Source organism: Millisia brevis NBRC 105863 (assembly GCF_001552615.1).
Classification (GTDB): Bacteria; Actinomycetota; Actinomycetes; order Mycobacteriales; family Mycobacteriaceae; genus Millisia; species Millisia brevis.
Window position 1 is genome coordinate 113,743 of sequence record NZ_BCRN01000013.1, and the last position, 57,671, is coordinate 171,413.

The window sequence follows — 57,671 nt, forward strand, 5'->3', positions numbered from 1 at the left end:
CGAGATCGCGATCGGCGGCATCCTGCAGGCGGGTGACGGCGACGGTGAGCTTGATGCCCAGCTCACCGGCGTCCAGACGTTCGAGCCAGCGGTCGGCCTCGTCGAGCGCGTTGTCGATGTGCCCGAATACCAACAGCACCAGGCTGGTCGACGCGGATACCGCCTGGTTGCGGATCGTGTCGAAACGCTCCTGGCCGGGCGTTCCGTAGAGTCCGACGACGCCCTCGGGTCCGCGCCACTGCCCGTAGTCGATGCCGACGGTGGTGGAGGACTTGGTATCCGGCTGCGCGGCGCCGCGGACCCCGATGGTGCGGACCTCGGTGCTGACCACCGGCAGATCCGAGAGGCTGCGCACGGCGGTGGTCTTGCCCACCCCGTACGGTCCGACGAAGGCGACCTGACGACGCGCGCGATTGCCGATGACGACCGGACGCTCTTTCATCACTGTTCCCTTCGACTGTTGTCCAATTCGGCCGTGATCTCGGCCAGCCGGGCATCGCGCTCGGACAGGAACTGCTCGAGCGTCTCCGATCGCCGCGTCCAGTACTCGATCTGGCCCTGCATCAGGCGGCTGCGCTTGCGCATCTCGTCGAGGGCGTCCCCCAGCTCGATCGCGCGCGCGTTGCCCTTGGCGATCGCCCCGTCCAGGGCGGCGAGCGCACCGGATTCCAAACGGCCGAACTCGATCTGATGGCGCTTGTTCTCCGACTCGAGCCGGCCGGCCAGGACGGCGATCCGTTCCTCGGCCGCCACGAGTTGCTCGGCGAGGTCCGGCTGTTCCGGGAAGGTCGTCGGCTCCTCGGGCCCGTCCTGCGGCGCGGATTCCGCCGCATCGGGTGCGGCCGGCGCCGCGACGGGCAGCACCGCGGTCGGCGTGTCGTCGGGGGCGACCGCCGCCGTGGCGGCCGGGTCGGACCGCCGCAGTCCGCGCCCGATCCATATGCCGAGCAGCACTGCGAGGATTGCCGTGATGGTGAGGGGGACCGCCGCCATCGTGAAGGTGTGCATCCAGCCTGACATCAATTCAGCCTTACCCGAAAGAGAATTCGACACGACGGTTGGCCGCTCGGCCGGCTTCGGTGGCGTTGTCGGCCACGTTCCGCGTGGTGGACAGGCCGACGACGGTGATCCGATCGGGCGCCACTCCGTGCGCCTCGAGGACGCCGGCGACCGACCGTGCCCGCTGTTCCGAGAGCCACTGGTTCACCGCTTCCTCACCGCTCGAGTCGGTATGGCCCTCGACCCGCACCGGCACGTTCGGATGGGCCAGCAGGTAGTCGGCGACCCGCTGCACACCCGGCACCTGCTGCGGATCGACCGCGCCGACCCCGACGCGGAAGAGCACGTGTTCCTGTGGCGGTGCTCCGAGCCCCGACTCGGGGAGCTGGTCCGGGCCGGGCGGAACGGGAACGGGATTCGGCTGGGCGGTGGCCGGATCCGGCTGCGTCGTGGTGGGCGGAGTGGTCGGTTCCGGGGCTGGGGATACCGATGTCGTACCGCCGGTCGACGACGCGGACGTTGTAGTGGTGGACTCGGCCGACACTCGTTCGGCCGTCCATGCCGACCCGGCCGCGATCACCGCGACCAGAATCGCGACGGCCGCGGTGATCCGGGCGGATACCGAGACCCGCACGCGATCTCCTTTCGGACCGATTACTCGAACCGCTTCCGCCCCAGTTGTTCTCGGGCGGTGGACAGTTCACGGGAGATTTCCTGGTTGCGCAGCCGGTGGAGCAGTTCGACCGGCATACCGGCGACGTCGTAGAGCGCCTTCTCGATCGCCATGTCGTAGCCGTAGGTGATCACGGACGAGACGGTGGCGGTCAGGCGTCGGTAGGCCTCGCTGAGGGCGGCGACGTCGTCGTGGGTCAGGGCGCCGCGGGCCAGTTCCTCCACGGCGCGCGAGACGAAGTCCGACATCCCCAGCATCATGGGGTTCGAGACGCCGCGGATGACGTGCACCAGACCGACCATCGCCATCCAGGCGAAGTAGTCATCGTCGTGCGGGCCCTCCACCGTCCGCTGCCACCAGTCCGACAGCGTCTTCTCACGATTGGGCCGCTCGCCCTCGATGAAGACCTCGGCGGTCGGGGGATGCGCGAACAGCGTGTCGTAGAACGCCTTGACCAGCGTGTCCTCCAGACCGGCGAGGAACTCGCGGTTGGCCGCGAGGACCACCTCGTCCTCGTCGCGGAAGGCGGTATGCGGCGGCATCTGCTCGCGGGCGGTCCGGGCCACCTCGTGCATGTCCTTGATTTCCACGATCGCCTACCGAAGGGTCGTGGCGATGTGCGCCGACGCCGAGCGTGCCTCGATACGCATCAGGCCGAGGTTGCTGTTCGACGGGCCGGCCAGCACCAGGACGGCGTTCTCGCCGGCGGCGTATACGACCAGATATCCCTGGGAGCCTCGGATCACGGTCTCGGCCATCTCGCCGAGGTTGGTCCGCTCCGAGACCCTCTTGCCGAGACCGAGGGCGGTGGCCGCCATGGCGGCGATCCGCTCGGCATCGGCCTCGGGGAAGTCGTGCGCGATCGCCAAACCGTCGACGGAGGCGATCATCACACCCGTCAATTCGGGAATCGAGCGCCTGATGGCCCAGATGACCTGGGTCAAGTCTTCCTGCGTGCTCACTGGTGGGCTGTCCCTTCTCAAGCCATTGTCTGGCTTTGTCGGCGTCACCGCGGAACAGGTGCCCACACCATTCGGGGGGTGCCATCGATCCGCCGTGCGGACGGCACATGGAGTCGTCCGCCCCCCGTTCGGCGACCCTGCGCGATCCAGCATGCACGCTAGCGCACGGACGGCCGAAAATCGAACCGGACGCCCGTTAAGATTGCTCGTTCGGGAACTGACCTCCCGTATACCGGGAATTTCCGGGAACCCGGTGACGGCTTCGCCGCACGGACGCAGTCGAATGCATCAATACATACCTGTCCGTGCAGCAATACAAACGGCGGGTGAACCGGCCTGTCGAACCCGCCGATCCGCTGCCGGTCACCCCACTGCGGGAGGTTGGGTCGCCCGTGGCGGCGGGTCGGGTCACAGGACAGCGCCCGGGTTGAGAATCCCGCTCGGATCGAGCGCGGACTTGATGCGTCGACTCAACTCCATCACGTCCTCGCCCACCTGATCCGGCAGCCACGCCTTCTTGAGTCGGCCTACACCGTGCTCTCCGGTTATGGTGCCCCCCAGTGAGATTGCGAGATCCATGATGTCGCCGAAGGCGCGCTGGGCCCGCGCCGTCTGCTCCGGATCGGTCGGATCGTGCACGATCAGCGGGTGGGTATTGCCGTCGCCGGCGTGGGCGATCACCGCGCAGGTGACCGCGTGACGTTCCGCGATCTGCTCGATGCCGTCGATCAGGGTGGGCAACGCCGGCAGCGGCACCCCGACGTCCTCGAGGAGGAGCGGCCCGATCTTCTCCATGGCGGGAATCGCAAAACGCCTTGCCGCGGTGAAGCTCTCGCCATCCGCGGGGTCGTCGGTCGCGAAGACCTCGCTCGCGCCGCCGGCGGTGAACAGTTCGGTCATCCGCGTCGTCTCCCGAGCGCGATCGTCGCCCGGGGAATCCGATTGGGCGATCAACAACGCGCCCGCCGTGGTGTCCAGGCCCATATTCAGGACGGATTCCACGGCGCGGATGCTCGTTCTGTCCATGAATTCCAGCATTGCCGGCCGCATTTCGCGAACAATGGCAAGAACGGCTTCGGTGGCGGCATCAACGCTTTCAAAGGTTGCAACAATGGTGCTGCGCGGTGGCTGCGGTGGGATAAGCCGCACCGTTACTTCGGTAATGACGCCGAGGGTTCCCTCGCTACCGACGAAGAGCTTCGTCAACGACAGACCGGCCGAATCCTTCAGGCGCGGACCACCGAGGCGGATGGCCGTCCCGTCCGCCAGGACCACCTCGAGTCCCAGGACGTAGTCGGTGGTCATGCCGTACTTCACACAGCACAGGCCGCCGGCGTTGGTGGCCGCGTTGCCGCCGATCGAGCAGATCTCGAACGACGACGGATCCGGCGGGTACCACAGGCCGTGTTCGGCGACGGCCGCCTTGACCTCGGCGTTGAGCAAACCGGGACCGACGGTGGCCGTGCGGGTCACCGGGTCGACCGCCAATGCGCGCATGCGTTCGGTGGTCAGGACGATCCCGCCCTCGACCGCGCTCGCCCCACCGGACAGTCCGGTCCCGGCGCCGCGGGGTACCACCGCGATCGTGTGTTCGTTCGCCCATCGCAGCGCGATCCGGACGTGCTCGGTGGTGGTCGGGCGGACGACCGCCAGCGGAACGCCCGCGTCGGGATCGGCGGCCCGGTCGCGTCGGTAGCCCTCGATGATGTCCGGATCGGTGACGACCATGCCGTCGGGTAGGCGATCGACCAGCGCGTCGAGTCGAGCGTCCCGGTCGGTGGCGGTCATCGCGGATCCTCTCGCCGGCGGCGGCTGCCTCCCGCGCGGCTGCGCGGTCTCCGACGTACTCGGGTCGACGGATGCCCTGTCACCCTAGCCCGGTCCGCCGGTCCGTCGGCACGGTTCTGGCGAACCGTGCTGCTGCGGGATACCGGCCAATCAGGACTGGGCGCTGAGGATGTCGGAGACCAACCGCGGGCTGTGCACGCTGCGCCGGGTCGGCGGGGCGGGACGGCCGCGCATCAGATAGAGCGCGGCGGTGGCGGCCGCGCGGGTGATCGCGGTGTCGTCGATCAGCCGGGCGAGGGCGGCGGGGTCGTCGCTGCGCAGCAGCAGGCTGCCGCTGCGGCCGCTGTGATGTGCCACCGGGGCCTGCTCGACGGTGGGGTGGTGCATCCGCAGGTAGGAGGCGTCGGTGGTCCGCGGAGGATCGCCGATCAGTTCGGTTCCGTCGATCAGCAGCGTCCCGTGCAGTGCGCCGGTCGTGTGGTCGAGGACGATCGAGATCGCCTCGGTCCATCCGATCGACAGGGCCGCGACCACCACCTGCGAGCCGCGTCCGCGGGTCTCGCCGGGCAGGCCCGAGAGGGTCCAGAAGTCGTACTCGGTACGCAGCGGGAAGGGCAGGCAGTACCGCAGGTAGCCGCCGAGGAAGTCGATGACGGCGTCGGCGATCCCGCCGTGCTGTTCCCGGATCAGCGCCGCGTCGGCGGTGGCGGCCGCGAAGATCGGATTGGCCGGGTCGATCCGGCGTTCGCCGTCGAGGTCGCCGCGATTGACCAGGTCGGGATGCTCGAACCACCGTTCCTGCAGCTCGCGGCCGACCAGTCCGCTCAGTCCATTGGTCGATGGGGTGTCGCCGTACGGATCGACGTCGAGCCGGCGGACCAGGTGGCTTTCGGAATCGGTGTCGGCGTACTCGAGCTCGAAGGCGACCAACTCGTCCAACGGCGGCGCGGCGCCGGTCGGGTCCGGACCGAAGCGGACCCCGGCGATATCGCGGTGAGCGGCGAGATGCCGTCGCAGCCGGCCGGGCAGCTTGTCGGTGCGGTCGACGTAGCAGCTGCCGTCCTCGAATTCGAGGAGATAGCGCCCGTCCTCACCCTCGCCGAGGGAGTCGAGAACCTCCTGCAGGCGGCGCGGATCGGCGGGGCGCACCTCGTGCACCAGGCCGTGCCGATTCGCCCACAGGCGCAGAGCGGCACGCCGCCGGTCGATCTCGTCGGAGTCCGTATCGGCGGCCGGAATCGCCGCCGAAAGGGGATGCCGCGGCGGCGGGCAGAGGCCGCCGTTCGAATGCAGGGTGGGTGCGGCCGCGGGCCCGCGCCGGTCGGGGCGCCTCGAATGGCGGCTGTCGATCCGGTCGCCGGCGGGATCGGTGCGCTCGACGGGGCGCTGCGGCCGGGCGGCGGCCGTGGGTGACGATGCGGGTCGGGCGGCGTCGAGACGTTTGGCCAGCAGCGCGGTGAGGCGCGCGTGCCGCGCGCCGAACCGTGGTTCCGCTGCCATGTCGTCTCTGCCTCACCGAATCGTTCCATCGGGTCTGTGATCGAGCGACAGTATTGCACCGATGGTCGCACCGTGATCGGAAAGGAGGCGATAAACCTGTTTACGGAGGACTTCGGAAGCGGATCGGCCGGATCCGAGGCTAACTGATATCGGCCGGTCGGATGCCCCAGGAGCCCTGCCAGCGGTCGCCGGGGTTGAGCACCACCAGGGCCTCGCCGCTGTTGAAGGCGTTCGCGGGGCAACTCATCGGTTCGATCGCGACCGCAGGCCCCGATCCGCCGAGGTCGTCGACGGTGAAGATCTGGGTGAAGGGGAATGCGGAATCCCACCACAGTTCGGTGGTCGATCCGCCGGCGGTCATCGCCGCGGTGGCGGTGCCGTCGACGAAGCGGACGGCGCCGAAGCCGGTGTCGAAGCGGCGTGCGCCGAGTGGGCGGCCGTCGAGGGCGTCGTCGCCGTCGGCCGGAGCGACGCCGATCGGGATCGCGGCATCGTCGACGACGATCCGCGCGTCCGCGGGAACGGTGAGTTCCACGTCGTCGAGCGGGGTTTCGCCGGTGGTGAGGAAGGGGTGCGCGCCGGCGCCGAAGGGGGCGGCGGTCGTGCCGATATTGCGGGCGGTCATCGTCACGGTCAGACCGCTCGGACCGAGGGCGTACGTGACGCCCGCACGGATCTCGAAGGGATATCCCTTCTGCGGAACGATATCCAGACTGAGGCTGACCGACGAGGAGTCGTCGGCGATGACCGACCAACGATCCCACCGACCGAAGCCGTGGATGGCGTTGCGCTTGTCCGGCTCGGTCAGCGGGAGTTGCTGGGCGACACCGTCGAAGGTGTATCGCCCACCGGCCACCCGGTTGGGCCAGGGCACCAGGATGGCGCCACTTCCCTTGGGAGGCAGTTCATCATCGGGATAATCGGGGCAAATCACCCGCGTGCCGACCGAGTAGGCGGCCAGCGAGGCGCCCACCTCGGCAATCGTGGCGCGCTGGCCGCCATCGACGATCGTCAGGTGCTTGCCGGAGAGCGCCATGGGGGGAGCATAACTCCCCACCGGGGGCGCGCCGTCGTTGCGGCCCCCGGGTCCTGCGATCACCGAATCGGTGGTGCCGAATCGGTGGTGCGGGCCGGATCAGGCCTGGGCGACAACCTCGATCTCGAGGTTGAGGGTGATCTTGTCGCCGACGACCGCGCCGCCGCCCTCGAGCGGCATTTCGATGCTGATGCCGAAGTCCTTGCGGTTGATGACGGTGGTGGCCTCGAAGCCGGCAACCGCGCCGTGGCCCATGCCCGGGTTGACGCCGTTGAACTCCAGCGCCAGCTCGACCGGCTTGGTCACGCCGTGCAGGGTGAAGTCGCCCTCGAGGACGTAGCCGTCCTTGCCGGCGGTCAGGCCGGTCGAGACGAACTTCGCGGTCGGGTAGGTCTCGGCGTCGAAGAAGTCGGCCGAACGGATGTGGGCGTCACGATCGGGGTTCTTGGTGCTGATCGACGCGACGTCGATCTCGGCCTCGACGGACGGCACGCCCGACTCGGGAACGGTGACGGTTCCGCTGAAAACGTCGAAGGTGCCGCGGACCTTGCTCACCACGAGGTGGCGAACGGTGAATCCGACGGTCGAGTGGACCGGGTCGATGGCCCAGGTGCCGGTGCTCAGGCCGGGCAGGGTGATGGTGCTGGTCATAGTGGCCTCCGCCATGGGATCGCAGGTGGTTGAGAGTTGTACGGAAGTGACTCTACGAGGAGATCCTTGACAGCGCAACTAAATTCTTCGATCGATCCGGAGTGGCGCCGGTCACGGCTGTGGGACAGGGGTTGTCGGAGGACTAGTTGCGCTGTCAATTATAAAGTCTAGGCTGAACAGGGTGACGAATACGCAGGACGGTCGGGCGAGCGACCCGGCCGTGTCATCGGGATCCGCAATCGACGACATCACGATCGTGCACAATCCCGAACGGAATCGCTACGAGATTCGCGAGGGTGGGTCGGTCATCGGACTGACCGAGTATCGCCCCGGCGACACCGATCGTCGGGTCTTTGTACATACCGAAGTCGATCCGGCCTACGGCGGACGTGGATTGGCCGGACGTTTGGTGCATTTCGCCCTCGACGACGTCGCCGCGGCCGGACTGCGGATCGTGCCGGTCTGCCCCTACGTCGCCAAGTACGTGAGCACCCATCACGACTGGGACGACCTGATCGATCAGCCGCGCCCCGGCGGCTGACCGAGGTGTCGGCGGCCCCAACCCGTCGGCCGTCAGCGGGCGGTCCGCGCCGCCCGCAGGTGCTCACTGCCGTCGCCGGTGGTGTCCGCCAGGCCCGCCATCCGGCCGGTCAGAATCAGGGCCAGCGCGATCGCCGGTCCGGTGACCGCCGGACCCGAGCCGTGCGCCCAGTCCAGATCGGTGGCCTCCCACCGCAGGGGAATGCCGAAACGCGGGCGCTCGGTCGAGTCGCCGCGGGCCGCGTAGTCCAGCACCGCGGCCAGGGGTTCGGGATCGAGCGCGATGGTCAACCCCAGCGGCCGCAGGATGTCCTGGCCGTGAATGATCACGTCGGTCAACGGCGCGAGCGGGCCGTGGCCGGGCGGGGTGAAACGCTTGTCGGCGTGCTCGGTCAGCAGTTCCGGCAACCGATCGCCCCGGGTGTCGGCGATATGCCGCGTCATCGCGACGTTCGCGCGGTCGAAGTTGCCGCGAGCCAGCGCCATCGCGACCCCGAACCGCCACATCGGAACCACCAGCGGAACGACCAGGTGGGCGGCGACGTCGTGCACCGACCAGCCCGCGCACAGTGACGGCGTCGCCCATTGGTCGGAAGTGAATTCTTCGAAAACAGTTGCCAATCGCCGTCGTTCATCGCTGATCGCGGCGAATGTCGCGTCGTCGGACATCATGAGGGAAGCCTCCCGGTGGCGGGTGTTGTCGATCGGTCGGGTGCGGCGGTCGGGCCCGGACGGGGGACCATGCGGCGGACCGCCGCCATCGATCCCGACACGACCAGTCCGCCGTCGATCGCTCCGGCGATATCGGTCATGCCGGTGAACAGGGCGACCAGGATCTCCGGGGGGCCGTCGACGACGGCGTCGGGTTCCCGATCGGTCGAGCAGGCGACGACCTCGACGCTGCCGTCGGCGATCAGCGCGTCGCAGCCGTCGGACAGGCTCCCGAACCGGACGGTCGCCGGCTGTGCCTCGGGCGTGTTGTCCCGAGCCAGGAACCGCATCGGCATGGAGAACCAGTGCATCCGGAAAGCGGCGTCGCCCTGCGGGGTCAGCATCAGCGGCGCCCCCCAGCGGATCAGCTCGCGGGCCACGCCGGCCAGATCGCGGCCGCGTTCGGTCAGCCGGATCAGCGTCGTCCCGATGGGCGGCGGCTCCTCGCGACGCTCGACGATGCCGGAGGCCTCCATATCGCGCAGTCGGTCGGCGAGCAGGTTGCTGGCGATGCCCGGCAGCCCGCGCTGCAGGTCCGAATAGCGACAGGGCCCTTGCGTCAACAACTCTCGCACGATCAGTAGCGTCCACCGGTCGCCGACCACGTCGAGGGCTCGCGCCATCGCGCAGAACTGGTTGTAGGAGCGCACCGCCCGGTCCTTGTCTCAATGGTTGATATGTTCCAGTTGTAACTTTAGATTATCAAGCACTATCGAGTGAGACGGGGTAACACGGCCGACTACCGCCACGGGCGGCGCCCGATCGTCCGGGCGGCGGCTCACCCGGCGAGGACGGACCACCGCGCCGGGATCTCGGCGGGCACCAGGGGAAGCCGCACCGCCGGCGACGGGATGCGACCGGCCGCGTGCAGGACGGCCTTGATCACCGTCGGATTGGGCGCGGACATCAGCGCCGCCGCCGCGGGTGCCAACCGATCGCCCAGCGCCCGCGCCTCGGCGATGCGACCGTCAGACCACAGGCGCAGCAGCTCGGCGAACCGTTCCGGGAAGACGTTGGCGGTCGCCAGAATCGCGCCCGGCGCGCCGAGTGCGAACATCGGGGACGCCAGTATGTCCTCGCCGGTCAGTACGGCGAAGTCGGTATCGCGCCGGCCGAGAAGGCGCAGGGTGTCGGTGTCCAGGACGCCGACCGCCTGCTTGATCCCCACGACGGTCGGGTGATCGGCCAACTCCGCGATCGCGGTCGCACCCAGCGTCTGTCCGGTCCGGTAGGGAACGTTGTAGATGATCACCGGGACCGGGCTGCGGTCGGCGACGTAACGGATGTGCGCCACGACGCCGGCCTCGGAGGGGCGGACGTAGTACGGAACGACCACGAGGGCGGCCGTCACCGTCGACTGCCCGGCCAGACGGTCGATCGATCGCACGGTATCGGCGGTGTTGTTCGTCCCGGCGCCGACGATCAGCGGCGCGCCGCGGTCGCGGCATACCCGGTCGCAGATGCTCAACACCAGGCGTCGCTCGGAATCGTCGAGGGCGGAGGGCTCCCCGGTGGTTCCGAAGGCGACGATGCCCGTCGCGCCCCGATCGAGGATGTCGGCGGTCAGCGATTCGAGAGCATCCGCGGCGATGCGATCGTCGTCGGTGAAGGGGGTGATCTGGGGGACCAGAATCCCCGAGGGGCGATACGTCATGGTCCGAGTGTCCGAGCAGGCATTCGTAAGATCCAGTTACTGTTTCTGAATTCGACCCTAAGCTGTGCTGATGCTGGATGTCCGCCGCCTGCGCCTGCTGCGCGAATTGCACCACCGCGGGACCATCGTCGCCGTCGCCGAAGCGCTCGCCTACACACCGCCCGCGGTCTCCCAGCAGCTGACCGCACTCGAACGCGAGGTGGGGCGACCGCTGTTGCGGCGCACCGGACGTCGGGTCGAGCTGACGCCGCTCGGGCGGGAACTGGCCGAGCGGACCGAGGCGGTCCTCGCCGCCCTGGAACGTGCGGAAGCCGTCGTCACCGACGAACAAGCACCGGCCGTTCCGGTGCGATTGGCGGCCTTCTCCACCGCGCTGGGGCCGATCGTCCTGCCCGCGTTGCGTGCGCTCGAGAGCGTCGAGCCGCGGCCGTCCGTCGAGGTGACCGAGGTCGATCCGGCGGGGGTGCCCGCCGGACTTCGCGCCGACCGCTGGGATCTGGCGCTGGTGCACGACTACGACAACGTGCCGTCGGTCATCGGCCCGGGGGTGGAGGTGGAGCCGCTGCTCGACGAGGTGGTCTACTTCGCCTCGACCCGGCCCGTCGGGGAGACCGCCGACGTGCTGCGCGAGCACCGCGACAGCGGATGGATCCTCGGCTCACCGGGGACGTTGTGTCACGCCATGGCGGTGGGCACCTGCAGGGCCGCCGGATTCGATCCTCGGCAGGCGCATACCGTCGACGACTTCGGCGTCGTCCTGCGCCTGGTCGCCGCCGGGGCCGGGGTGGCTCTCGTTCCCGAACTCGGGGTGGCCGACCTGCCCGATACCGTCGTGCTCACCGCCCTACCGATCGGCCGCCGCACCCGGATCGCCTTCCGTGCCGGCAGCCGGGACCGTGCGGCGCCCGCCGCCGTCCGCGCGGCCCTCCACCGGGCCGCCGCAGCACTACGCACCCCGCCCAACGGCGACCAGGGCGCCTTCGGGGAGTTCGACAGCCACTCGGTGGCTTCCGGACTCCCCAGAGTGCGATCCCGGGCAGGTCGGTGACCCTGCTCACCGCCCGGGTCAGCGGCCCGCGAGGCAGAGGGCGGCCACGGCGACCTTGCGGCCGGTGGGGACGCGCGCCCGGTCGGTGAAGACGTCGTAGTCGGCTTCCTCGATCCGGTCGAGGATCTCCGCGTAGAGCCGGTGCGCGGCTCGCACGCAACGGGCGGAAGGGCCGGGTAGCAAGGGGATTCCGGCCTCGGCGCGCCGGTAGAGCTCGCGATTGCGCTCGATCTGGAAGGCCATCAGGCGTTTCCACTCGGGCGTGACCTCCCGCGACGCGATATCGACGCCGAAGCGGTCGAGGTCCTCGCGGGGGAGATAGACCCGGCCGCGGTCGAGGTCCTCCCCGACGTCGCGCAGGAAGTTGGTCAGTTGGAAGGCGAACCCCAGTTGCCGAGCCGGTTCGGTCGCCGCCTCGAGGCGGGCGCGGGAACCGCCGGCCAGCAGGACCGGCAACATCATCTCGCCGATCACCGCCGCGGAGCCCTCCATATAGGCGAGCAGATCGTCCCAGGTCTCGTACGCGGAGTCGGTCAGGTCGCGCGACATCGCGGCGAAGAACCGCTCGAAGTTCTCGCGCGGAACATCCCGTTCGCGAACGGAATTCGCTGCGGCGAGCAGGACCTCCGAGCCACCGGGGGCCGGCGCCTCGCAGGCTCGGTAGAACTCGTCGGCCAGGTCCTGCAGACGTCGGCGCACCTCGTCGCGATCGGCGTCGGGGCCGGCATCGTCGACGACGTCGTCCGCGAGTCGGCAGACCGAGTAGATCGCGTGCACGTGCCGACGGTCGCGCAGCGGCAACAGCGCCGCACCCCAGAAGTAGGTCGTGCCGAATCGGCGGGTAATGCGTGCGCACTCGCGATAGCCGCGCTCGAGCGCGACGTCGTAGGCCGACTCGTCACCGGCCGCCGTCGAACGGGGAGGATCGTCCGGTGACGTTCTGCGCCAACCGAATACACCCACCGCCGCCCGGTCCTTCCCGCCGCATGGCCGCCCGCACGCCCCGATGAGGGCAAGCGGTCTGTCAGCGCCGACAGTACCGGTGGATCACCACTGCCCGCGCGGCGGCGGGTTGTCTTCGAGGGGGTCGGCTTTCAGGTCGCGCAGGATGTCCGCTGTCGGTCGCACCCGCGCTCCGACCCTGGCTGCCTGTTCGAGGCCCTCGCGATGCCGTTCCTCGTCCAGATCGGCGGTCGCGTCGGGGACCAGGAACGGTTCGATGTTGTCGATAGCCGCCGCCGTCGCGGTCGCCAGGCAGCCGATATGGGCGTAGACGCCGGTGACGATCAGTTGATCGCGGCGCCATCCGCGTACCCGGTGTCGCAGATCGGTACCGGTGAACGCGCTGTGGTGGGACCGGGAGAGCACGGTGTCCCCGCGGACCGGGGCCAGATCGGGGAACGCCGGCGGAGCGCTCTCGTGGTCGCCGGCGTCCGCCCGCTCGGCGCCCGACCGCCTGGCGCCCGACCGTCCGCCACCGGGACGGTGGGCACCGGGCCGCTCGACGTCGGGCCGCCACAACTGCGCCAGCAGGGCCGCCCCACCGGTCGATCCGTCCGCGGCGTCGACGTAGACCACCGGCACTCCCGCATTGCGGGCGGCGTCGGCCAGTCGGGTGATTCGTCGCACGGCGATCGAGAACTGGGCGGTGGACGCCGACAGGTCGAAGGGCGCGATCAGCGGTCCGGTCATGTCCTGAATCAGCAGCACCGCCCGATGCGGATCGACCGAGGCCTCCGGGCCGAACCCGGGAATCGGGTCGAGGGTATAGGGCGACACCGCGGCGAGCGGGGTACGTCCTCGGCGTCGTTGCCGATCGTTTGCCACGTGACACTCCCGAAGGTCCAGCGGTCGTCCAAGGATGCTGAGCCTACCCTCAATTGTGTCGACGACGTGCGGGATCGAACGGGTCCCGAGGCCGGCCGGCGCGCGGAACGCGCTGTTGTGATCGACGTGATTCGATCCATTGTCCGCGCGCCGCACCCGTGCGAATCCGCCCGGGCGTGCGATGCTTTCCCGTCCGCGTGAATGGACATCGTGCATTATTGGCCAATGCCTACGACCGAGCCATCCCGCTCCGTGCGGGAGAACGTCATCCTGATTCACTGGCATGACCTCGGACGACATCTGGCGTGTTACGGCGCGGACGACGTGACCAGCCCGCATCTCGACGCTCTCGCCGCGGAGGGAATCCGCTTCACCGACGCCCACGCGACCGCCCCGCTCTGCTCCCCGGCGCGCGGCTCGATCTTCACCGGCCGCTATCCGCACGGCAACGGATTGGTCGGCCTGGCTCACCACGGCTTCGAGTACGTGCCCGGGGTGCGCACCCTGCCGGCGGTGCTGTCGGAGGTCGGCTACCGTACCGCGCTGTTCGGGATGCAGCACGAGAGCGCCAACCCGGAGTCGCTCGGTTTCGACACCGTCGACGTCTCCGACTCGCTGTGCGACTACGTCGTCGACCGGTCGCAGGACTGGCTGCGCGAGCACGCCGGCGACCGGCCGTTCCTGCTGACCGCGGGCTTCTTCGAGACCCATCGGCCCTATCCGGTCGACCGGTACCTGCCCGCGGATACCGCCGCGATCACGGTGCCCGCGTTCCTGCCGGACACCCCGGACGTGCGCGATGACCTCGCCGGTCTCTACGGCAGCATCGAGAAGGCCGACGCGGCGGTAGGAAGGCTGCTCGCGACCGTCGACGAACTGGGGTTGGCCGACTCGACCTGGATCGTCTTCTTCACCGATCACGGCCTGGCGTTCCCGCGGGCGAAGTCGACCCTCTACGCCGAGGGCACCGGCATCGCCTTTATCGCCCGCCCGCCGCGCGACCGGGACCTCGCGCCGCGGGTCTACGACGACCTGTTCTCCGGCGTCGACCTGACCCCGACGCTGCTCGACCTGCTGGATGTCGCCGTGCCGGCGGCGGTCGACGGCACCTCCCACGCCGCCGCGCTCGTCGAGGGTTCGACCCAGCCGGTGCGCTCGGAAGTGTTCAGCGAGAAGACCTATCACGACGCCTTCGACCCGATCCGGGCCGTGCGCACCAAGCGGTTCAGTTATATCGAGAACTACGTCGAGGGCCCGGCCCTGCTGCTCCCGCTCGACATCGCGGAAAGCTCCTCGGCGCGGTCGCTCGATGCCGGACAGACCCGCGACCCCCGGCCGGCCCGCGAACTGTACGACCTGGCGGCGGACCCGAACGAACGGGTCAATCTGGCGGATGATCCGCAGTACAGTGCGGTCGTCGCGGAGATGGGCGAGCTGCTGGCGCGGTGGCGTCGGTCGACCGGGGACGTGCTGCCGGATCCGGAGATCGGCGAGGCGATCGCGCGCCGGTTCATGGCGCGCTTCCACGCCAAGGCCGCCGAGGCCGACCGCCTCGAGGAAGCTCTGCCCTCGCGGCAGCCCGAGGGGGCGCGGCGCGACCTGTCCCTGGGGCGTGGACGCTCCGATAGTCGGCCCAGTCGATACATATCGGGTCAAAAAAGTAAAGAGTTCCACTCGCAAAGGGTCTAAAGCGCCTGGTTGCGGGGCCTTTTCGCGCCGCTACACTGGCCGCCGTGACGCGGAATTACCTGGTGTGCGCGAGTCAGCGCAGTGGCAGCACGCTGCTCGTCGAGTCCTTGGGTGCGACCGGCGTCGCCGGCCGTCCCGGAGAGTTCTTCCAGTACTTCGCGTCGTCGTCCCTGGCGCCGCAGCCTCGGGAGTGGTTCGCGGGTGTCGACAACCCGGAGATCCTCGAATTGCTCGCCCCGATCCGGGACGGTGAGGTCGACAAGCGCGGCTACGACGAGTGGAGGGCGGACGTCCTCGCGGCCGGTCGCACCGACAACGGTGTCTGGGGCGGCAAGCTGATGTGGAACCAGACGCCCCTGCTGGTCGGGCATACGCGGGTCGGTTCGGGCAGTCTGCGCACCGCGATCCGCGGGCTCTTCGACGGCGTCGATCCGCTCTACGTCTACGTCCACCGCGAGGATCTGGTGCCGCAGGCGGTCTCGATGTGGCGGGCGGTCCAGACCCAGGTGTGGCGCGACGAGTCGGGCACCGAATCGGCCGACGACGGCGCGGTCTATCACGCCGAGGGCATCGCCCATCTGGCCCGCATCCTTCGCCATCAGGACCGTTCCTGGCGATCCTGGTTCGCCGAGGAGTCGATCGAGCCGATGGTGATTCCGTTCACCCACCTGGTGTCCGATCCGGTGGAGTCGACCGCCTCGGTGCTCGCCGCGATCGGCCAGGACCCCGCCCTGGCCCCGCCGCCGCCGCTCAAGCCCCAGTCCAATGCGCGCTCGAAGGAGTGGGCGCACCGCTACCGACAGGACGCCGCGCGTTTCGGGTATCCCTCCTAGCGCTGATCCGACATGACCCCGCGGACGCCCCCGCACCGATCCACACCGCACGAGAGAAGGTTCACCAGCCGATGACTGTGCCCTCCCCGACCGAGACCACCGAGACCCCCGTCGACGGTGCGGCCACTCGTCATCGGCAGATGCTCCGCCTGACCACCGCCGGCAGCGTCGACGACGGCAAGTCGACCCTGATCGGACGACTGCTGCACGACACCGGCAGCCTGCCGACCGACCACCTGTCCGCGGTGACCGCCGAGGACGGCGACGTCGACCTCGCCGCGCTGTCCGACGGGCTGCGGGCCGAACGCGAGCAGGGCATCACCATCGATGTCGCCTACCGGTTCTTCTCGACGCAGACCCGCAACTACATCCTCGCCGACACCCCCGGCCACGAGCGCTATACCCGCAATACCTTCACCGGCGCCTCGAACGCCCACGTCGCGGTGCTGCTGGTGGACGCCCGACACGGGCTGCTGCTGCAGACGCGTCGACATGCGCGCATCGCCACGCTGCTCGGGGTCCCGCACGTCATCGCGGCGATCAACAAGATCGACCTGATCGACTACTCGCAGGAGCGTTTCGACGAACTGCAGGCCGATCTCAACGATCTGGCCCGGCAGGTGGGCATCGAGGGCGACGAGGGCATTCCGGCGATCCCGGTCGCCGCCAAGCACGGCGACAATGTGGTCTTCCGCTCCGACAACACACCCTGGTACACCGGCCCGACGCTGCTCGAATACCTCGAGGCGGTCGAGCTGCGGGCCCCGGCGCCCGAGGCGCGCGAACTGCGGCTTCCGATCCAGTGGGTCTCGCGCCCCAGCGACACCGACAAGCGCAACTACACCGGCCGCCTCGCCGCCGGGACCCTGCAGGTCGGCGACCCGATTCAGGTCTTGCCCTCCGGCAGTCGCAGCGTCGTGACCTCCCTGGACACCCTCGACGACGATCGCACCGTCGGGGTGGCGCCGCTGTCGGTGTCGATCCAGATCGCCGACAACATCGACATCGGTCGCGGCGACGTCGTCATCTCCGGAATCGACAACCCGCACCTGCCGCAGTCGGCCCGCGAGATCGAGGCATCGGTCTGCTGGTTCTCCGAGACGCCGCTGCGCCCCGGTGACCGGTTCACCCTCAAGCACGGTCCGACCGTGGTCCGCGCGACCGTGGCGAGCCTGGCCCGGCGACTCGACCCGGAGACGCTGCTCGAGGACGACGATCCGGCCGAGCTGGTGCTCAACGACATCGCGACGGTCACCCTGCGGACCTCCGCGCCCGTGGTGGTCGACCTGTACCGGGAGAACCGGGACACCGGCGCGTTCATCCTGATCGACGAGGCCACCAACGACACCGTCGGCGCCGGTGCGATCCTCGAGGCCCGCGAGGCGGTCGATCGGCGTGCCCCGCGCGGCGATATCCGTTGGCACCCCAGCTCGCTCGATCGGTCCCAGCGCTGGGAGCTGACCGGTCAGCGCGGCGCGACCGTCTGGCTGACCGGATTGCCGGCGTCGGGCAAGTCGACCGTGGCGGTGGCCCTCGAACGGCTGCTGGTCGAACGCGGCCGGGTCGCCTACCTCGTCGACGGGGACAACATCCGCCACGGCATCTCCGACGACCTCGGCTTCTCGCCGGCGGACCGCGCGGAGAACATCCGCCGGGTCGGGCACCTCGCCCGGCTGTTCGCCGACGCCGGCGTCATCGCGATCGCCTCGCTGGTCTCGCCGCTGCAGGCCGACCGCGAGGTCGCCCGCGAACTGCACCGGGCGGCCGACCTCGAATTCGTGGAGGTCCACGTCAGCACCCCGCTCGAGGAGTGCGAACGTCGGGATCCCAAGGGGCTCTACGAGCGCGCCCGCAACGGCACCCTCGCCGGGCTGACCGGTGTCGACAGCCCCTACGAGCCGCCGACCGACCCGGACCTGAGCTTCGACACCACCGGTGCCGATACCGACGAGTTGGCGTTGCGCGTGCTCAAGGTGCTCGTCGAGCGCGGCATCGTCGACGGCTGATCCGACCCCCGCGTCGCCCCGATCCGCGTCGCCCCGATCGCTCATGGCGGTCGGGGCGACGTCGTGTCGGCGGCGCGGCGGCGGTCAGCGCGCCGAGGGCTGGTGCTGGGTGATGCAGTGGATACCGCCGCCGCGTTCGAACAGCGGCCGCGCGTCGACGGTCACCACCTCGCGGCCGGGATACTGTTCGGCCAGGATCGCGGCGGCGTCCGCGTCGCGCGGATCGCCGAAGCTGCAGGCGATCACGCCGCCGTTGACCACCAGATGGTTGATGTAGCTGTAGTCGACGAATCCGCCCGCATCCTTCAGCGTCTCGGGCGCCGGCACCTCGACGATCTCCCATTCGCGGCCGGCGACGTCGGTGGACTCCTCGAGGACCGCGCGAATCTCCTTGCACACCTGAAAGTCCGGGTGGGATTCGTCGCGTTGGCTGTGCAGCACGATCCGGCCGGGCGCGGTGATCGCGGCGACGATGTCGACGTGTCCGCGGGTGCCGAACTGTTCGTAGTCGCGGGTCAGGCCGCGCGGCAGCCATACCGCGTGGGTGGCGCCGATCGTGCGGGCCAGCTCCGCCTCGACCGCCTCGCGGGTCAGGCCGGGGTTGCGGCCGAGGTCGAGTTGTACGGTCTCGGTGACCAATACGGTGCCCAGGCCGTCGACCTGGATGCCGCCGCCCTCGTTGACCAGCGCCGAGGACACCACGGGGATGTCGGCCTGCTCGGCGACGAAGGTACCGATCTTCGCGTCCTTGTCCCAGCGGGTCCAGCCCTGGCCGCCCCAGCCGTTGAAGACCCAGTCGACCGCGCGCACGCTGCCGTCCGCGGCGTGCACGAACGTCGGTCCGATATCGCGCATCCAGGCGTCGTTCAGCGGTGCCTCGACCACCTCGACGTCCGCCGACAGGTAACGCGCGGCGTCGGCGGCTCCGGCCGGGTCGACCACCACCGTCACCGGTTCGAATCGGGCGACGGCGTGTGCCACCGCCGCCCACGTCGAGCGCGCCTCGTGCTTGGCCTTCTCGGAGTCGCCGAGCGAATAGCCGTCGGGCGGAAAGGCGATCCAGACCCGATCCTGGGGCGCCGACTCCGCGGGCATCCGGAACGTCTCGGTTGAGGGGTGGTCGGTCATGGCATTACCTCTCGATCGGGAGACTCGGCCGGGGATCAGGCCAACGGGGGAGTGCGCGGCGGCGAGGTGCGTCGGCGGCCGGTCGCTTCGAAGGCTGCCGCCGCGGTGAGCAGAGCGACGTCGTCGTAGGCGCGGCCGGCGAAGGTCAGCCCGACCGGCATGCCGATGTCGGCCATGGTCCCCATCGGCACGGTCACGGTCGGTATGCCGAGGTGGCGCGGTACGAGATTGCCGTTGGCGACCCAGACGCCGTTGCGCCAGCCGAGGTCCGCGGATGCCGGCTCGACGTCCGTATCCGCCGGCCCGACATCGGCGACGGTCGGGAAGATGACCGCGTCGAGCCCGAGATCGTCCATCCAGACCTCCAGGTCGACCCGGCGGGTCTCCTCGAGACCGCGTACCCCATCCTCCAGATGGGGGATATCGGTGAACGTCTCGATCGGGTGCTCGCGGATGAACACCGGATAGGTGTCGATGCTGTCGCCGAAGCCGTCCGCCCGGTCCGGCAGTGCCCCTTCCGGATGCACCCAGATCAACGAACCGTCGACGTCGGCGAGGCGGTTGAGTGTCGGGTCGCCGTTGGCGGCGAGGAAATCGTCCCAGGCCCACGCGGACAGGTCGCGGATTTCGACAGCCAGGAACTCCGGCGAGACGAGCCCGCGCGTGCGGATCGTCGGGGCGCCCGGTCGGTCGCCCTCGTAGTTCGACACCACGGGGAAGTCGACCTCTATCACCGTGGCGCCGGCCGCCTCCAGATCGGCGCGGGCGGCGCGGTAGAGGTCGATGATCGACGCGCGGGTCTCGATCGCGCGACCGGTCGCCCCACCGATACCGGGGTCCGGTGCGGTTCCCGCGTCGGCATCGGCGTTGATGTACATGCGCGGAACCCCGAACCGTTTGCCCGCGAGAATCTTTCGGGCATCGTCGAGATCACCCGGTGCCAGGGTGGGGTAGGACGGCGGGCGGCCGGTGGAGGCGAGCGGAATGGCCACCCACGGTTGGCTGCGCCAGAAGTCGCCGCGGGTATCGGGGTCGTCGGCGACGATCACGTCGAGCACTTCGAACATGTCGGCCATCGACCGGGTATGCGGGACGACGACGTCCATCGTCGGGACCAGCGGCCAGTTGCCGCGCACCGAGATCACGCCGCGCGACGGGGTGTACGCGCAGAGCGCGTTGTTCGTCGCGGGGGCGCGGCCGCTCGACCAGGTCTCCTCACCGAGGCCGAAGGCCGCATAGCTCGCCGCGGTGGCCGTACCCGAGCCGTTGGATGATCCCGAGCCGAAAGCCGACGTCAAATAGTCGGCGTTGTAGGGGCTTTCGGCGCGACCGTAGAGACCGCGCTGCATCCCGCCGTTGGCCATCGGCGGCATATTCGTCAGGCCGAGCAGGATCGCGCCGGCAGCCCGCAGGCGTTCGATGGTGAAGGCATCCTTCTGGGCGACAAGGTGTTCGAAGGCGTGCGAGCCCGCGGCCGCGGTCAGGCCCGCCGCCAGGTAGCTGTCCTTGGCGGTGTACGGGATGCCGTCGAGGGGGCCGAGCACCGCCCCGTCGGCTCGGCGGCGGTCGGCGGCCCGCGCCTGCTCGACGGCGTCGGGGTTCATCACGACCATCGCGTTGAGCCGCGGGCCGCGCCCGTCGTAGGCGTCGATGCGGGCCAGATAGGCCTCGACCAGGCCGACGCTGGTGACCGCCCCACGCTCGAGGGCATCGCGCAGTTCGGCGATGCTCGCCTCGACAACATCCCAGCCGGTCATCGCCACGCCCTCTCGCCGCCCGGAAGCCGCCGCCGACCCGCCACCGAGCAGGCGGTGGCCGAGCCGGCGATATCCGTCGCCCACGGTATCCGAAAGGTCGGATTTCGGTGCGGGATCAGATCTTCATCGCCGCCCGGACGTCCTCTTCGGAGTCGGCGCCGCCGCTGCCCGTCGAGGTGACCCGCCCGGATTCGAGGATGTAGTACTGCTGCGCCGATTCGAGGGCGAAGCCGATGTGCTGCTCGACCAGCAGCACCCCGAGATCCCCGCGCGCGGTCAGCGCCGTGATCGTCTCCTCGATCTCCGCGACCACGGAGGGCTGGATACCTTCGGTCGGCTCGTCGAGGATCAGGATCTTCGGTTCGGTGATCAGCGCGCGGGCGATCGCCAGCTGCTGGCGTTGACCGCCGGACAGCAGACCGGCCCGCCGCTGCAGCAACTCCTTGAGCGCCGGGAAGAGATCGAGTTGCTCGTCGATCAGCGCCTTGCCGTTCTTGCGGCCGTCGGCCACCACCTGCAGGTTCTCCGCGGTGGTCAACTGCCCGAACGACTGTTGGCCCTGCGGCACGTAGGCCAGGCCGAGCGCGACGCGGGCGCTCGGCCGCAGCTTGGTGATGTCGCGGCCCTCGAACAGCACCGATCCTCGCGTGCAGCGCAGCAGACCGACCGCCGCGCGCAGCAGGGTGGTCTTGCCGGCGCCGTTGTGTCCCATCACCGCGGCGACACCGTCGGACGGCACGGTGATCGAGACGCCGTGGATCACCTCGGTGCGGCCGTAGCCGGTGGTCACATCCACCAGTTCGAGCATTACCCATCACCTTTCGTCAGCGACGGACCGTCCGATTCCTCGGACGGGGAGTCCTCGGACGACGGGGTGGCCGGAGTGTCGACCGGACCGATCGCATCCTCGGCGCCCGCCGCGGCGGTGCCGAGGTAGACCTCCTGGACCTTCGGGTTGGCCTGGACCTCGGCCACCGAACCCTCGGCGATCACCTGGCCGCGGGCCAGCACGGTCACCGAGGTGGCGAACGCCCGCATGAAGTCCATGTCGTGTTCGACGACCACCACCGTCCGCTCGCTGCCGATGCGGCGCAGGAGGTTTCCGGTCTCCTCCCGCTCCTCGGCGCTCATACCGGCCACCGGTTCGTCCAGGAGCAGGACATCGGCGTTCTGCACCAACAGCATCCCGATCTCGAGCCACTGCTTCTGACCGTGGGCGAGGATGCCCGCCGGGGAATCGGCCAGGGCGGTCAGGCCGATCGTCTCGAGGGCCTCCTCGATCACCGGCAGCACCCCGTGTCGTCGACGCAGCATCGTCCACACCGACCGGCCGGAGCCTGCGGCGATGTCGAGGTTCTGCAGGACGGTGAGCTGCTCGAAGACGCTGGCGGTCTGGAAGGTTCGACCGACGCCCGCGCGGGCGATCTGGTGCACCTTCTTGCCGAGCAGTTCGACCCCGGACTTGCTGATCGAGCCGCTGCCCTTCACCAGGCCGGTGACCGCGTCGATCACCGTGGTCTTGCCGGCGCCGTTCGGGCCGATCAGGAACCGCAGATCGCCCTGGAAAAGGGTCAGGTCGACCCCGTTGACCGCCTTGAATCCGTCGAAATCGACGGTCAGATCGCGGATCTGGAGATACTCGGTGCCCATACCGAGGTTGCCGCCGACCACCGGTTCGGCGTGGGCCGCGGTGGGCAAGGTGCCCTCTCCGGTCATGACGCCCCCTCGGAAAGTTTCGCCTCGACCCGCTCGGTATCGGCGGCGGGCGGATCGGCCGCTCGCTTGCGGCGTCGCAGGAAGACCGCGAGGCCGGCCAGTCCGGCGGGGAAGAAGCCGATGACGATGATGAACAACAGGCCCTGCCCGTAGGTCCACGCGGACGGGAAGCGTTCGGAGAACAGCGACTGTGCCCAGGCGACGCCGATCGCCCCGAGGACCGGGCCGAGCAGGGTGGTCCGTCCGCCGATGGCCACCCCGATCAGGAAGGCGATCGACGGCAGGATGCCGACCTGGGAGGGGGTGATGAAGCCGACGATCGGCGCGAAGAGCGCGCCGGCGATCGAGGCGAAGAGCGCGGCGACCGCGTAGGCGAAGACCTTGATATTGGCGGGGTCGTAGCCGAGGAAGCGCACCCGTTCCTCGCTGTCGCGCACCGCGACGAGCAGTTCGCCGTACCGGCTGTACATCAGCTGGCGGACGATCGCCACGACCGCGAGCAGGGTGCCGGCGGCGATGAAGTACAGCATCTGCTTGTTGACCGGGTCCGACAGGCGGAAGCCGAAGAAGGTCTGGAATCCGTTGAGCCCGTTGGAACCACCCAGGCCGGTTTGGCCGACCAGCAGGATCGCCATCGCCGCGGCCAGGGCCTGCGACAGGATGGCGAAGTAGGCGCCCTTGACGCGCCGCTTGAAGACGCCGAAGCCGAGGGCTGCGGCGATCCCGGCCGGAATGAACAGAATGGCCAGCAGGGTGACCAGCGGCGAGGTGAACGGCACCCAGTAGCCGGGCAGTTCGTTGCGCCCGGAGATCGACATGAAGTCGGGGACGTCCGAACCGGCGATTTGGGCGTCGGCGATCTTCAGATGCATGCCCATCATGTATCCGCCGAGGCCGAAGAAGACGCCCTGACCCAGAACCAGCATGCCGCCGCGACCCCACACCAGACCGATGCCGACCGCGACGATCGCGTAGCACAGGAATTGGCCGAAGAGGCCGAGCCGGAAGGTGGACAGCATCGCCGGAGCGGCGACGAACAGCAGCAGGGCCGCGACACCGAAACCGGCCCAGGTCTGCCAGCGACCCAAGAGGGTTCTCATACGAGACTCCTTGTGCGCACCGAGAACAGGCCCTGCGGACGGACCTGAAGGAAGATCACGATGAGGATGAACAGGATCACCTTGGCCAGCGATGCGGTCGTGTTGTACTCGATGAACGAGTTGAGGAAGCCGATGCCGAAGGCGGCGATCACCGTGCCCTTGATCTGCCCGAGACCGCCGACGACCACCACCAGGAAGGCGTCGATCAGATAGCTCTGACCGATCGTCGGGCTGGTCGACCCGATCAGGGTCAGCGCAACGCCGGCGACCGAGGCGAGACCGGACCCGATGAAGAAGGTCGTGATGTCGGTCCGGCGCGACGAGATACCGCTGGTCTCCGCCAGATCGCGGTTCTGTACCACCGCTCGGATCCGTCGACCCATCGGGCTGACCTTGAGCATGATCGCCAGCGCGATGACGCAGGCGATCGCCAGGAAGAGGATGAAGATACGGGTTCGGGGGACCACCGCACCGAAGATCTCGACGCCACCGGCCAGCCAGGACGGCGCGACGACGTTGACCGCCGGGGCGCCGAAGATGTCCCGGGCGACCTGCTGCAGGACCAGGCCCACGCCGAAGGTCACCAACAGGGTGTCGAGCGGTCGGTGGTACATCCGGTTGATCAGGGTGACCTCGAGCAGCACCCCGAGCAGGCCGCCGACCAGGAAGCCGACGATCAGCGAGATGAACAGGGACACACCCGCGGTGGTGAAGACTTGCTGCACCACGTAAGCGGTGTAGCAACCGGCCATGATGAACTCGCCGTGCGCCATGTTGATGACGCCCATTTGCCCGAAGGTCAGCGACAGGCCGAGCGCGGCCAGCAACAGGATCGAGCCGAGGCTCAATCCTGTTGCCAGCTGTCCGATCAGGACATCCATGCGTCCGCGCCGATTATCCCGAGAGTCCTTCGGCCCAATCGTAGGACTCGAGGTACGGGTCCGGTTCGATCGGACCGGGCGACTCCCAGATCGTGTAGATCAGGCCGTCACCACGGATCTCGCCGATGCGGGCGGTCTTGGTGATGTGGTTGTTGTCGCCGTCGATGGTGACCAGACCCTCGGGGGCCTCGAAGGTCACGCCGCCGGCGGCGTCCTGGATCGCGGCGACATCGAACGAATCCGCCGCCTCGACGGTGTTGCGCCACAGGTAGACCGAGACGTAGGCCGCTTCCATCGGATCGGAGGTCGGCTTGTCCTGGCCGTACTTGTCCTTGTACGCCTGGACGAAGGTGTTGTTCACCGGGGTGTCGATCGTCTGGTAGTAGTTCCAGGCGGTCAGCTGGCCCTCGATGTTCTCGACACCGATACCGCCGACCTCTTCCTCGGCGATCGACACCGAGACGACCGGCATCTCCTGCGGGGTCAGACCGACGTTGCGGTATTCGCGGAAGAACGCGACGTTGGAGTCGCCGTTGAGGGTATTGAAGACCGCGTCGGCGCCGGCGGTGCGCACCTTGTTGACGATGGTGGAGAAGTCGGTCGAGCCGAGCGGGGTGTAATCCTCACCGAGGATCTCGATCCCGTTGGCCTCCGCGTACGCCTTGATGATGCGGTTGGCGGTCTGCGGGAAGACGTAGTCGCTGCCGACCAGGTAGAGCGAGGTGATTCCCTGCTCCTTGAGATAGTCGAGAGCGGGCACGATCTGCTGGTTGGTCGTCGCGCCGGTGTAGAAGATATTCGGCGACGATTCGAGGCCCTCGTACTGCACCGGGTAGTAGAGCAGCGAGTTGTTGTTCTCGAAGACCGGCAGCATCGCCTTGCGGCTCGATGAGGTCCAGCCGCCGAATACCGCTGCGACACAGTCGCTGCTGATCAGCTTCTCGGCCTTCTCCGCGAAGACCGCGGGCTCGGAGGCGCCGTCCTCCCCGATCAGATCGATCTGCTTGCCGAGCACACCACCGTCGGCGTTGATCTCCTCGACGGCCAGGGCGATCGCGTCGCGGACGGTGACCTCCGAGATGGCCATCGTGCCGGACAGGGAGTTGAGGGAGCCGACCTTGATCGTCGAACCCTCGGTGTCGACGCAGGATTCGGCGCTGGAGGCGGACGATGATTCGTCGCCGGCGCGGCTGCCGCAGCCGGCCAGGGTGAGTACGGAGACCAGGGTGAGCGCTCCGGCGCCGAGCACCGACTTTCTCAACTGCGGGCGAGCAGAACCTAACATCGAAAGCCTTTCATGGATAACGGTGCGGCCCTTGAGGCGTGCGTTGTGACAGAGGAGTGCGTTGTGACAAGCGGGATGGCGCGGGAGTTGCTGGTGAACATGCGAGGTAAAGGGCGTCATCGCCGACCGGATCATGTGACGTCTGCCGCCGACGCCGACCCGGACATTAGGACCAATCTGTTGCTGCTACATATCCACGTGTAACGGCAGCATTAACGACCTGTTCGCCCGCTGGAAGCCGCGATTTCACCCGGTTCGATACCTCAGATGCGAAGGAAAGCCCAGGTGGGTAACGTATACAGGTATGTCGACGGCATCGCGCACAGCTCCGAGTACCGCTGTGAATGCAAACCTGTGCGAATTGGTGTACTCGACGCTGCGCTCGGAACTCATGAACGGCGAAATCCCGTTCGGGCACCGGCTCACCGAACCCAAAGTGGCGGGTCGGTTTCGTATATCCCGGACCCCGGTACGCGAGGCGCTCACCCGGCTCTGCGCGGACGGTCTGGTTCAGCGCGAGGAGTTCGGCTACAGCCCGGTTCGGCCGAGCATTCCCCTGATTCGCGACCTGTACGAGTTGCGAATCACTCTGGAACTGGCCGGTATTCAGCGCGCTATCGGTAATCCCGGAGTCACGCACGATCGGGAATTGCTCGAGTCGGAATACCGCCGTTGGAAGGATCTCGAGGCCGACCCCCCGCCGCAGGAACCGGGATTCGTCGCGACCGACGAGGAGTTCCACGTCGCCCTGTTGACCGCGGCGGGCAATGCCGAGATGGTGCGAGCGCTGCGCGGGGTCAACGCGCGGATTCGGCACGTTCGGATGTACGACTTCATCGTCAACAACCGGGTGGAAGTGACGATCGCCGAGCACCTGGCGATCCTCGAGGCGGTCCTCGCCGACCGGCTTCCGCTCGCGTTGTCGTTGTTGCACAAGCATATCGGCGAATCGCTGGACGTGGTCCTCGACCGGGTCAGCCGGGCGATCGTCGCGATGTCCCTGGCGACCGGATCGGAATAGGTCCGTGACCTCCATGAAGACCCACCCCCGGTCGAACCGGGGCCACCCTCGACTGCGATGGGAGATGAGGACGTGACCGTGTCCACGGAAGGCGGGGCAGCCGTCGTGAGGGTGTCACCGACACAGCGTGTCGAGGCCGCCTATCGGCGCATCGCCGAGGTCGACCGCCCGGAGGTGTGGATCACCCTGCGGTCGAAGGACGAGGTCCTGGCCGACGCAGAGGAGGTCGAGCGCCGACTGGCGGACGGCGAGAGTCTGCCGCTGGCCGGGCGGCTGGTCGCGGTCAAGGACAACGTCGATGTCGCCGGCCTGCCGACCACCTCCGCCTGCCCCGAGTACTCCTACCTGCCGGACGTCACCGCCGTGGCGGTCGAGCGGCTCACCGACGCGGGCGCGGTCGTGATCGGCAAGACCAATCTCGATCAATTCGCCACCGGACTGGTCGGCACCCGCAGCCCCTACGGGGCGGTGCGCAATGCCCACCACCCCGAGCTGGTGTCCGGTGGATCGAGCTCCGGATCGGCGGTCGCCGTCGCCCTGGACCTCGTCGACATCGGGATCGGTACCGACACCGCCGGATCCGGCCGGGTGCCGGCGGCCCTGCACGGAATCGTGGGGATCAAGACGACGTTGGGCATCATTCCGGTGCACGGCCTCGTCCCCGCCTGCGTCGACTATGACGCGCTGACGGTCTTCGCGCGTGACCTCGCCGAGGCCGTGGTGGCCACGGCGATCATGTCGGGGCCGGATCCGCGCGATCCGCGCGGCCGCGACTGGCCGAGCGACGTGCTGGTGTCCGCGCCCGACCGGCCGCGGATCGCGGTCCCGGTCGCCGAGAATCTGATCAACCTGTCCGATGACTATCGGGATGCCTTCGACCGGACCGTGCGCGCGGCCGCCGACGACGGGTTCGAGATCGCCGAGGTCGACATCTCCGAGTTGTTGGACGCCGCCCGGCTGCTCTACGACGGCGCGATCGTCGCCGAGCGGTACGCCGCGGTCGGTCCCTTCCTCGACGGCGCCCCGGCCGGCGCCGATCCGACCGTCTCGGCGATCATCCGCTCGGCCCACGACGTCGCCGGCTACAGCTTCGTCAACGATCTCGACACGTTGACCCGGATCCGGGCCGCGGCGCTCGAGCTGCTCGCGGGCTTCGACGGGCTGCTGCTGCCCACCACGACCGAGCACCCGTCCCTGGTCGCCGTCGCCGCCGAGCCGGTCGCGATCAACCGGCGGATGGGCACGTTCACCAACTTCTGCAATCTGCTCGACCTCGCCGCGGTGGCGGTGCCGGGTGCCGACACCGCCGCGGGCCTGCCCTTCGGCGTCATGTTCGTCGTACCCGCGTTCGCCGATCAGGTCGCGGTGGACCTCGCCGGCCGCTTGGCGGGACAGTCGGCGCCGCCGCTGGTCGGCCGCGGCGTCGAACTGGCCGTCTTCGGCGCCCACCTCAAGGGGCAGCCGCTGCACGGGCAGTTGCAGGACCTCGGGGCCCGCTTCGTGGCGTCGATCGTCACCAGCGACGCCTATCGGCTGACCGCGCTGAACACCACACCGCCCAAGCCGGGGCTGGTCCGTTCCGCACCGGGTGCCGGCCGTCCGATCGCCGGGGAGCTCTATCGGCTCTCGGAGGCCGGGCTGGGCCGCTTTCTCGCGGCGCTCCCGGCGCCGATGGCGCTGACCTCGGTGGAACTGGCCGACGGTCGGTGGGTGGTCGGGTTCACCGCCACGCACGACGCGACCTCCGATGGCACCGACATCACCTCGTTCGGGGGCTGGCCGGCGTATCTGGCGTCGCTGGCCTGATCGGTCGTCCCGCCTGCCGGCGGTGCGCACCGACCGACGGCGAGGTGCGATCCCTTCGGGGGTGACCGGCCCTCCGCTATCGTGCTTCATCGGCGAGCCACCGGCGCCGCCGAGGGATGGGGACGCACTGTGGGGGAGCGGAACACCACCGCCGACGTGTCGGTGGCGGGGTCGGCGGTCGACCGCGCGCTGACCACCGCCGACCGCATCCTGCGCAGCTACGGGCGCATCGCCACCGCCGATCTGGCCGCCCAGAAGGCCGCCGCGACCGACCGGCCCCGCACCGTGGTGGTGGTCGGTGAGCTCAACCGCGGCAAGAGCTCCCTGGTCAACGCGCTGATCGGCGGGCCATATGCGCCGGTCGATGTCGACGTGACCACCTCCGCGACGGTCGCCTTCGTGCCGGCGAGCGAACGGCGGCCGGTCGGCTCGGCGGAACTGGTGTTCCCCGGACACACCGCGACGATCGATGCCACAGACCTGGCGGACTGGGTGACCGTCGACGGTCGGCACGTCGCCGATGCCGGTGGCGAGGCGCTACCGACCCGGGCGATCGTCCCGGTCGACTCGCCGCATCTGCGGGACATGATCGTCGTCGATACCCCCGGCGCCGGCGGCCTCGACGCCACCCGCGCCCGGCTGTCGGCGCTCGCCGCCCAGACCGCGACCGTGCTGGTGGTGGCCACCGACGCGGCCGGCCCGCTGACCGCCCCCGAGATGGCCTTCGTACGGGATGCGGTGGCCACCGTCGAGAAGGTGATCGTGGTGGTCACCAAGACCGACAAGAACCTGCGGCGCCGACGTGCCGTCGCCGAGGAGAACGAGCGGCTGCTGCGCGAACATCTGCACCGCGAGGTCCCGGTGATCGGGGTGTCGAGCGTGCGGTCGCTCGCCGCGGCCGGCAGCGATCGGACCGAACGTGTCGACCTCGCCGCGGGTATCACCGGCTTGCGTCGATTGATCGCCGCGGCGGCGGCCGGCCCGAACGACCGGCCCGCCGCCGACGCGATGCGCACCGCGCTCGAGGGGCTGCGCGCCGTGGCGACCACCATCGACGGGGACCTCATCGCCACCCGCGACGGCGTCGACGCTCTGCCGGAACTGACCGCCCAGCGCGATCGGCTGACCGCCCTCAAACAGCAGAGCGCCCAATGGGAACAGTGGCTCGGGCGCGACCTGACCCTGGCCCGCCGCCGCGCCCTCGACGACCTGGACCGGCGCTGCGAACGCATCTCCGGAACCTGGACCGATCGGATCAGCCGATCCGGAATCGACGTGCTGCGCAAGAACTCCCAGGTCTTCACCGCGGAGATCGAGGCCGAACTGCTCGCCGCGATGAGCGAGACGGTCGACGGCTTCATCGGCGAACTGCGCCGGGTCGCCGAACCGCTCTTCGACGACCCGAGCGCGTGGCCGGATATCGAGGCGACGATCGTCGACGCGGTGCGCGGCGGCACGCTGGTCACCGGGGACGTCGCCCGCAAACGGCAGGACCTGCTGGACCCGAGCATCCTGACGATGGGAATGATCGGCACCTCGATGCTCGGAGCCCTGATCGGCGTGGGCGCGATCGCCGGGGTCGTGTGGGTCGGGGTCAACCTCGGCTACAAAGCGATGCGCGCGGGGAAGTCCCACCTGTTGACCTGGCTGCGGGAGACCGTGGCGACCGCACGTACCGCCACCGGCCGGATGCTCGAGGCGGCCCTGGCCGTCGGACGACCCGAGATCGTCGTGCGCTACCGCGACGACCTGCGGACCGGAATCGAGCAGGTGCAGCGGCAGATCACCGAGGCCGGTGAGGCCGCCCGACTCGACGCCGCCGACCGGGAGGCGACCATCGCCCGGTTGACCAAGAATCGACGCGTGGTCGACGCTTCCCGCGCCGAGCTCGAACGCTTGCTGGCGGACCCGCTCCGCGATACGGCGACGGTGACCGCGTGACCGGCGGCGTGGCCGGGTCGCCGGCCCCCTTCGTACCGGCCGGGGCCGACCCCGCTGCGGAGACCGCCGCGATGTACGCGACGCTCGACCACGCCCTGCACCGCTTGGCCGCGATCGGTCCCGACCTGATCGAGCACGCCAACCGGATCGGCGAGATCCTGTGGACCCCGCCGCGCATCGTCGTCGTCGGTCGGCTCAAGGCGGGCAAGTCGACCCTGGTCAACGCGCTGATCGGCGTTCCGGTCGCCGAGACCGCGGCGCTCGAGGCCACCCACGTGGTCACCGTGTACCGCAACGGCGCCCCGTCGCGGGCGGAGCTGGTCGCCCTCGACGGCCGGCGCGAGACCGTTCCGATCGTCGTCGGCCGGACCGGTCCGATCACGGTGTCCGACAACGATATCGCCTATATCGACCGCATTCTGCCGTCGGATGCGTTGAGCAGGTTGACCCTGATCGATACCCCCGGCCTCGCCACCCTGACCGAGAGCAACGAGCGGGCCACCCGCCGCGCGCTGATCGACGGCGTCGAACAGACCCGGGCGGCCGGTGTCGACGCCGACGCCGCCGTCTTCCTCTTCGACGGGGCGCCGCGCGCCGACGAGGTCGAGTTTCTGCGGGAACTGGGCTTCACCCCGCTCAATACCCTCGGCGTCCTGTCGCGGGCGGACGCCTTCGGCGCGGGCGCGCTCGGCGCCCGCGACCCGATCGATCACGCCCGGGCGCACGCCGACGTCCTGGCGACCCGGCTCGCCGGATACGTCGCCGCGGTCGTACCGGTCAGCGGACTGATCGCGCAGACCAGCCACACCGGCGGGTTCACCGAACGCGATGCCCGACTGCTGCATGCGCTGGCGGACCTCGACGCGATCGACCTGTTCGAGATCCTGGAGTCCGACGATCCGGCCCCGCTCTCGCCCGACGACCGCGACCGGCTGCTCGACCTGATCGGCGAATACGGGGTGCTGCACGGACGCGACCGGGCGGGCGCCGGCGCCGCCGCGGTGACCGATTGGCTGGTCGATCGGTCCGGCATCGGGTACCTGCATCACCTGCTGAACACCGCGGTCCACCGCTACGCCGTCCTGCACCGGGCCGACCGGGTGCTGCGCGAGATCGAGGCGCTGGCGTACTCCCACCCGGCGCGCGACCGCATCCGCACGATCGCCGACGACAGCCGTCGCGACCCCGGCGGCCGAGCGATCCCGCTCTACCGCGGCCTGCGGGCGCTGTTGGCGGCCGACCCCGACTCGCCGCTGGTCGCCGACCTGAAGCGGATGCTGTTGGGCCGCAACGATGCCGAACGTCTCGGCCTACCCATCGATGCCGACGACGAGCGCATCAGCGCGGCGGCCACCGAACATCTCGTCCGCGCCCAGTCCCTGGCGCTGACCACCCGGACGGCCGCCGAGGACGCCGCGCTGACCGACCTGACCCGCACCCTGACCCTCCTGCGGAGCCGCCGATGACCAGCCCGAACCCGATGCGCGACTGGACCCTGTCGGTCGACTTCGGCACCTCCAACACCACGGCCGCGCACCGGACCGCCCGCGGTATCGAGGTGCTCCCGCTGACCCACCACGGCAACTCGATGGTGTCCTCGATCTTCATCGAATCGCCGGACCGGATCGAGGTCGGCGCCGCCGCGATCGACCGGGCGGCCGTCGACCCGACGGGTTTGGTGATCGCGCCGAAGCGGCTGATCGGTCAGGGTATGGTCTACGCATCCGGTTATGATGTTCCGCTTGACCTTTCGATTGCGGCTCTGCTGATGGCGGTCATCGAGCGCGGCCGGGCCGCGCATCGCGGTGAGCCGCCCGCCCGGCTGGTGGTGACCCACCCCGAGGGATGGTCACCCCGCGAGATCGGCGTGCTGCTCGCCGCCGCGGTCCGCGTCGGCTACGACCGCTCCCGGGTGGCGACAGTCTCCGAGCCGCGGGCCGCCGCGCACTTCTACGCCGACACCACGCCGGTGGGACCCGGCGAACGGATCGCGGTCTTCGACTTCGGCGGCGGCACCCTCGACGTCGCCGTGCTGGTGGCCGACGCCGACGGCGGCTTCCGGGTGATCGCCGCGCGCGGAGACAACGCGCTGGGCGGCAAGAACTTCGACGCCGCGATCCGACGCTGGGTCGACGCGACGCTCGCGGAGACGCATCCCGATCTGCTCGCCTTCCTGCGTTCGGGTGCGGCGCCGCACGCCGCGCTCGCCCTGGACGACTCGGTGCGGCGGGCCAAGGAGTTGCTGTCGGGATCGGCCGCCGCGACCGTCACGGTGCCCGATCCACGCGCGGACACCGTCGTCACCCTGAGCCTGACCCGCGACGAATTCGAAACGGCGATCGCCCCGGATGTCGAGCGCGCGGCAGCGCTGGCGGCCGCCTGCTTCGCCGACGCCGGCTCGCCCCCGGTGAGCGCGATCTACCTCACCGGCGGATCATCTCGTATTCCATTGGTGCACCGAATGATCGGCGCCATCGGACCGGTCGCGACCCTCGACGATCCCAAGACCGTGGTAGCCCGCGGGGCGCTGATCGCCGCGGCGACGGGAGACGCATCGGGCGGCGGATCCGAACCGGGAGAGGGGCGCTCCGCGGCCGCGTTCGACGGGCGCGTCGAGGCGCCACGGGGAGCGGCCCTCCGTACACCGGTCGGTCGCGGCCGCATCCTGCTCGGCGCCGGCGCCGCCGGTGCGATCGTCGTGGCCGCCGTCGTGATTGCCCTCCAGGTGCTCGGCGGCACCGACGATGCGGTGGTCGCCACGGCCGCGGACGACCCGGTTGCCGCCGCGACCGAGTCCGCGGCGCCGCTCGCAGCGAGTTTCCCCGACGACGCCGAGTCGGTCGAGGTCGCCACGACCCTCTACCTGGCCGTCCTGGGCACCGGCGACGAACAGATCATCGGACCGATGCGCTGTTCGACGTCGACCCGGGCCGCCGACGATCTGCCGCCGCGCTCCGGGCCGGCCGGCGAGCTCACGATGACCCCGCGGGCGTTCCTGTCGACGACGATCGACGGGGACACCGCGACCAGTACGGTGCGCATCAGCGTCGCGGTCGACGGGGTGCTCAGCGCGGCGGACGGCGATGGCAGCATCGTGACGGTCGACCTGAGCCGGGAGAACGGGGCATGGAAGATTTGCGGCACCCGGGAGGGGTGATCGTTCGAGTGGAAAGCCGCAGGGTGGGGACAGTTTCGGTGAACAGCGTGATCGACGACGAGGTCGGAGTGCGGACATGACCGATTGGGTACTCGGGATCGACTTCGGTACCTCGTTCACGGCGGCGGCGCATACCGCGCCGGCGACCGGGAATGTCGAGGCCCTCGCCCTCAACCATGACGGCAATCTGATGGCGTCCGCGGTCCTGGTGCACTCTCCGGAACAGATCGACGTCGGCGACCTCGCCCTCAACCGGGCGTCGACCAATCCCGGCGCGTTCATCGCCTCGCCCAAGCGCAGCATCGGGCAGGGTTCGGTCTGGATCAACGGCTACGACCTCCCGATGTCGACGGTGGTCGCCGCCGTGCTGCGCGAGGTGACCGATCGGGCGATCGCCGCCCACGACGGTGTTGCACCCGCTCATCTCGTCCTGACCCATCCCGAGCGGTGGACATCCGCCGCTGTCGATGTGCTGGTCGACGCCGCCCGGCTGATCGGGTTCGCGCCGGACCGGATCGAGACGATCTCCGAGCCGGAGGCGGCCGCGCGGTTCTACACCCGCACCCGCGCCGCAGCGCCCGGCAGCCGCATCGTGGTCTTCGACTTCGGCGGCGGCACGGTCGATGTCGCGGTCCTGGCGGGTGGCACGGAAGGTTTCACCGTGCTGGCCTCGGACGGTGAACCGGGCCTCGGCGGCAAGAGCCTCGACGCCTCGCTGCGGCGCTGGGTGGACGCCCGACTGCAGGAGAGCAACCCGGACCTGCTCGACTATCTGCGTCGCGACGCTCCTCCGCACGTCCTGCGCGACCTGGACGACTCGATCCGCCGCGCCAAGGAATTGCTGTCGACCGCACAGTCGGCGACGATCGGCGTCGTCGGCGCCGGCATCCGCGAGAACCTCACGATCACCCGCCGGGAGTTCGAGGACGTCATCGCCGGTGATGTCGACCGAGCGGTCGAACTGACCCGGTACACCGTCCGGGCGGCCGCCGAGCGGGCCGGGCCGGACGCCGGGGTGACCGAGATCTACCTGACCGGTGGGTCGTCCCAGATCCCGCTGGTCCAACACCGGTTGGCGCAGATCGCCCCGATCGCCACGCTCGACGATCCGAAGACCGTCGTCGTGCGCGGCGCGGTCCTGCAGCACCTCGCGACCGCCGAGTCGGCGGCGGCCGACGGTTCCGGTCCGTCCGCGGCCCGGCGGACGGGCGGTGGGTTGATCGGGTTGTCGTCCGGCAGGTCGGAGGCCGGTGCGGGGAGGTCGGTCGGCGCCGCGCGCGGTCCGATCCGATGGTGGATGGTCTCGGCCTTCGCGATCGTCGCGCTGGTGGTGATCGGGTTCGGCGCGCGCGCCGCGCTCGGGTCCGATGGCGGCACGGTCACCGGTCGGGCGGCCCCGGCGACAACCAGCGCCGCCGCGGACGGTGAGGGGACCGATACCGCCGGCACCGCGACCGGGACGGCGGCGGCATCGACCGGCGCGGCCCCCGCCGACGGGGTTGCCGCCTCGTTTCCGTCCGGCCTGGTCGCGGCGACCTCCGATTGCCGTCCGGTCGGATCCACCGGCACCGGTGCGCCGCAGGTGCTCTGCACCATCCGGCCCGACAACCCGGCCACCGCCCACTTCGATACCCCGACGATGGCCGCCTACTACGCGTCCGTCGACGTACCGACCACCAGCGGGATGTTCCGCGGTTGGCAACAGCAGGGACCGTGGTTCGGGTACCGGTTCGTCGAAAACGCGGACGGGCGCTCCGGGGCGATCCTCTCCGCGGACGAGACCAGCCCCGGGATGGGCTACTACGCCAACGCGGACAGCGGACTGACCGTCTCGCTGCTCGGGGTCACCCCCGGCTCCGGAAACCTCACCGAGGTCTTCACCCAACTCGGGCTGATCTGACCGCTGACTCCACTGCCCGCACCTGCGACCGAGCCACACCAGCCGTCGGCGGCGACGCCGAGCCGGCACGACCGAAAGCGAGATCACGATGCGCCCGAATACCGCGGCAGCGGCCGAGACCACCGGCCGCGCGGCAGGCTCCGCCCACCCGTCGTCCGCTCCCGATATCGCGCACGCACCGAAGCCCTACGACACCTCGACCGAGCCGCCTGCGACGCGGCCCTACGACGACGGCTTCGGCCCCCGGGTGACGCCGCGCGATCTGAACGGTGACGGGATCGTCGACACCACCGCCGTCGATCTCGACGGGGACGGTCTCGCCGACCAGGTCCTGCACGATCTCGATGGGGACGGACGAGTCGACGCCGTCGAGGTCTCCTCCGCCGACGACGGGCGCTACGACGCGCTGCGCGTCGACACCGACGGCGACGGCCGCCTCGACACCACCCGGGTCGATCTCGACGGGGACGGGTGGTTCGACGGATCGGTGGTCGACACCGACGGCGACGGGCGGCCGGATGTCGCCAACCTCGATCTCGACGGCGACGGGATCGTCGAGACCGTGGTGGTCGATACCGACGGCGACGGCGTCCTCGACACCGCCGGTGTCGACACCGACGGCGACGGCTACGCCGACGTCACCCTGGTCGACCCGGCGGGCGACGGCACCTGGACCGAGGTGAATCTCGACCCGGCCGGCGGCGGCCATGCCCCCGGCTGCGGCGCGACCGATACCTTCTGAGGCCGCGTCAGGCCGGGGCGACCTCGGCCGCCGCGGCCCGGTGGGCGGCGATGCGGAAGGGGGCGAGGGCGAACTCGGCCGGGCCCTCGGTCGCGAGGTCGGCCAACGTCTCACCCCAGATCGGTGCGAACTTGAACCCGTTGCCGCTCATGGCAGATGCGACGATCACCGAGCCGTCGGCGGTCGTATCGAGGATCGGCATCTTGGTATCGCTCCACGAATCGGAGTGCAGCGACCACCGGGAGACATCGGGGATCAGGTCCGGCATCATGCGCTGCGCCTGCTCGCCTGCCCAGACCAGCTGTTCGCGGGTCAACCCGGTCGGCCGATCGGCCCACTCGTGCACCGGGTCGAAGTCGATATGCGGGCAGATCTTGATGCTGTACCCATCGAGGGTCGGCACCCCGAAGGCGTGCACCTCGTCGAGATCGCGCATGAACCCCGGCATCAGTTCCGGTGCGAAACGCTCCACGTGCCGCGGCATCGCCCAGGTCAGGGCGAAGGTGCGGATCGACACCAGGTCCGCGATCTCCGGCAGCACCCGCGTCGTCCACGGTCCGGCGGTGACCACCACCTTCCGCGCGTGGTACTCGCCGTCGGTGGTGACCACCCGCACCCCGGTATCGTCCGGCTCGATCGCCGTTACCGTTGTGTGGTACCGGAAGTCGGCACCATTCGCGGCGGCCTGCTCGGTGGCGGCGGCGACCGCCATCTCCGGACGAACCGCGCCGCCGGAGAGGTCGAGAATACCGATATCGTCGTCGTCGACGTGGAATTGCGGATACCGCGCGCGGATCCCGTCCGCGTCGAAGACCTCGTGCGGCAGGTCGAACTGCTCGATCGCCCGCAGGGTCGGCTTCAGATCGGGGTGGTCACCGGGCGCCAAACTCAGCGCCCCGACCGGCAGCAGGACGTCGCGTCCATAGCCGGCGGACAGCTCCTGCCAGAGGTGACGCGCACGAATCAGCGCGGGGGTGAACAGTTCCCCCTCCTTCGCCGCGACCCGGAACAACCGGGACTCGCCGGCGTAGGCGCCCTCGGTGTGAATGCGGCCGTACTGCTCGATGCCCAGGACATCGACACCACGTTCGGCCAACCGCCACAACGCCATCGATCCGATCGATCCGAGCCCGATCACGATGACGGAACGCTCGACGACGGTGCTCATGCCAGCGCCGGGCTTTCCCAGAGGTTGAGCGAGACCCCGATACCCTGGTCGACCGCGCGCCGGTAGACCGTCGTGCCCCAGGCGACATCCTCGATCGGCATGCCGCCGACGGAGAAGATGACGATCTCGTCGTCGCTGCGCCGACCGGGGACGTCACCGGCGGCGATCGCGCCGATGTCGACCAGTTCGTCTCGGTCGAGCTTGCCGTCGTGCACCATGTCGATGAACTTGCAGCCGACCATAGGCACCTCGTGGTGGGACGGGTAACCCTCCTCCTCGAGCCAGGTGTTGTAGAGGCCGTAGCTGTCGAGGACCTTGCGGACGTCGGGCTCGCAGAGGCCGCTGTCGACCTCGCACAGCGACGGCATGCTCAGAAAGGCGCCGGGTTTGACCCACTCGCGCTTCGCGGTCGGATAGCCGGACGGGTCGCCGCTCGGACCGGAGGTGCAGAAGGTGACGATGTCGCTGTCGCGCACGGTGGCTTCGATCGAGTCCGTCTCGATCACGGTGATGTCGGGGAACTGCTCGCCGACCCACTTCTCGAACTTCTCCAGCGACTCGCGTCCGCGGCCGAGGATCTTGACCGTCTCGATTCCCGGTCGGGCGGCGACGAATGCGGCCAACGAGGTGCGGGCCATGACGCCGGGACCCACGATGCCCACGGTGGTCGCATCCGGCCGGGCCAGGTGGCGCGCGCCGACCCCGGGGACCGCGCCGGTGCGGTAGGCGGACAACAGATTCGCCGACATCAGTGCCAGCGGGGCGCCGGTATCGACATCCGAGAGCAGGAACATGAGAATCGAACGCGGAAGCCCTTTTTCGCGATTCGCGATATTCGAGCCGTACCACTTGACGCCGCAGGTGCCGAAGCTTCCGCCGAGGTAGGCGGGCATGGCCATCAGCCGGCGGTCGGGGGTATTGGTCGGCATGCCCGGGAAGGTGGCCTCCTCGGGGAAGACGACCATCGAACCGTGGGAGTCGTTGCCGGCCCCCGCCATTCGGTAGTCGCCGCGGTGCAGGAGGACCAGCGCCTCCTCCATCGCGTCGACGCACGCCGGCATATCGGTGACGCCGGCGGCGATCATGTCGGGCTCGGAGAGATACCGGAAGTCGATCTCGGTGCTCATGGTGTGTCCTTCACACTCTGGGGGTTCGGATCGGGTGGCCGTTGCCGGGATGCGGTCGTCCACCAAGAACGTTACGTTTGTAATGTTTCCGGTTGCGTTAGTCGTATTTCGTTCGCGTAACGTCGGCAGGGGTGGCGAGGTGGTGGAGATGAACACGATGCTGAACGACAGCGCGCGATCACGGCACGGCGATCGGCCGGGCGACGAGGGGCAGTCGCGGCCGCGTTACGGGCGGGGTCGAGAGGCGTTGATCGACGCGACGATCCACATCGTCGCCGAGCGCGGAGTGCGCAAGCTGACCTATCGCGCGGTCGCCGCGGCGGCCGGGGTGACCCACGGCACCGTGCAACACCACTTCGCCGATCTGGACGCGCTGCTGGAAGCCGCGCTCGAACACTGTGTACAGCTGAGCATCGATCGTTCGTGGCTGGCGACCGGGACGACCGAGGTTTCCGACTTCGTGGCGAACCTCGGTGCGGCTATTCGGGAAACCGTCAACGAGCAGGTCTTCCAGTACGAGTTGGTTCTCGAGTCGCGCCGTCGACCCGAACTGCGCCCGCACGTCGACCGCTACTACCGGGCGTACTACGACGCGACGCGAACATCGTTGCGACGCATGAACTTACCGGACGATCACAATACGGTGGTCGTCGTCTTCTCCGCGATCGACGGACTGGTCTTCCGAGCGTTGACCACCGACGACGGTGGGATGGGGACGTTGGACGACTATCTCGATCGGGTCCGTGAGGTCCTCGACGGGCTGCCTCGGGTGGATTCCGGGCGCGGGACCTGATCGACTTCCCCTTCCACCATACCTCCGACCCCCGGGCTTGCGGCAAGGCCCCGGGTATACCGCACAATCGCCTCTTCGGTGCTTTCACCTGCGCAAATGACGGTTGACATGCCGGGCGGATATCGGCTGTGGACGTGCGGGTGAGTACCGAGGAAAGGCAGGGGCAGATGTCCGACCGGGATTACACCGAGGAATTGCGATCCGAGCAGCACTATGTGGCGATGCTGCACGAACGGCTCGACGCCGAACGGGCCGAGGCGGCCACACGGTTTCGGGCGGCGCTCGCCGGTGAGGGAGAGTCACTGGTCGACCGGGATGCTCGGGTGCGTGCATTGATGCGCGAGGTCAAGAGGTTGAGCATCACCGACAGCGGGCTGTGCTTCGGACGGCTCGATGCGCTGTCCGGCGAGCATGCCTATATCGGCCGCATCGGCATCCTCGACGACGGACCGGACGCCGGAGGCGATTTCGAGAGCCTGCTGATCGACTGGCGGGCACCGCTGGCCCGACCGTTCTACACGGCGACCGCTATCGCGACCCAGGGCATGCATCGCCGGCGGCAGTTTCATTCCCGCGGCAGGGAAGTCGTCGAGTTCACCGACGAGATTTTCGGTCGGCCGGGGGCCGACGAACGCGGCGACGCCGCGCTGCTCGCGGCGGTCAACGCGCCGCGCGGCACCGGGATGCGCGACATCGTCAGCACGATCCAGGTCGAACAGGACGAGATCATCCGTCTCGACGCCCCCGGCATCGTGGTGATCGAAGGGGGGCCGGGCACCGGGAAGACCGCGGTCGCGCTGCACCGGGTCGCGTACCTGCTCTACACCCATCGGCAGCGCATCGAGCGGCACGGCGTCCTGGTGGTCGGGCCGAACCCGGCGTTCCTGACGTATATCGGCCGGGTTCTGCCGTCGTTGGGTGAATCGGAGGTGGTCTTCGCGACCGTCGGCGATCTGCTGCCCGGTCTGCATGCCACCGCCGAGGACGCCCCCGAACCGGCCCGGATCAAGGGGGCGCTGTCGATCCTCGACGTCCTGGCGGCGGCGATCGCCGACCGTCAGCGACTGCCGGAGGAGCCGATCCCGATCGACCTGGCCGGGGTCGCGCTGACGATCGGCGCCGACACCGCGCAGTGGGCGCGGCAGGAGGCCCGCGACAGCGGCAAGCCGCACAACGAGGCGCGGGCGATCTTCGTCGATGTGGTGTCGTACGTGCTGGTCGAGCGGGCCGTCGGGCGGTTGGTACGCAGTTCGCCGCTGCCGGTGGACGACCGGGACAAGGAGCAACTGCGGGTGGACGCCCGCGCGGAGTTGGCGCAGCACGACGGCTTCGCGGCGGCGATCGCACAGCTGTGGCCGCGGCTCGAACCGGCGCGGTTGCTGGCGCAGCTGTTGGGGTCGCACGAGCGGTTGGCCGCCGCCGGTGCCTCCGAGGCGCTGTGGCGGGCCGACGGGAGCGCGTGGACGGTGTCGGACGTGCCGCTGCTCGACGAGCTGGCCGAGCTGCTGGGCCGCGACGACTCGGCGGTGCGCGCGGCCGCCGCGGCCGAGGGGCGACGGCAGGCCGCCTATGCCGAGGAGGTACTCGACATGCTGGTCGGTCGGGCGGACTCGATGGACGACGAGGATCACCTCTACGCCACCGACCTGCTCTACGCCGAGGACCTCGCGGAGCGGTTCAGCGAGCAGGACAACCGGGATCTCGCGGAGCGGGCCGCGGCCGACCGGGAGTGGACCTACCGGCACGTCGTGGTCGACGAGGCGCAGGAGTTGTCCGAGATGGACTGGCGGGTGCTGATGCGGCGCTGCCCGGCGCATTCGTTCACCATCGTCGGTGATCTGGCGCAGCGGCGTTCGCCGGCCGGGGCGCGGTCCTGGGCGGCGATGATCGACCGCTACGCGCCCGGCCGCTGGAAGCATCGCGCGTTGACCGTCAACTACCGAACGCCGGCGGAGATCATGGAGCTCGCGTCCGGGCTGCTGGCCGAGTTCGCTCCGCAGATCGAGGCGCCGGTGTCGGTGCGCTCGTCCGGGGTCGAGCCGGTGATCCGCCGGGTCGACGCCGACGGGATCGCCGGGGTCATCGCGGAATTCGAGGCCGAGGAGGCCGACCGTCCGGGAACCAGCGTGGTGATCGGGCCGGCGGATGTGCCCGGTGCGGTGACGCCCGCGCGGACCAAGGGCCTCGAATACGACGCGGTGTTGGTGATCGAGCCGGAACGGATTCTCGCCGACGGGCCCGCCGGGGCGGCGGAACTCTACGTCGCGCTGACCCGCGCCACGCAGCGGCTGACCGTGGCGCACGTCGGTGACCTGCCCGCGGCGCTCACCGCGCGGTCGTCGGTCGGCTGATCGCCGGAAGCGGCCGGACGGTGTGACCATGTCGGTGGTGTGACGGCCCGGTCGTGTGACAGCCCGATGGTGTGACCGGCCCGGGTGGTGTCGTCGGTGGTGGTGTGGCGGTGTCGGCCGGGATCAGCCCGGTCGGCCCGCCGCACCCCCGGCCCGTCCGTCCTGCGCGCCGTCCTCGCCGTCTGTGCTGCCCGGCCCGTCGAGCAGGGCGAGCGAGTCGACCACCGTCTGCACCGGGCCGGGCAGGGCCAGCTGGGTCGGCTCGGAAGCCGGCGCGTCGATCAGTCCGCGGATGGTGAGCGACGAGCCCCACGCCCACAGCCCGCCGTCCCGGTCGATCGCGAACGCGGTGAAGCCGGCGGCGGCGACCCGCGCGATCGGGGGAAGCCCCGCGACCTCGAGCGGTATCGCGGAACTGTGCTGTTCCATATCGCCGTCGCCCAGGGTGCCGGTCGCTCCTCGACCCCACGCTCGGACGACACCGTCCTCGTCGAGGGCGAGGGCGAAATCGCTGCCGCCGGCGACCTGCACGATGCGGTCGAGATCCGCCACCCGCACCGGCCGCGTGGTCTGACCGCCGGTCGGCTCGACGCCGAGCAGGCCGTGCACATTGTTGCCCCACGCGCAGACCTGGCCGGCCCCGGTCGCGGTGACGGCGGCACCACCGGCATTGGCGAGGCTGGTCGCCCCCGGCGGTTCGCGCAGGGTGCGCACCGCGGTGCCGTCGGGATCGCCGAGGCTGTCGACCAGATTGATCCCCCACCCGGTGACCCGGCCGTCGGAACGCAGGGCCAGCACGTTGAGCGCGCCGCCGGGGATGTCGACGATCCGCTCGACTCCCGGCACCTGCTGCGGCGTCGGCTGGTCGGCATCGCGGCCCGCGCCACTGCGGTCGCGCCGCTTGCCGCCGTCGGTGATGAAGGAATCCCCCCAGGCGACGACGGTGCCGTCGCCGCGCACGACGAGCAGGGCGCCGGCGGCGGCATGCACCGACACCGCGTCGGTGATGCCGACCACCGGCTGCGGAATCGTGATCCCTTGTGGCTGTTCGGATCCCGATCCCAGTAGCCCGCCCTGGTTCGAGCCGACCACCGAGACGGTGCCGTCGGCGTGGACCGCGGCGGCCGTAGTGACCGTCGAGGCGGCGGAGACGACGTCGTCCCATCCCGGCACCGGACCGGTCGGCAGCGTCGAACCCACCAGCGGCGCCATCAGCACCACCTGGCCGGGGGAGAAGCGGACGGGCGTCGGCGCGGCGGAGGCGTCGGCGCAGATCGGTGCGCCCATCAGTGCGCGGTCGGCGGCGCTGCAGCCCGTCGCGACCAGTGCCAGCGCCGCGGCGGTCGCCAGGAGTCGGCGGCCTCGATGCGGGAACGGGCGCCGGGACATGCGCCGATCCTGGCATACCGGGCGTCCGTCACCGCCACGGCGGACGCATACGGCCCACCCGCCCCGGTCCGGGGTGGGTGGGCCGTTGGGCGCGGGTCGGTCCTCAGTCCTCGACGGTCAGTCTTCGACGGTCAGGGGAAAGGCGAGGGTGGGCATCCACTTGTCCCACTGCGATTGCAGCGAACCGTCGGCGATCACCGAGGTGAGGGCCGCGTCGAGTTCGGCGAGCAACGCATCGTTGCCCGGCGCGACGCAGGCGCCCCACTTGTTGCGGGTGGCGACGGTGAAGGCCACCGCCAGGTCCGGCTCGTCGCCGACCGGGACCAGGGCTACATCGTCGTCGACAAATCCGTCGATCGAGCCGTCGCGCAGCGCCTGGATCATCTCGCCGAAGACGTCGTCGGTCGTACCGCCGAAGGGGACGGCGATGACGCCCGGAAACGTCTCGGTCAGCGTCATATTGGTGCTGCCGGCGATCGCGCCGATCCGCTTGCCCGCCACATCCTCGATCGAGGTGATGCCGCTGTCGGCGCGCACCAGCAACGATTCGTCGAAGATCCCGTACGGCCGAGTGAAATCGACGATCTCCTTGCGGGCGTCGGTGATGCCCTGGCCGCACCACAGCACGTCGCCGCGGCCGTCGAGAACAGCGGGGACCATGTCGCTCCAGGCGGTGTAGACCCATCGCACGGTGCGACCCATCCGCTCGGCCACCAACTCCGCGGCCGACGGCTCGTACCCGACGCGGGTGCCGTCCGGTGCGGCCTTCTCGAACAACGGCAGCGCCGAGATATCGGCACAGATCACACGCAATTCACTGGTCACAGGGACTTCACATACCTCTCACGGTCGAAATCTGGCACGGCACCCGCAGGAGCGGGGTCCGGTCGCTGCGGGTCTACGCCCCGGCGCGGTCGAAGGCGATCGGCAGACGGATCGGTCCGGTATTGCCGCTGAGCGGTAGCGAGACGACCTCTCCGGACACCCGCGGGTTGAGCAGTCGCTGTGCCAACAGCGGCAGCGCCTCGCTCATATCGCTGCGGGCGACGAAGTGGCCCAGGCAGTGATGGATGCCGCCGCCGAATCCGATGTGCGCCACCCGTTCCGCGGTCAGGTCGAAGGCCTTGCCCTCGATGACCCGCGGGTCGGTACCCGCCGACTCGGCGAGCAGGTGGATCGTCGTGCCACCGGCGATCTCGACCCCGGCGAATTCGAAGTCGGCGATCGCCTCGCGGGTGACCCAGGTCGTCGTCGGGTTGACCCGCATGACCTCCTCGACCGCCGCGCCGCCGAGTTCCGGCTGCCGGCCGAGCAGATCCCACTGGTCGGGATAGCGCATGAAGGTCTGCATCGCCAGGCCGAGCTGATTGCGCGTGGTGTCCATGCCGCCGAAGATCAGCAGTACCAACGACACCCGCAGCTCGTCATGGCTGAGCTTGTGGCCGGAGGTCTCCGCCTGCACCAGGGCGCTGACGAAGTCGTCACCCGGGTTGGCCCGGCGGTCGGCGATCAACTCGTCGGCGTAGCCGTAGAGCCCCTCGAGCGCGGCCTCGATCGTCGGGAGATCCTGCTTGAACGTCACGCCGAGTGCCAGGCCCATGTCCGAGGACCACTTCGCGATCGTCTCCCATTCCGACTCCGGGATGCCGAGCATGATCGCGATGACCCGGGCGGCATAGGGCTCGGCGAACTCGGAGACGAATTCGCACTCGCCGCGGTCGTAGAAGGCGTCGATCAACTCGCCGGCCAGCGCCTGGAAGCGGGGCACGAGACTGCCGAGCAGCCGCGGCTTGAAGGCCGGGTTCATCAGCCGGCGCAGGCGCAGGTGGTCGGCACCCTCCAGGTTGAGCAGCGCCTTCGACCACCAATGCGCGAAGGGGGTATCGGCGACCCCGTTGTGCGCCGGCCACGCCCAGCTGCCCTGGCGCAGATTCTTGTCGCGCAGCATCGCGGTCGCCTCGTTGTAGCGCAGGACCGCCAGCCCGTAGGGCGTGCGCGCGTACCAACTGCGGTCGCGTGCCTCTCGGACCTCCGGCGACTGGACGGAAAAGTCCGGGTCGGCGAAGTCCAGGTACGGAACATCGGTCACCTGTTCAGCGGACACCGGGCCTCCCGCGGTCAGCGTCGTCGATGGGCAGTGGCACGTCGGTGTGCCGAGGTCTAAAACATATAATTTCATAGTTTTACACGTGCTGCGTCGCTATGACGATTGTGTAAGCGCGTGGCGGTCGGCCGCAACGTCTGAGCCGGGTGCCGGCAGCGCCGAGCCCGGCGAGCGTCGATGCGCTCGCCGGGCTCGGCGCATGCGAGGTCTGCCGTTCGCGCCGGTCGGGGTTTACTGGAACTCCGGCACAACGTGCTTGATGAACAGTTCGAGCGATTCGCGCTTCTGCTCGTGACCGAGGCTGTTGTCGATCCAGAAGCTGAATTCGTCGATGCCGAGGTCGCGGTAGGCGTGCAGGCGCGCGATCACCTCGTCGGGGGTGCCGATCATCGCCGTGCGGTGCAGCGACTCGAGCGCGAACTCCGGCCGTCCCTCGAACTTCGCCTCCGGGCTCGGCTCGAGGAAGCCGTCGGTCGCGGTGGTCGTGTTACCGAACCACGCGTCGAAGGTGCGGTAGTACTTCGCGATTCCCTCGGCGGCGACCCGCCAGCCGTCGGGATCGTCCGCGGAGTGGACGTGCGTATGGCGCAGCACCATGATCTGCGGCCGCGGCACCTCGGGATGGTCGGCGACGGCGGTGTCGAACTTCTCCTTGAGGGCCACGACCTCTTCGTCGCCCTTCATCAGCGGGGTGACCATGACGTTACAGCCCTCGCGGACGGCGAAATCGTGCGAATTCGGGTCGCGTGCGGCCACCCACATCGGCGGATGCGGCTGCTGGATCGGCTTGGGCGTGCTGGTCGAGGTGGGGAACTGCCAGATCTCGCCGTCGTGCGCGTAGTCGCCCGCCCAGAGCTTGCGGACCGCGGGAACCAGCTCGCGCAGATGGGCGCCACCGTCGGAGGCGGCCAGTCCGGGTGTCATGCGGTCGAACTCGTACTGGTAGGCGCCGCGGGCCAGACCGATCTCCGCGCGACCGTTGCTGATGACGTCCAGCAGGGCGGCTTCACCGGCGGCGCGGATCGGGTTCCAGAACGGGGCGATGATCGTGCCCGCGCCCAGGCGGATCGTCGTGGTGCGGGCGGCCAGGAACGACAGCAGCGGAATCGGGTTGGGGGACACGACGTACTCCATCGAGTGGTGTTCGCCGATCCACACGGTGCCGAAGCCGCCTGCCTCCGCGATCTCGGTCAGCTCCGCGAGATTCTCGAAGTGTTCGCGATGGCTGAGCGACTCGTCCCAACGCTCCATGTGGACGAACAGGGAAAAACGCATGTCATGTCTCCTTGCTGGTGGGTTACGTTGCGGTCGACCGTCTTTCGTTGATGGTCGGACGGGGTTGGGTCAGCTGCGCATCACGAAGGGATCGGCGACCGGTTCCTCGCTGGTGTTGATCCACACGCTCTTGAGGCGGGTGTACTCCTTGATGGTCTCGGTGCCGTGTTCGACGCCGACGCCACTGCTCTTGAATCCCTGGCGCGGCGACATCGGCGACATCGCCCGGTAGGTGTTCACCCAGATCGTCCCGGCCTCGAGGCGGGACGCCATCCGGTGGGCGCGGGACAGATCGGTCGTCCATACCCCCGCCGCCAGGCCGTACTCGGTATCGTTCGCGAGCCGGACCACCTCGTCCTCGCTGTCGAAGGGCATGATCGCGGCGACCGGGCCGAAGATCTCCTCGCGCACGACCCGCATCTCGTTGTGGACGTCGACCAGGACGGTGGGCTCGTAGTAGTAGCCGCCGAGGCCGCCGTCGCTGGGGCTGCCCCCGGTCAGCACCCGCGCGCCCTCGCTGCGGCCGAGGTCGACATAGGAGGCGACCTTGTCGCGCTGCGCCTCGAAGGCGAGCGGCCCGAGTTCGGTGGCGTCGTCGAGGGGGTCGCCGATGCGGATGCTGCGCGCCCGCTCGGTCACCCGCTCGAGCAGTTCGTCGTAGACCGAGCGATGGGCGAAGACGCGGCTGCCGGCGATACAGGTTTGGCCGGCGGCGGCGAAGATCCCCGCCACCACACCCATCGCGGCGTTGGCGACGTTCGCGTCCCCGAAGACGATATTCGGTGACTTGCCGCCCAGTTCGAGTGTCGACCCGATGAACCGGGAGGCCGCCGCCGCGGCGATGCGCGATCCGGTGGCGGTGCTGCCGGTGAAGGAGATCTTCGCCAACCCCGGATGGTCGACGAGCGCCTGCCCGGCCTCGGCTCCGAACCCGGTGACCACGTTGACCGCGCCCGGCGGGAAGCCGGCCTCCACGACGAGCTCCGCCAGTCGCAGGATCGTCGCGGAGGTGTACTCCGAGGGCTTGATCACCACGGTATTGCCGACCGCGAGGGCCGGCGCGATCTTGCTGGTGGTCAACGTCAGCGGGGAGTTCCACGGCGTGATCGCGCCGACGACGCCGAGCGGCTCGCGGCAGGTGTAGTTGAGCACCGTGCGATCCGACGTCGGGATCACATCGCCCTGAATCTTGTCGGCCAACCCGGCGTAATAGTAGTAGTACTCGGGCAACGAGGTCAGCTGGCCGCGCATCTCGCGCAACAGCTTTCCGTTGTCGCGACTCTCCGAGCGGGCCAGATCCTCGGCGTTGTCGGCGATCAGATCACCCAATCGCCGCAGCAGATGGCCGCGGCGGGTCTGACTGAGATCCCGCCACCGCGGATCGTCGAAGGCCGCCCGGGCCGCCGCCATCGCGGCGTCGATATCGGTGGCGTCGCCGCGGGCGGCCCCGTAGAGCAGCTCGCCGGTCGCGGGATTCGTACTGGCGAAGTAGGTGCCGGACGCCGGCGGCGTCGCCTGCCCGCCGATGAAGTGCTGCAGCCGCGCCGGCTCGGGCTGGGTGGAATGCTCAGGCATGGGCGTGTTCTCCAATGAATGCGATCAGATGGTCCGCCAGGACCGAGGGGTACTGCACCGGCAGCATGTGCCGGGCGCCGTCGACGACGATGGCGCGGCAGCCCGGAATCGAGGCCGCCAATCGATGGGTCATCTCGGGCGTCGAGCCGGGGTCGAGAGCCCCGGTGATCGCCAGCGACGGCAGGTCGATCCGCCCCAAGTGCGGGCCGATCCGGGCGTCCCCGGTCGCGAAGACCCGGTAGCAGTTGACGAAGCCGGCGTGATCGGTCGCCCGCAGGACCCGCTCGGTCCGCCCGACCACATCGTCGGGCACGTCCGTACCGTCGTACCACCGGTGCAACGACGCGCGCACGGTCGCATCGAAGTCGTGCTCCGCCATCGCGAGTCGGCCCAGGACCGCCGAACGCTCGTCCGGGGTGCGCTTGCAGACCGAGGCGACCGACGTCAGCGAGACGATACGACCGGGGTGATATCGCGCGATATATTGCGCGACAAGGGCGCCCAACGAGAAGCCCACCAGATGGGCGCCGGACGGGATCTGCGCGGCGACCTCGGCGGCCAGGTCGTCGAGGGTGACGTCCGCTGGCGCGGGCGGGTTGACCCCGTGCCCCGGCAGATCCGGACACCGGATATCCATGTGGTCGCCGAGCCGCTCGGCGACCGGCGACCACATGGACCCGTCGAGACCCACACCGTGCAGCAGGACGACCGTCGGAGGTGTCATGGTGACGGATTCCTTCCCGACAGGACCCGGGTCAGCGCTCGGTCGACAGGTCCGCCAGGCGCTGCTGGGGGCGCCCCTGCGCCGCGGCGGCCAGCGCGATGACGATCTCGTCCGGGTGCGGCGCGTCGGCGATCCGCACCTCGATCGTCTGGTGATGCGAACGGATCGTGGCGTCGGTGATGTGCTTGAGCGGGATATCGAACAGCACCCCGGCCGGGCCGCGCTTCTCGACCGCCGGCAGCAGGGTGGTCGCCTCGGCGGCCTTGCGGAAGTGGTCGCCGAACTTCAGCGTGTGCACCAGGCCCGAGCCGTGCTCGATCTCCCCGTCGATCCCGACGATCGCGGCCTTGCCGTAGGCCTCGACCGTCTCGCCCAGGGCCTCGATCACCGAGGGCGCCAGGAGGGCGCCCAGGTCGGAGGCGTGCGCGTCGATACCGGGCGCCAGATCCTCGACGAAACCCGCACCCGCCCAGGGGTTCTTGATGACGGCGGCGACGATAGCGACCCGCGCGGCCGGTGTGACCGGTCGGCCACCCTCGGTGCGGATCTCCTCGACGATGGTCACGATCTTGCGAATGCTCAGCATGAGGCACCTTCCAGAATATGAGCGGTAACAGCGGGATCGGTGGTGCGGTCACCGATGCGGGGGTGAGGCCGCGGACCGGTCGAGCCCGCGGCGACGATCACCAGCTCGTCGGCTCGGGGCGCGTCGGAGACCCGGGTGGTGACGGTCTGATAGTGGCTGCGGGTGGCGGCCACGGTCTTGTGCCACATCGGCACCACCAGTGTCTCCCCGGCATCGGCCCGGGTGTCGGCGAAGCAGATGATCGACTCGCCGCCCAGGAACTCCCGCATCAGGTTGCCGAAGTAGGGGGTGTGGATCAATGCCGCCCCGTGCTCGATCTCGCCGGCGGTGCCGACGATCGCGGCCTTGCCGAAGGCCTCGATCGCGTCGACGCCACCGAGCATCTCGATCAGGGTGTCCGAGACCAGACGCGCGATCCCGGGGGCGATGCGCTCGACCTCCGGGCCGAGGTCCCGGCCCGCGGGCGTCCTCGCCCAGGGGTTGCGAATGACAACCGCGACGCTGGCCTGCTGTGCCGGTCGGGCGGGGCCGACGCCGGATTCGGTGACAAGTTGTTCGCGATACACCACCACCTTCCGTACATCAGTTGGTAGCTGCGATTCATTCTGTTGCATGGCACAGACGCTAAGGGATTCGCTCTGGTCGGTCAAGGGTGGTCGGGAATTTCTCGGCCTCCCTATCTCGCAGGATGGTGAATGTTCCAAGTAGTAGCTGTTAAAACTATGTTTCTACTCGCTGGATGGATCGAAGCGCAGGTCGAAGGACGCTCCCTGTTGACAGCAATTGAGACCCGCCTTACATTTCTGTTGTATGCCACAGGGTGGTGGAAAACTCGGTTCTTGCATTCCAATGAAAGGAATGAGCATGAGCACTCGAACCCCTCCCAACGCCGCGACACAGACCGCGGCATCCGGTTCGGATGACGACACACCCGACTGTCCGGACGCGGAAGCACCGACCGTCGCCGACGCGTCGAGCCACCGCCTCGGATCGGTCTTCTGGACCTCCGTCGCGGTCTCGGCGATCTTCGTCGCGTGGGCGGTGATCTTCACCGACAACCTCAATACCGTCACGACCGCATCCCTCGACTGGGTGACCGGCACCTTCGGGTGGCTGTATCTGGTTGTGACGCTCTGCATTCTGCTATCGCTGGTCTTCCTGGCGTTCAGTCCGCTGGGGAGCCGGCGGCTCGGCCGCGACGACGAGCGGCCCGAATTCGGCACCCTGTCGTGGTTGATGATGATCCTGAGCGCGGTGATGGGGATCGGCCTGATCTCCTATGGCGTCGCCGAACCGATTTCCCATCTCGCCACCCCACCGCGCGGATTGGCCGAGCCCGGCACGCCCGAGGCGGCGGTGCGGGCCCTGCAGTACTCCTATTTCGACTGGGGGCTGCACGCCTGGGCGATCTTCGCGATCTTCGGGCTCGCCATCGCCTACTCGACCTACCGCAAGGGCCGGCGCACCCTGGTCAGCCAGCTCTTTTACCCGATCCTGGGCGAGCGGGTCAACGGTCCGATCGGCAAGACGATCGACGTGCTGGCGGTCTTCGCCACGCTCTTCGGGACGACCACCTCGCTCGGCCTCGGCGCCCTCCAGATCAACAACGGCCTGTTCACGCTGTTCGGGTTGCCGGTGTCGAGCGCCACCCAGGTCGCGATCATCGCCGCCGTCACCGCGATCTTCACCATGTCGGCGGTGACCGGCGTCAACAAGGGCATCAAGTTCCTCAGCCACGTCAGTTCGTGGGGCGCGGTGGCGCTGTTCGTCTTCATCCTGATCGTCGGCCCGACGATCTTCGTGGTCAACCTGTACATCGAGTCGATCGGTACCTGGGCGACCGACTTCTTCCGAATGAGTTTGCAGGGCTCCGCGTTCGGTGATCTGGCCTGGATGCAGGGGTGGACCTACTTCATGATGGCGTGGTGGGTGTCCTGGGGCGCCTTCGTCGGGGTCTTCCTGGCGCGCATCTCCCGCGGCCGCACCATCCGCGGCTTCGTCCTCGGCGTGATGGTGGTGCCCAGTGTGGTGTTCTTCACCTGGTTCTCGGTCTTCGGCGGTACCGCCATCCACGTCGACATGTACGAGGGCGGCACGATCGCCGAGCGCACCGCGCAGGACATCAACAGCGCCTTCTTCGCCACCCTCGAGTACTTCCCGCTCGCCGGCGTCACCACCGCGATCGCGATCTTCCTGGTGCTGCTCTTCTTCATCTCCGGCGCGGACGCGAATACCTATGTGCTGTCGATGATGACCACCGACGGTGCGCTGCTGCCGCCGCGGTCGGTGCTGATCCTGTGGGGCGTGCTGACCGGCGTCATTGCGGTCGTGCTGATGTTCGCCGGCGGACTCAACGCCCTGCAGAACACGGTGATCGTCGCATCGTTGCCGTTCCTGGTGATCATCGCCGGTGTCGCGCTGTCGTTCTGGCTGGAGTTGTTGCGCGACGCGTACCCGCACCGCGGCTACCAGCGCCGCACCTTCGAACCGGACGACCTGCCGACGTCGGACAGCGAGGCACTCCCGTGACCGCCCGCGAGCGCGAAGCGACGATCCGATCGGCCTGGGCCGCCGCCTGGGATCGGGGGGACGTCGAAGTGCTGGACGAGCTGCTCGGTGCGGACTACCGGCGGATCGGCGACGGACACGTCCGCGATCGCGAGCAGTTCAAGGCGACGATCCGCGATACCCGCGCCGCCTTCCCGGAGCTGGTGACCACGATCGACGAGATCCTGGTCGACGGCGATCGCGCCGCGATCCGGTGGCACAGCGCCGGCACCCACGAGCACCGCTACCTCGGCGTTCCGGCCACCGGGCGGCGGGTGGCGGTCAGCGGGGCGACCTTCGCGCGGTTCGTCGACGATCGGATCGTCGAGGAGCACGTCACCTGGGATCCGCGAGCCCTGCTGGCCGGTCTGGGGATCCACCCGATCGGGCAGGACCGGTGACGACGATGGCCGACAACGATGTCGCGACGAACGAGGCCGGCGCCCCGGATATCGACCGGATGAAGGCGGTCAACCGGCTTTTCGTCACCGGGGTGACCGTGGTGACCACCATGGATGGCGGCACCCCGCGCGGGCTGGCGGTCAACGCGTTCACCAGCATCTCCCTGGAGCCGCCGACCGTGCTCGTCGCCGTGCAGCACACCTCGTCGACCCACGAATCTCTTTTCCGGGCCGAGTATCTCGCGATCAACATCCTGTCGGTGGATCAGCGGAACGTCGTCGGGGTCTTCGCGACGAAGTCCCCCGACAAGTTCGCGGCCCTCGACTGGAGTGCCGGACCGTTCGGCAGCCCGTTGATCGCCGACAGCAGCGCACGGATGGAGGTGCGAATTCTGGAGCGCCTGCAGGCGAGCACCCACACCCTGTTCGTCTGCCGGGTGGTCCACGCGCAGGTCGATGACCGGCCGCCGATGGTGTACAGCGCGGGTAAGTTCTACGACGGGGGTGCGCTGAACTCGATCGGGTGACGCCAAGGCCGGTGTCGAGGAATGAGGGATTACGCGGTGGGAACCAACGGGACGACAAACGGCTCGATCCAGGGGCGTCTGGTCGGCGAAATCCGACGTCGGATCATCGCCGGCGACATCCCGCCCAACGTGAACATCTCCGAATCGGCGCTGGCCGAGGAGTTCGGTGTCAGCCGCACCCCGGTCCGCGAGGCGTTCAAGCAACTGCAGACCGAGGGCCTGGTCGAGATCCGGCCCCGGGTGGGCACCTTCGTCACCACCCCGTCGCGGCGCGAGATCACCGAACTGTTCGAGATGAAGGAACTGCTCGAGGGAGCGGCGGCGCGCCTGCTGGCACAGCGCGGGCGCGTTGCCGAACTCGATCAACTCGAGGCGAACCTGCGGGAGGCGGACGCCGCCGTCGCCCGCGACGACCGCGCCCGCTACGCCGAGCTGGTCGAGGAGTTCCACAACCTGCTGATCGTCGGCGCCGACAATACGAAGCTCGAGGCCCACTACCGGACGTTGATGAACCAGCTGGCCTATGCCCGGTTGGTGCAGACCTCACTGAGCAGGCCGGGGCGGGCGTTGCAGTCCGACCGCGAGCACCATCGAGTGGTCGAGCTGATCGTCGCGAAGGACGGCGACAGCGCGGAGCGGGTGATGCGCGAACACGTCCGGGCCAGCCGGCAGGCCTTGATGATCGGGCTCGATTCGGTCGAGGGGCAGATCTGATTCGTCCGTAGCCGGGCGTATTCCCGGGCGAGTGCCGGCCGACGTTGTCATGCGGCGGTTAGGCTGCCCTATGACCACTTTTGCGTACGGTGAACCGCTGACCGAGGTGCTCACGGGGCTGTACCGGCGTGCGGCGGACCAACGCTCGCGACGCGGGCCCGGCCCGGGGCGCCCATCGCGCGGCGCGGACGGCGGCGATGCCCGCGAGCGGGCGGTGGCCGCGCAGGACATGTACATGCCGATCAGCCCCAGCACGGGGGTGCTCGCCTATTCGCTGGTCCGGGCGGCGCGACCGACCACGGTGGTCGAGTTCGGCATGTCGTACGGCATCTCGACCCTGCATCTGGCGGCGGCGGTCCGCGACAACGGGATCGGCGCCATCCATACCAGCGAGCTGAGCGACAAGAAGATCGCCGCCGCATCCGCGAGCTTCGCCGAGGCCGGGGTCGCCGACCTGATCACCGTCCACGACGGCGATGCGCTCGAGACCCTGGCCGCCATCGAGGGCCCGATCGGCTTCCTGCTGCTCGACGGCTGGAAGGACCTCTACGTGCCGGTGCTGCGGTTGCTCGAGGATCGACTGGTCCCCGGCTCGCTGATCCTCGCCGACAACGCCGATCACGCGGGCACCGCCCCGTACCTCGAGTACGTGCGCGATGCCCGAAATGGTTATACCGGTGTATATCTCGATTCCGACCGGATCGGCGCCATCGAGCTGAGCTGCCGCATCTAGGCGGCGCCGCCCGCCACGGCGACCACCTTGATCTCGACCACCGCGCCCGGATAGGCCAGTTCGGTGACGCCGACGGCCGTCCAGGCGGGGAAGTCCGCCGCGATGAACGCGTCCTTGACCGCCATGAAGTCGCCGATGTCCGCACGCAGGTCGGTGTGGAAGGAGGTGATGTCGACGATATCGGCCATCGAGGCGCCCGCCGCCGCCAACACCGTGCGGATCTTCTCGAAGGCGAGCGTCGCCTGGGCGCGCATCCCGTCCGCCGGAAGCCCGGTGGTCGGGTCGAGTCCGACCTGCCCGGACACCCACACCAGGCCGCCGGCCGAAACCGCCTGCGAGAAGTGGAAGGTGTCGTAATCCTGCTGGGAGGCAGGGGGATTGATCAGATTTCGGGTCACCGACCCGCCGTCCGGCGCCACGTCACAGACGCCCGAGCAGGTCCGCCTTCTTGGCGGCGAACTCGGTATCGGTCAGGATGCCGCGCGAATGCAGGTCGGCCAGCTTCTCGATCGCGGCGAGGATGTCCGCGGACCCCTCGATGGTCGGCGCGACCGGTGGGGGGACAGCCGCGGGTGCCGGGCCGGCCGCGGGGGAGGCCGGTGTGGGCCCGGCCGCGGGGGGCGGCGGTGGTGTCGCCGACGCGGGAGCGGCCGGGGCCGGCCCACGTTCGGAGACCGGTTCGCCGGCCGGTGCCGAGGTCTCGCCGACCGGTCGCAGCGAGGAGACGTCGAAGGTGCCGAGTTGGCTGGTGAAGGTGAGCGTTCCGGGGCGGCCGCCCTGCTGTTGCTGGACGCCGGTCACCCGGTGGTCGCCGGTGTCGTAGATCGTCACGACCCCGTTCGCGGAGATCGCGAGGCGACCGGTCGCCGGAAAGACCGCGTAGCGGGTGTCGTTCTGGCCGCCAGACGAACTCGGCGTACCGAGGTCCTCCGGCCACCAGTTGCCCATCGGGGCGAAGGCGGGGAACCCCGACATGGCTGGGCGGCTCGCGGCGGGAGCCGGCGTCGACCCACCGGTGGGGGCGGCGACGAAGGTACCGGGCGTATCGACAAGGCCCGCAAGCTCGTTGCACAGACCGTCGACACGGGCCTTCAGCGCGTTGTCGAACATATTGCCGACCATGGTCATTCCGCCGCGCATCCACTGACCGGAGCCGCCGAGCTCCGGAATGTTGAACTGCGCCATACGACCCTGACCGGCGACAACCGCGGCGAGCATGGCGGTCGCCGCCTCGACCGAGATGCCGTACCGCGTCGCGATCTCGTCGAGGGCGCGGCGGCCCTCCGGGCTGATGGCAGACGGCATGACGCGGCATCCTTCGTCGGTGGGCGGACCCGACCAGCCTACGTCCCGGGCGCCGGGCGGGGGAGACGACGTTGGCGCGATCGGCAAGTGGTGTGGCGCCTCGGGCCAGGATTCACCGGCCGCCCGGCCCGAAGCTGGGGATATCGGTTCGACAGCCGACGACGGACCCCGGCACCGCCCGGAACGTCCCCCAACAAAGATCCGAGGTGGCTGGAAATGACACGGGTGGCACTGGTGACCGGAGCGTCATCGGGTATCGGCGAAGCGACCGCCGTCGAGCTGAGCGCGGCAGGATTCGTCGTCTACGCGGCCGCCCGCCGCGTCGAACGCATGGCTCATCTGACCGAGCAGGGCATCCGCCCCATCGCGCTGGACGTGACCGACGACAACTCGATGCGCGGGGTTGTGCAGGACATCCTCGCCGCGGAGGGCCGGATCGACGTGCTGGTCAACAACGCCGGCTACGGCTCCTACGGTGCGCTCGAGGACGTTCCGATGCAGGAGGCGCGCGCCCAGTTCGAGGTCAACGTCTTCGGCGCCGCCCGCCTGACCCAGCTGGTGCTGCCGACGATGCGGGCCCAGCGGTCCGGGAAGGTCGTCAACGTCACCTCGATGGGCGGCAAGATCCCCACCCCGCTCGGCGCCTGGTACCACGCGACCAAGTACGCCCTGGAAGCGATCAGCGACTGCCTGCGCATGGAGGTCGAACCCTTCGGCATCGACGTGATCGTCATCGAACCCGGCGGCATCCGCACCGAGTGGCCGCAGATCGCTGCCGAGAAGGTGCGGGCGGTGTCCGGCTCCGGCCCCTACGGCCCCCAGGGTCGGGCGGTCGCGACGTCGCTGACCTCCGAGTCCACCCGGAAACGATCGTCGGAACCCGCGCTGATCGGCAGGACGATCACCCGGTCGGTCACCGCCCGTCGACCGAAGACCCGCTACGCGGTCGGCTACGGCGCCAAGCCGATGATCCTGCTGCACGATGTGCTGCCCGACCGCGGCTTCGACGCGTTCATCCGGCGCGCCACCGGCATCCCCACCGGGGAGGTCGGCGAGTCGGTCGGTTCCCCCGCGACCGAGGCGCACTGACGCCGCCCGCGGGCCGACAACCAGCGGTGACAACCGATCGCACGACAGTAGGGTGGCGCGCATGAGCGGTGGGCGATTCACGGTCGACCCGGCGATGCGGGCGTTCATCGCCGACCTGCGCCTGTCCGCCCGCGCCGTCCTGCGGTCGGCCGACCTGCCCGACGACCTGTTCACCCGCGAACCGGTCGAACTGTCACCGGACGAGTACTACCGGCTGTGGTCGGCGCTCGACCGCGAATCCGGTGATCGCCGGCTGGCGGTCGACGTCGGTGCCGCCATCTCGGTGGAGACCTTCAGCCCACCGATCCTCGCCGCGCTCAGCAGCCCGAACCTGGCGGTCGCCGCTCGGCGGGTCGCCGACTTCAAACCACTGATCGGACCGCTGCGCCTCGACCTGGCCGAAACCGCCGACGATCTGGTGATCACCTACCACTGGCCCGACCGGTCGGAGCCCCCGGAACTTTTGGCCACCTCGGAGCTCGTCTTCTGGACGGCCTTGGCGCGCATCGGAACCCGGCGTCGGATTCGCCCGGCCGGGGTCACCGTGCCGCGGATGCCGTCCGATCGCGTGGCGCTCGAGGAGTACTTCGGTGCCCGGCTCACCGGCGGCGATGCGTATGCGATCGGGTTCCGCGCCGCCGACATCCGGGCGCCGTTCCTGACCGAAAGCGAGACGATGTGGCGGATCCTGGCGCCGGAGCTGCGGCGCCGATTGGCGGACGTCGAAGCGGCGGACCGGGTCTCCCAGCAGGTGCGGGCGGTGCTGGTAGAGACCCTGGCCGCCGGGGACAGCTCGATGGGCACGATCGCCGCCCGCCTGGCCGTCAGCCCGCGGACACTGCAACGACAGTTGCGTGACGAGGGGCGGACCTATTCGTCCGTCCTCGCGGCCACCCGCGAGGAGTTGGCGCG

At 69.4% G+C, this 57,671-nt stretch carries 54 protein-coding genes (2 of these 54 only partly in view); 21 read left to right on the forward strand and 33 right to left on the reverse strand.

Annotation, left to right across the window (positions count from 1 at the left end; all coding sequences use genetic code 11):
* The 9 genes from MB1_RS17685 to MB1_RS17725 form a co-directional block, all read right to left on the reverse strand.
* Positions 1 to 442 carry the 5' portion of a GTP-binding protein gene (locus MB1_RS17685; protein WP_066910277.1) on the reverse strand. The gene continues 176 nt to the left of window position 1, outside the view, so only the first 442 of its 618 coding nucleotides appear in the window; it begins with the start codon at positions 440 to 442; its stop codon lies off the left edge, out of view.
* Complete coding sequence (locus tag MB1_RS17690; RefSeq protein ID WP_066910280.1) at positions 442 to 1,020, reverse strand: hypothetical protein; 579 nt, start codon at positions 1,018 to 1,020, stop codon at positions 442 to 444. Before MB1_RS17690 ends, MB1_RS17685 begins: the two co-directional genes overlap by 1 nt.
* A 10-nt stretch (positions 1,021 to 1,030) precedes the next feature.
* A complete protein-coding gene (locus MB1_RS17695; protein ID WP_066910283.1) occupies positions 1,031 to 1,633 on the reverse strand; it encodes an OmpA family protein in 603 nt (200 codons plus the stop codon).
* 20 nt (positions 1,634 to 1,653) lie between these two features.
* Complete coding sequence (locus MB1_RS17700) at positions 1,654 to 2,262, reverse strand: protoglobin domain-containing protein (protein ID WP_218000264.1); 609 nt, start codon at positions 2,260 to 2,262, stop codon at positions 1,654 to 1,656.
* Positions 2,263 to 2,268: 6 nt separating this feature from the next.
* Complete coding sequence (locus MB1_RS17705) at positions 2,269 to 2,634, reverse strand: roadblock/LC7 domain-containing protein (RefSeq protein WP_066910286.1); 366 nt, start codon at positions 2,632 to 2,634, stop codon at positions 2,269 to 2,271.
* Between the two features lie 408 nt (positions 2,635 to 3,042).
* The gene (locus tag MB1_RS17710; RefSeq protein WP_066910289.1) at positions 3,043 to 4,422 is read right to left on the reverse strand and encodes an FAD-binding oxidoreductase; all 1,380 of its coding nucleotides are present in this window, start codon (positions 4,420 to 4,422) and stop codon (positions 3,043 to 3,045) included.
* A gap of 150 nt (positions 4,423 to 4,572) precedes the next feature.
* Positions 4,573 to 5,922 carry a GIY-YIG nuclease family protein gene (locus MB1_RS17715; RefSeq protein WP_066910292.1) on the reverse strand — a complete coding sequence of 450 codons (1,350 nt, stop codon included), beginning with the start codon at positions 5,920 to 5,922 and terminating at the stop codon, positions 4,573 to 4,575.
* A gap of 139 nt (positions 5,923 to 6,061) precedes the next feature.
* Positions 6,062 to 6,958, reverse strand: a complete 897-nt coding sequence (locus MB1_RS17720) for an aldose 1-epimerase family protein (RefSeq protein WP_066910295.1) — start codon at positions 6,956 to 6,958, stop codon at positions 6,062 to 6,064.
* 99 nt (positions 6,959 to 7,057) lie between these two features.
* Complete coding sequence (locus MB1_RS17725; protein ID WP_066910298.1) at positions 7,058 to 7,609, reverse strand: YceI family protein; 552 nt, start codon at positions 7,607 to 7,609, stop codon at positions 7,058 to 7,060.
* 181 nt (positions 7,610 to 7,790) lie between these two features.
* On the opposite strand from MB1_RS17725, the gene MB1_RS17730 reads away from it, so the two are divergent.
* Entirely contained in the window at positions 7,791 to 8,150 is a 360-nt protein-coding gene (locus MB1_RS17730) for a GNAT family N-acetyltransferase (RefSeq protein WP_084352074.1), read from the forward strand.
* Between the two features lie 32 nt (positions 8,151 to 8,182).
* Here the strand turns inward: MB1_RS17730 and MB1_RS17735 are convergent, their stop codons facing one another.
* The 3 genes from MB1_RS17735 to dapA all read right to left on the reverse strand — a co-directional run bounded on the left by MB1_RS17735 (position 8,183) and on the right by dapA (position 10,514).
* Positions 8,183 to 8,821, reverse strand: a complete 639-nt coding sequence (locus tag MB1_RS17735) for a maleylpyruvate isomerase family mycothiol-dependent enzyme (RefSeq protein ID WP_369406876.1) — start codon at positions 8,819 to 8,821, stop codon at positions 8,183 to 8,185.
* Positions 8,818 to 9,510 (reverse strand): winged helix-turn-helix transcriptional regulator, encoded by a 693-nt coding sequence (locus tag MB1_RS17740; RefSeq protein WP_066910304.1) that lies wholly within the window; start codon positions 9,508 to 9,510, stop codon positions 8,818 to 8,820. The genes MB1_RS17735 and MB1_RS17740 overlap by 4 nt, the downstream gene beginning before the upstream one ends.
* 128 nt (positions 9,511 to 9,638) lie before the next feature.
* Positions 9,639 to 10,514: a 4-hydroxy-tetrahydrodipicolinate synthase gene (dapA, locus tag MB1_RS17745; protein WP_066910307.1), complete on the reverse strand. Its 876-nt coding sequence runs from the start codon at positions 10,512 to 10,514 to the stop codon at positions 9,639 to 9,641.
* Between the two features lie 70 nt (positions 10,515 to 10,584).
* Between dapA and MB1_RS17750 the strand changes: the two genes are divergently transcribed.
* Positions 10,585 to 11,562, forward strand: coding sequence for a LysR family transcriptional regulator (locus MB1_RS17750; protein WP_084352106.1), 978 nt, complete (start codon positions 10,585 to 10,587; stop codon positions 11,560 to 11,562).
* 18 nt (positions 11,563 to 11,580) lie between these two features.
* Here MB1_RS17750 and MB1_RS17755 read toward each other — a convergent pair whose 3' ends face one another.
* A complete protein-coding gene (locus MB1_RS17755) occupies positions 11,581 to 12,525 on the reverse strand; it encodes a phytoene/squalene synthase family protein (RefSeq protein WP_084352076.1) in 945 nt (314 codons plus the stop codon).
* Positions 12,526 to 12,609: 84 nt separating this feature from the next.
* A complete protein-coding gene (locus MB1_RS17760) occupies positions 12,610 to 13,389 on the reverse strand; it encodes an isochorismatase family protein (protein WP_169801692.1) in 780 nt (259 codons plus the stop codon).
* A gap of 225 nt (positions 13,390 to 13,614) precedes the next feature.
* Here MB1_RS17760 and MB1_RS17765 point away from each other — a divergent pair, with 225 nt between their 5' ends.
* The 3 genes from MB1_RS17765 (at position 13,615) to cysC (ending at position 17,917) form a co-directional block, all read left to right on the forward strand.
* A complete protein-coding gene (locus MB1_RS17765) occupies positions 13,615 to 15,078 on the forward strand; it encodes a sulfatase family protein (RefSeq protein ID WP_084352078.1) in 1,464 nt (487 codons plus the stop codon).
* A 44-nt stretch (positions 15,079 to 15,122) separates the two neighbouring features.
* Entirely contained in the window at positions 15,123 to 15,911 is a 789-nt protein-coding gene (stf0, locus tag MB1_RS17770) for a trehalose 2-sulfotransferase (protein WP_066910316.1), read from the forward strand.
* 71 nt (positions 15,912 to 15,982) lie between these two features.
* On the forward strand, positions 15,983 to 17,917 hold the full coding sequence (gene cysC, locus MB1_RS17775) for an adenylyl-sulfate kinase (RefSeq protein WP_066910319.1): 1,935 nt from the start codon (positions 15,983 to 15,985) through the stop codon (positions 17,915 to 17,917).
* A gap of 84 nt (positions 17,918 to 18,001) precedes the next feature.
* Here cysC and MB1_RS17780 read toward each other — a convergent pair whose 3' ends face one another.
* The 7 genes from MB1_RS17780 to urtA all read right to left on the reverse strand — a co-directional run bounded on the left by MB1_RS17780 (position 18,002) and on the right by urtA (position 25,784).
* Complete coding sequence (locus MB1_RS17780) at positions 18,002 to 19,045, reverse strand: agmatine deiminase family protein (RefSeq protein ID WP_066910322.1); 1,044 nt, start codon at positions 19,043 to 19,045, stop codon at positions 18,002 to 18,004.
* A 35-nt stretch (positions 19,046 to 19,080) separates the two neighbouring features.
* On the reverse strand, positions 19,081 to 20,802 hold the full coding sequence (locus tag MB1_RS17785; protein ID WP_066910514.1) for an amidase: 1,722 nt from the start codon (positions 20,800 to 20,802) through the stop codon (positions 19,081 to 19,083).
* 115 nt (positions 20,803 to 20,917) lie between these two features.
* Positions 20,918 to 21,610, reverse strand: coding sequence for an urea ABC transporter ATP-binding subunit UrtE (gene urtE / locus MB1_RS17790; protein WP_066910325.1), 693 nt, complete (start codon positions 21,608 to 21,610; stop codon positions 20,918 to 20,920).
* Complete coding sequence (gene urtD / locus MB1_RS17795; protein ID WP_084352080.1) at positions 21,610 to 22,518, reverse strand: urea ABC transporter ATP-binding protein UrtD; 909 nt, start codon at positions 22,516 to 22,518, stop codon at positions 21,610 to 21,612. Before urtD ends, urtE begins: the two co-directional genes overlap by 1 nt.
* A complete protein-coding gene (gene urtC / locus MB1_RS17800) occupies positions 22,515 to 23,618 on the reverse strand; it encodes an urea ABC transporter permease subunit UrtC (protein ID WP_066910328.1) in 1,104 nt (367 codons plus the stop codon). Before urtC ends, urtD begins: the two co-directional genes overlap by 4 nt.
* Complete coding sequence (gene urtB / locus MB1_RS17805; protein WP_066910331.1) at positions 23,615 to 24,499, reverse strand: urea ABC transporter permease subunit UrtB; 885 nt, start codon at positions 24,497 to 24,499, stop codon at positions 23,615 to 23,617. Before urtB ends, urtC begins: the two co-directional genes overlap by 4 nt.
* A 13-nt stretch (positions 24,500 to 24,512) precedes the next feature.
* Complete coding sequence (gene urtA, locus MB1_RS17810; protein WP_066910334.1) at positions 24,513 to 25,784, reverse strand: urea ABC transporter substrate-binding protein; 1,272 nt, start codon at positions 25,782 to 25,784, stop codon at positions 24,513 to 24,515.
* A gap of 304 nt (positions 25,785 to 26,088) precedes the next feature.
* On the opposite strand from urtA, the gene MB1_RS17815 reads away from it, so the two are divergent.
* The 7 genes from MB1_RS17815 to MB1_RS25705 all read left to right on the forward strand — a co-directional run bounded on the left by MB1_RS17815 (position 26,089) and on the right by MB1_RS25705 (position 36,351).
* Positions 26,089 to 26,805, forward strand: a complete 717-nt coding sequence (locus tag MB1_RS17815; RefSeq protein WP_066910338.1) for a GntR family transcriptional regulator — start codon at positions 26,089 to 26,091, stop codon at positions 26,803 to 26,805.
* Positions 26,806 to 26,862: 57 nt separating this feature from the next.
* On the forward strand, positions 26,863 to 28,611 hold the full coding sequence (gene atzF, locus MB1_RS17820; RefSeq protein ID WP_084352082.1) for an allophanate hydrolase: 1,749 nt from the start codon (positions 26,863 to 26,865) through the stop codon (positions 28,609 to 28,611).
* A 129-nt stretch (positions 28,612 to 28,740) separates the two neighbouring features.
* Positions 28,741 to 30,552 carry a dynamin family protein gene (locus MB1_RS17825; protein WP_245650245.1) on the forward strand — a complete coding sequence of 604 codons (1,812 nt, stop codon included), beginning with the start codon at positions 28,741 to 28,743 and terminating at the stop codon, positions 30,550 to 30,552.
* Positions 30,549 to 32,018 carry a dynamin family protein gene (locus MB1_RS17830; protein WP_369406877.1) on the forward strand — a complete coding sequence of 490 codons (1,470 nt, stop codon included), beginning with the start codon at positions 30,549 to 30,551 and terminating at the stop codon, positions 32,016 to 32,018. The genes MB1_RS17825 and MB1_RS17830 overlap by 4 nt, the downstream gene beginning before the upstream one ends.
* A complete protein-coding gene (locus MB1_RS17835) occupies positions 32,015 to 33,709 on the forward strand; it encodes an Hsp70 family protein (protein ID WP_084352084.1) in 1,695 nt (564 codons plus the stop codon). The genes MB1_RS17830 and MB1_RS17835 overlap by 4 nt, the downstream gene beginning before the upstream one ends.
* Before the next feature lie 76 nt (positions 33,710 to 33,785).
* On the forward strand, positions 33,786 to 35,609 hold the full coding sequence (locus tag MB1_RS17840) for an Hsp70 family protein (protein WP_066910342.1): 1,824 nt from the start codon (positions 33,786 to 33,788) through the stop codon (positions 35,607 to 35,609).
* Positions 35,610 to 35,697: 88 nt separating this feature from the next.
* Complete coding sequence (locus MB1_RS25705; protein WP_066910345.1) at positions 35,698 to 36,351, forward strand: VCBS repeat-containing protein; 654 nt, start codon at positions 35,698 to 35,700, stop codon at positions 36,349 to 36,351.
* A 7-nt stretch (positions 36,352 to 36,358) separates the two neighbouring features.
* Here the strand turns inward: MB1_RS25705 and solA are convergent, their stop codons facing one another.
* Positions 36,359 to 37,519 carry an N-methyl-L-tryptophan oxidase gene (gene solA, locus MB1_RS17850; protein WP_066910348.1) on the reverse strand — a complete coding sequence of 387 codons (1,161 nt, stop codon included), beginning with the start codon at positions 37,517 to 37,519 and terminating at the stop codon, positions 36,359 to 36,361.
* On the reverse strand, positions 37,516 to 38,646 hold the full coding sequence (locus MB1_RS17855; RefSeq protein ID WP_084352086.1) for an ornithine cyclodeaminase family protein: 1,131 nt from the start codon (positions 38,644 to 38,646) through the stop codon (positions 37,516 to 37,518). The genes solA and MB1_RS17855 overlap by 4 nt, the downstream gene beginning before the upstream one ends.
* A gap of 148 nt (positions 38,647 to 38,794) precedes the next feature.
* On the opposite strand from MB1_RS17855, the gene MB1_RS17860 reads away from it, so the two are divergent.
* Complete coding sequence (locus tag MB1_RS17860; RefSeq protein WP_169801693.1) at positions 38,795 to 39,439, forward strand: TetR/AcrR family transcriptional regulator; 645 nt, start codon at positions 38,795 to 38,797, stop codon at positions 39,437 to 39,439.
* 167 nt (positions 39,440 to 39,606) lie between these two features.
* Complete coding sequence (gene helR / locus MB1_RS17865) at positions 39,607 to 41,790, forward strand: RNA polymerase recycling motor ATPase HelR (RefSeq protein ID WP_066910355.1); 2,184 nt, start codon at positions 39,607 to 39,609, stop codon at positions 41,788 to 41,790.
* Positions 41,791 to 41,913: 123 nt separating this feature from the next.
* Here helR and MB1_RS17870 read toward each other — a convergent pair whose 3' ends face one another.
* The 8 genes from MB1_RS17870 to MB1_RS17905 all read right to left on the reverse strand — a co-directional run bounded on the left by MB1_RS17870 (position 41,914) and on the right by MB1_RS17905 (position 50,057).
* Positions 41,914 to 43,179, reverse strand: a complete 1,266-nt coding sequence (locus MB1_RS17870) for an RCC1 domain-containing protein (protein WP_066910359.1) — start codon at positions 43,177 to 43,179, stop codon at positions 41,914 to 41,916.
* 117 nt (positions 43,180 to 43,296) lie between these two features.
* Complete coding sequence (locus tag MB1_RS17875; protein WP_066910362.1) at positions 43,297 to 44,004, reverse strand: substrate-binding periplasmic protein; 708 nt, start codon at positions 44,002 to 44,004, stop codon at positions 43,297 to 43,299.
* A 73-nt stretch (positions 44,005 to 44,077) separates the two neighbouring features.
* Entirely contained in the window at positions 44,078 to 45,283 is a 1,206-nt protein-coding gene (locus MB1_RS17880) for a cytochrome P450 (protein WP_066910365.1), read from the reverse strand.
* 231 nt (positions 45,284 to 45,514) lie between these two features.
* A complete protein-coding gene (locus MB1_RS17885) occupies positions 45,515 to 46,558 on the reverse strand; it encodes an LLM class flavin-dependent oxidoreductase (RefSeq protein ID WP_066910368.1) in 1,044 nt (347 codons plus the stop codon).
* Between the two features lie 69 nt (positions 46,559 to 46,627).
* Entirely contained in the window at positions 46,628 to 48,133 is a 1,506-nt protein-coding gene (locus MB1_RS17890) for an aldehyde dehydrogenase (protein ID WP_066910372.1), read from the reverse strand.
* Positions 48,126 to 48,857: an alpha/beta fold hydrolase gene (locus MB1_RS17895; RefSeq protein WP_066910378.1), complete on the reverse strand. Its 732-nt coding sequence runs from the start codon at positions 48,855 to 48,857 to the stop codon at positions 48,126 to 48,128. The genes MB1_RS17890 and MB1_RS17895 overlap by 8 nt, the downstream gene beginning before the upstream one ends.
* A 31-nt stretch (positions 48,858 to 48,888) precedes the next feature.
* On the reverse strand, positions 48,889 to 49,443 hold the full coding sequence (locus MB1_RS17900; protein WP_245650246.1) for an amino acid synthesis family protein: 555 nt from the start codon (positions 49,441 to 49,443) through the stop codon (positions 48,889 to 48,891).
* Entirely contained in the window at positions 49,437 to 50,057 is a 621-nt protein-coding gene (locus MB1_RS17905; RefSeq protein WP_066910380.1) for an amino acid synthesis family protein, read from the reverse strand. The genes MB1_RS17900 and MB1_RS17905 overlap by 7 nt, the downstream gene beginning before the upstream one ends.
* A gap of 250 nt (positions 50,058 to 50,307) precedes the next feature.
* Here MB1_RS17905 and MB1_RS17910 point away from each other — a divergent pair, with 250 nt between their 5' ends.
* From MB1_RS17910 to MB1_RS17930, 5 genes are all read left to right on the forward strand, one after another.
* Entirely contained in the window at positions 50,308 to 51,972 is a 1,665-nt protein-coding gene (locus tag MB1_RS17910; protein ID WP_084352114.1) for a BCCT family transporter, read from the forward strand.
* A complete protein-coding gene (locus MB1_RS17915) occupies positions 51,969 to 52,391 on the forward strand; it encodes an ester cyclase (RefSeq protein ID WP_066910385.1) in 423 nt (140 codons plus the stop codon). The genes MB1_RS17910 and MB1_RS17915 overlap by 4 nt, the downstream gene beginning before the upstream one ends.
* A 5-nt stretch (positions 52,392 to 52,396) precedes the next feature.
* Positions 52,397 to 52,918, forward strand: a complete 522-nt coding sequence (locus MB1_RS17920) for a flavin reductase family protein (RefSeq protein WP_066910530.1) — start codon at positions 52,397 to 52,399, stop codon at positions 52,916 to 52,918.
* A gap of 36 nt (positions 52,919 to 52,954) precedes the next feature.
* A complete protein-coding gene (locus MB1_RS17925; RefSeq protein ID WP_245650247.1) occupies positions 52,955 to 53,632 on the forward strand; it encodes a GntR family transcriptional regulator in 678 nt (225 codons plus the stop codon).
* Between the two features lie 70 nt (positions 53,633 to 53,702).
* A complete protein-coding gene (locus MB1_RS17930) occupies positions 53,703 to 54,365 on the forward strand; it encodes an O-methyltransferase (RefSeq protein ID WP_066910391.1) in 663 nt (220 codons plus the stop codon).
* Here MB1_RS17930 and MB1_RS17935 read toward each other — a convergent pair.
* The gene (locus tag MB1_RS17935) at positions 54,362 to 54,763 is read right to left on the reverse strand and encodes a RidA family protein (RefSeq protein ID WP_066910532.1); all 402 of its coding nucleotides are present in this window, start codon (positions 54,761 to 54,763) and stop codon (positions 54,362 to 54,364) included. The two genes, MB1_RS17930 and MB1_RS17935, sit on opposite strands and share 4 nt — an antisense overlap.
* Positions 54,764 to 54,785: 22 nt before the next feature.
* On the reverse strand, positions 54,786 to 55,670 hold the full coding sequence (locus MB1_RS17940) for an SHOCT domain-containing protein (RefSeq protein WP_066910396.1): 885 nt from the start codon (positions 55,668 to 55,670) through the stop codon (positions 54,786 to 54,788).
* A gap of 216 nt (positions 55,671 to 55,886) precedes the next feature.
* On the opposite strand from MB1_RS17940, the gene MB1_RS17945 reads away from it, so the two are divergent.
* Both MB1_RS17945 and MB1_RS17950 read left to right on the forward strand, forming a co-directional pair.
* Entirely contained in the window at positions 55,887 to 56,759 is an 873-nt protein-coding gene (locus MB1_RS17945) for an oxidoreductase (RefSeq protein ID WP_066910400.1), read from the forward strand.
* A gap of 61 nt (positions 56,760 to 56,820) precedes the next feature.
* On the forward strand, positions 56,821 to 57,671 hold the 5' portion of the coding sequence (locus MB1_RS17950) for an AraC family transcriptional regulator (RefSeq protein WP_066910403.1). Its footprint extends 148 nt past the window's final position; only the first 851 of its 999 coding nucleotides appear in the window; the start codon lies at positions 56,821 to 56,823; the stop codon falls past the right edge of the window.

Coding starts and splice junctions, on each gene's coding strand:
- MB1_RS17690 (WP_066910280.1), bottom strand. CDS start 1,020: ATGTCAGGCTGGATGCACACCTTCACGATGGCGGCGGTCCCCCTCACC.
- MB1_RS17710 (WP_066910289.1), bottom strand. CDS start 4,422: ATGACCGCCACCGACCGGGACGCTCGACTCGACGCGCTGGTCGATCGC.
- MB1_RS17715 (WP_066910292.1), bottom strand. CDS start 5,922: ATGGCAGCGGAACCACGGTTCGGCGCGCGGCACGCGCGCCTCACCGCG.
- MB1_RS17720 (WP_066910295.1), bottom strand. CDS start 6,958: ATGGCGCTCTCCGGCAAGCACCTGACGATCGTCGATGGCGGCCAGCGC.
- MB1_RS17725 (WP_066910298.1), bottom strand. CDS start 7,609: ATGACCAGCACCATCACCCTGCCCGGCCTGAGCACCGGCACCTGGGCC.
- MB1_RS17735 (WP_369406876.1), bottom strand. CDS start 8,821: ATGATGTCCGACGACGCGACATTCGCCGCGATCAGCGATGAACGACGG.
- dapA (WP_066910307.1), bottom strand. CDS start 10,514: ATGACGTATCGCCCCTCGGGGATTCTGGTCCCCCAGATCACCCCCTTC.
- MB1_RS17750 (WP_084352106.1), top strand. CDS start 10,585: ATGCTGGATGTCCGCCGCCTGCGCCTGCTGCGCGAATTGCACCACCGC.
- MB1_RS17765 (WP_084352078.1), top strand. CDS start 13,615: ATGCCTACGACCGAGCCATCCCGCTCCGTGCGGGAGAACGTCATCCTG.
- cysC (WP_066910319.1), top strand. CDS start 15,983: ATGACTGTGCCCTCCCCGACCGAGACCACCGAGACCCCCGTCGACGGT.
- MB1_RS17780 (WP_066910322.1), bottom strand. CDS start 19,045: ATGACCGACCACCCCTCAACCGAGACGTTCCGGATGCCCGCGGAGTCG.
- MB1_RS17785 (WP_066910514.1), bottom strand. CDS start 20,802: ATGACCGGCTGGGATGTTGTCGAGGCGAGCATCGCCGAACTGCGCGAT.
- urtE (WP_066910325.1), bottom strand. CDS start 21,610: ATGCTCGAACTGGTGGATGTGACCACCGGCTACGGCCGCACCGAGGTG.
- urtD (WP_084352080.1), bottom strand. CDS start 22,518: ATGACCGGAGAGGGCACCTTGCCCACCGCGGCCCACGCCGAACCGGTG.
- urtC (WP_066910328.1), bottom strand. CDS start 23,618: ATGAGAACCCTCTTGGGTCGCTGGCAGACCTGGGCCGGTTTCGGTGTC.
- urtB (WP_066910331.1), bottom strand. CDS start 24,499: ATGGATGTCCTGATCGGACAGCTGGCAACAGGATTGAGCCTCGGCTCG.
- urtA (WP_066910334.1), bottom strand. CDS start 25,784: ATGTTAGGTTCTGCTCGCCCGCAGTTGAGAAAGTCGGTGCTCGGCGCC.
- MB1_RS17815 (WP_066910338.1), top strand. CDS start 26,089: ATGTCGACGGCATCGCGCACAGCTCCGAGTACCGCTGTGAATGCAAAC.
- atzF (WP_084352082.1), top strand. CDS start 26,863: ATGGGAGATGAGGACGTGACCGTGTCCACGGAAGGCGGGGCAGCCGTC.
- MB1_RS17835 (WP_084352084.1), top strand. CDS start 32,015: ATGACCAGCCCGAACCCGATGCGCGACTGGACCCTGTCGGTCGACTTC.
- MB1_RS17840 (WP_066910342.1), top strand. CDS start 33,786: ATGACCGATTGGGTACTCGGGATCGACTTCGGTACCTCGTTCACGGCG.
- MB1_RS25705 (WP_066910345.1), top strand. CDS start 35,698: ATGCGCCCGAATACCGCGGCAGCGGCCGAGACCACCGGCCGCGCGGCA.
- solA (WP_066910348.1), bottom strand. CDS start 37,519: ATGAGCACCGTCGTCGAGCGTTCCGTCATCGTGATCGGGCTCGGATCG.
- MB1_RS17855 (WP_084352086.1), bottom strand. CDS start 38,646: ATGAGCACCGAGATCGACTTCCGGTATCTCTCCGAGCCCGACATGATC.
- MB1_RS17860 (WP_169801693.1), top strand. CDS start 38,795: ATGAACACGATGCTGAACGACAGCGCGCGATCACGGCACGGCGATCGG.
- helR (WP_066910355.1), top strand. CDS start 39,607: ATGTCCGACCGGGATTACACCGAGGAATTGCGATCCGAGCAGCACTAT.
- MB1_RS17870 (WP_066910359.1), bottom strand. CDS start 43,179: ATGTCCCGGCGCCCGTTCCCGCATCGAGGCCGCCGACTCCTGGCGACC.
- MB1_RS17885 (WP_066910368.1), bottom strand. CDS start 46,558: ATGCGTTTTTCCCTGTTCGTCCACATGGAGCGTTGGGACGAGTCGCTC.
- MB1_RS17890 (WP_066910372.1), bottom strand. CDS start 48,133: ATGCCTGAGCATTCCACCCAGCCCGAGCCGGCGCGGCTGCAGCACTTC.
- MB1_RS17895 (WP_066910378.1), bottom strand. CDS start 48,857: ATGACACCTCCGACGGTCGTCCTGCTGCACGGTGTGGGTCTCGACGGG.
- MB1_RS17900 (WP_245650246.1), bottom strand. CDS start 49,443: ATGCTGAGCATTCGCAAGATCGTGACCATCGTCGAGGAGATCCGCACC.
- MB1_RS17905 (WP_066910380.1), bottom strand. CDS start 50,057: ATGCAACAGAATGAATCGCAGCTACCAACTGATGTACGGAAGGTGGTG.
- MB1_RS17910 (WP_084352114.1), top strand. CDS start 50,308: ATGAGCACTCGAACCCCTCCCAACGCCGCGACACAGACCGCGGCATCC.
- MB1_RS17920 (WP_066910530.1), top strand. CDS start 52,397: ATGGCCGACAACGATGTCGCGACGAACGAGGCCGGCGCCCCGGATATC.
- MB1_RS17930 (WP_066910391.1), top strand. CDS start 53,703: ATGACCACTTTTGCGTACGGTGAACCGCTGACCGAGGTGCTCACGGGG.
- MB1_RS17940 (WP_066910396.1), bottom strand. CDS start 55,670: ATGCCGTCTGCCATCAGCCCGGAGGGCCGCCGCGCCCTCGACGAGATC.
- MB1_RS17945 (WP_066910400.1), top strand. CDS start 55,887: ATGACACGGGTGGCACTGGTGACCGGAGCGTCATCGGGTATCGGCGAA.